Raw genomic sequence first — 57671 nt, 5'->3', positions numbered from 1 at the left:
TTAACCGAAACCACGATGAACTCCGACAGGAGCTGCGTGAGGCAGTGATGTTGGCACATGATGTCGCCCTCGACCAGCTTTTGCTGGTCAAGCCTGGCGGTATTCCGAAAACCACCAGCGGCAAAGTTCGTAGGACTGCCTGCAGGGATCTGATTGCAGCCGAAGAGGCGCAGCTCGCATGAACCGTTGATAGGAAATATAAGATGACGAATGAATTTAGAATGAAAAACCTGGTGGAACAGATCACAGATTTTATCGCTGCTAAGACACCAGAATTTTCGATTGATAAGCACAGTGACACCTCTTTCTCAAGTCTAGGTCTAGACTCGGCAGACCATGTCCAGCTATCGACTATGGTGGAGGACCACCTCTCTGTTGACATCGATCCGACGCTAGCCTTCGACTACCCAACGATTAACGCTCTTGTGGCACATCTCGAAAAGAATTTTTCAAGAACAGCTTTGGAGCGCAGTTGATGTCGCGACTTGATTGCATAGTTATCGGTGGAGGCCAGTTCGGTCTTCACACCGCACGAATGCTGCAGCAGGCTGATCTCAACTACCTTCTGCTTGAACGGGATAGTATTGGCGACGTTTGGCGTAACCGGCTCGAAGGTATGAAGCTATTCACTTCACGTCAATTCTGTGCCCTGCCAGGACTAGCCTTTCCGGGCGATCCTGAGGGCTTCCCGACTACAGTAGAAATAGCTGATTATTTGGTCAGCTATGCAGGCCACTTTGATCTTCAGGTTCGAGAAGGCTGTGAAGTTGTTGGTCTCGATCGCCTTTCGAACGGCAGTTTTCAGGTCGACCTTGCCGACGGCACGTCTCTGCTCGCCACCAGTATCGTCAATGCAACTGGTGCTAATCAGATACCCCAGGTGCCGGCGATAAGTTCCCAACTTGCTGGAGAGGTGCAGCAACTAGACGGTAGTCTCGCCTCAACCGATGTCATTTCTGATGGCCACACTGTTGCCGTTATTGGGGATGGTGCTACTGGGCGTCAGATCGTGGACCGGCTAGCGGGACGTTGCAATGTGTTTTTGGCCACGGGTTCCCCACGTGGCCTGCCTCCCAACCGTTTGTTCGGACGTGATATTTTTTGGTGGCTTGATCGCTTGCGTATCCTTTCCGCCGATAAGAACAGCCTCATCGCGAAGATATTAAAAAAGCGTAACCCTGTCCCCTGTGGTGAATACAACAATAGACGGCTGAAGGCTAAAGGCGTAAAGATTGTTGGCCGTGCTTTGGAGTGCTCTGGCCGTCAAATCCGTTTCGACTCCGTCGGTTGGCATGACATAGATACAGTGATTTGGGCAACAGGCTATTGCGACCGAACGAGCTGGCTAAAGTTGCCGCACTGTGTCGATGAGAGGGGCTTCATTGAAAACTATGGAAGGACTCCAGAGCCTGGGCTTTTCTTAGTGGGACGTAAATGGCTTAGTTGTCGAGCGTCGGAGCTGGTAATGGGGGTTGAGAAGGATGTAGAGCGAGTAATGGTGCCGCTGCGAGCCTTTTTATCCGAAAGGAAAGAAATACCTTGAACAAAAATATAAAGACCGATTGGATCATTCGCTCTGGCGCCAGTAAGTGGCTATTAGCGCTGGTGCTGTTGCTCACATTGATGTCGGCTGTTGGCCTAAAACGGATGGGGCTGGCCAGTGATTATCGCGTTTTCTTCGATGATAACGATCGTGACCTACTGCGCTTGGAGCAGATGCAAGATACTTATAGCACGACTGATAACGTGTTCATCATGATTGAACCGGTGGATGACAACATCTACAACCAGCGTACTCTGAGCCTTATACATGAAATGACACGCGCGTTGTGGCGGACGGCCCATGTCTCTCGAGTAGATTCGCTAACGAACTTCCCCTATAGCTCTGCTGAAGACGATGATATTTTGATTGAGGAGTTCGTCTACGAGCTTGACGAATTGACGCCGCAAAGGATCGCCTTTATTGAAACTGCCGCTAGTAGTGAGAGGGACTTGGTTGGCAATTTGGTTAGTAAGAACGGACGATTTACCGCGATCAATGCGACCATTCGGTTGCCAGGGTTAGACCATAAGGCCGAAGTGCTAGCCGTTACCGGTGCTGTCGATGAATTGATTAAGTCATTCAAGATGGAATATCCGGATCATCGTTTTTTTGTCACCGGTGTGGTGGAGATGAACGGTGCCTTTTTCCAGGCGGCAAAAAAAGACTTCATCACGCTGATACCGTTGATGATCCTTTTTGTGCTGGTCAGCGCTGCTCTAATTCTCGGATCACCTGCTGCAGGTGGCGCTATTTTGACGGTAGTAGTGTTGGCACTGCTAGGGTCTTTGGGTCTAGCTGGTTGGCTCGGTATTCAATTGTCTGCGCCATCAGTATCGGCTCCAATCATCATGTTCACGGTGATAGTAGCGTCGGCCATCCACATCCTCAGCTATATTCAGCGCCAGATACGCAGTGGTGTTTCTCGTGAAGAAGCAGTCTTGCAATCCTACCGGCGCAATCTCAAGCCGATTGCGGTGAGCCATGTCACTACTATTATCGGTTTTCTGGCGATGAATTTCAGTGACTCACCGCCGTTTCGAGATCTTGGCAATATAGTTGCCTTAGGTGTGCTCTTCTCGCTACTTTTGTCGTTGACGGTTCTACCACAGCTTCTGCTGCGTATTCGTTTTTCAACGCGGGAAACAGGTGCCAACCGACTGATTAATCGCATGGCTTTGTTGTCAGGCTGGGTTATCGCTTACCGCCAGCGGATATTGTGGCTAATGCTACCTTTGTCCCTATGCGTCGCTGCACTCAGTCCATTGAATCAATTAAACGATGATTTAATCCGCTATTTTGATGAGTCGCAGCCCTTCCGTGCTGATTCTGAACGTATCGATCGCCACTTTTCTGGTATTTATACAATCGATTACTCGCTCTCGGTACCAGAGCAGAACGGTATGTTTCAGCCAGAGTTTTTACAGTTTCTTGATACATTCGATGACTGGCTACATGAGCAGCCAGAAGTTTTTACAACTGCAAGCCCCCTGCACCGAATCAAGGATCTTAACCGTTTGATGAATGGTGGTGATGAGGACTCTTACCGGTTACCTGGCGATACAATTACCGCTGCACAGCAGTTCCTGCTATACGAGATGTCGTTGCCGTTTGGTCGTGATGTGACCCATCAGGTGAATTTGAATAAATCCTCGGTGAAACTGACTGCACGATTAAAGAATCTAAGCTCGGTGGGCTTAATTGCTTTTGAAAAACGGGTCGAAGAGTGGTTATTGCAAAACCAACCTCGCTCCATTGATATCTATCACAGCAGTCCCGCAGTGATTTTTTCCCACATTGGTCAATCAAATATTGTAAGTCTCCTTGAAGGTGCCTCGCTAGCGTTTGTGGTGATTTCATTGACGTTGATGCTGGTATTCCGCTCACTCGATATTGGTCTATTGAGCTTGGTTCCAAACCTGCTTCCAGTCGCGGCAGCATTTGGATTTTGGTATCTCGTTAATGGTCAAATCTCAATGGGGCTGGCTGGGGTGTCGGCAATGGCGATCGGCATAATCGTCGATGATACAGTTCACTTCCTCTATCAGTATGTCAACGGTCTAAAGCGGGGGCTCAGTCCTGAAGATAGCGTAAGCGAAACCATTAGTAAGACTATGGGTGGGATCGTGATTAGCTCAATGCTGCTAGTGATAGGCTTCCTTCTATTGTCGACCTCGGCGTTCGAGAAAAATGCCCAGATGGGTATGCTCACGGGGATGTCTATTGTGTTGGCATTGGTGTTTGACTTGATATTACTACCGGCCTTGGTTCTAACCTTTATGCGCAGGACACGTACGTCGAACCTGCAATTTCGTACCGACAAGGAACTAAATAATGCGAACTGATTACCGTCTCCTCCTTCCAGTGACAATACTTTGTGGCCTAATCGGTTTGCCGGTTCAAGGCGCTGCTAGCGATGTTAGAAAGGGGCGGGAGGTCGCAGTGGCAGTGGATAACCGTGATCTTGGTTACGGCGACAGTGTTGCCGAATTGACGATGATTCTACGCAACAGGGCCGGAGATGAAACTCGACGTGAACTGCAGATCAGCTCACTTGAGAGTCACGAGGGTGGAGACAAATCGTTAATCCGCTTCAATTTTCCTGCCGATATCCGGGGCACGGCGCTTCTAACGCATCCGCAGTTAGAGGATACCGATAAGCAGTGGTTATATTTGCCTGCCTATTCCCGTATTAAGAGGATCTCATCTCGCAATAAGAGTGGTGCGTTCGTCGGTAGTGAGTTTTCGTTCGAGGACTTGTCTGATAAGGCGGTCGACGATTTCCGCTATACCTACGTGAGAGAGGAATCATGCGAAGATGGTGCCCTGGTTTGTGACGTAATTGACCGAGTGCCAGAAGACTCTCACTCTGCATATAGCCGGCAGCGGGTCTGGGTTGATCAGAGTGCTCGACGTATCTTCCGTATAGACTATTTCGACCGTAAGGAAACGCTGCTCAAGACTTTTTCCGCAAGGGATTTTCGCCTCTACGACGATCGTTATTGGAGGCCCATGGAGGTGGTTATGCATAATCAGCAGAGTGGAAACGTAACGATCTTAAGCTATAGCCGCATCGAGTTTGGTACCGGTCTCTCAGTTGCGAATTTCCATCGCAATACACTCCGGGATTAAGGGTATGGGGGTCTTGCGTTTAGCGTTTTGGGTGCAGCTGTGTCTAAGCCTTACCATTATGCCGGTCCTCGCAGAGGTCAAGGTTGACAAGTATTCTGTTGATATCGCGGCCACGGCTCGTATATTTGCAGAAGAGGAGTCGCTGGCCATTGATGATAGCTACCGCTTCGGACCGGGGCTGGAAATTGAAGCAAATGCTGAGGGGGATATTGGTGATACTGGCTATAAGCTGCGGTTGTTTGGTAGCTGGGATAAGCAGGATGGGGAGCGTCGTTATGCCGATATCCGCCAAGCCAGCCTTCACTGGCGCCGTGATCAGTTATCGCTGAATCTTGGTGTTAGCACTTTCTTTTGGGGCGTTTCTGAATCTCTGAATATAGTCAATGTACTTAATCAGGCTGACTTGCGCCAAGCTATCGACGGAAAGGAAAAGATGGGGCAGACCTTCGCATCTTTAGGTCTGCGTTTTGATAACGGCGAACTATCGATATTCTATCTGCCAACTTTTCGTGAGCGAGAATTTCCAGAGCGCCCGTCATTCGGACTACCGATTTCGGACCGGGCACTTTTTGAAAGCTCGAATAGAGGTGGAGATGTTGCTCTGCGAGGCCATTTTTACGCTGGTGATTTAGAAACAGGGATCGGTTACTTCAGAGGCACTAGGCGGGCGCCACTACTGGTAAGGCCTAGCCCTTCAGCGACGATGTTGACTCCCTTTTACATCGAAACCGAGAATTTTTTACTGGACACACTTTATCTCCTCGGCGACACGACCTTGAAGTTGGAAGCGAAAACTGGTCGCGAACTGGAGCAAGGTTTCTTTGCTGCAAACGTTGGCCTTGAGCACCCGATTTATTCGCTACCGGATAGTATGCAAGATCTGTCCTTGATCGCCGAATATCTAATCGACGATAGGGATGAGCAAGCTGAAACATTAGGTCAGAACGATCTCTTTGTCGGCCTTAGAGCTAGCTTCGGTGATACCGGTGACAGCGAATTTCGAGGGGTCATAAGTTATGACTTCGATAGTCATGGCAACTACCTCGACTTAGGCTTAGAACACCGTCTGAGCGATTATTTTAGAATCGAAACTCGGGCGTTTTTATTCCTCAATGTGGGCCGCAGTGATACTTGGCTGTATCCAGTACGGGATGAGGATTTTATCGAGTTTAAGTTGCATTATTCTTTTTGAGCGGACCCTATGAAGACTGGAGTTAACAGGGATATAGGTCTTTGGATTGCTACCGTGAAGGAGTTTGAAACTCTAATCGAGCATGATCCGCAAACTGTCTTCACCACAGTTAGCGAGGCTGAGCAGAAAAGATATAGTGGGATTGTTAATCGAGCGGCGGGCCTACATTTTCTGCTTGGTCGTTACCTATTGCGTTATGTTTTATCCGCTAAAAGTGGCGTAAGTATTTTGCCGGCAGATTGGGAAATTTTCCCTGATGAGCAAGGCAGGCCTAGAGTTTTAAACCAAAGTGTGGCCCCAATAAAATTTAGTATTTCTCATGCTAGTGGTGTGGTCGCGATTGCGCTTAGCTCTACCGTTGATCCAGGTATAGATCTGGAGCCCCTTGCTCGTGAACTGGGCTCAGGTCTAAATTTCAGGCATTTACTTAGTCCAGAGCAATATGACCAGGTAATGACTATCCCAAGCACTGCTCACTGTGAATTGTTAACAAGGGTTTGGTGCATTAAAGAGTCTGTGTCCAAAGTGTGTGGTTTGGGGCTTCGACTGCCTTTTTCTACGATCGAGTTTGATCTTGTATCTTTGCTTAACTCGCAACCAGCCACGTGGCTTGAGTGTAAGGTAAGAGAAATGGGGAGCTTTTGGTTTAACCTTTGCACGTTGGCGCAACGCTATTGGCTTTGTGTAGCGATGGAGTCGCCGGCGTTGTCGCCTTTGGGTCGATTGGAAACAAACCATTTTAACCTACTCAGCCGCAAGGCGTTTTAGAAACAAGACGTGGAGTTGGAAGTAGCTGCCGCACAAAATTAATTTTAGGTCCAGTTACGCTGCTTCAATGTCATTAATACAGGATGAGATGATGGACGTGCTCGAGTACATCAGGGAAAAGGAAAGGTTGCTTAGGGCTCGGATTAACAATTTGGACCTCAAAAGCACCCATGATAATCACCTGCATCAGTTGTCCTATTACATCAGTAACTTGCTTAAAAATTCATGGACTTCGAAAGCTGGGCCGGTTGTTGATCCTGCTACCAATCGTGAATTACAAGTCATTAAGAACCCTAAGGCCATCGCTTTCTACCAAGACTGGCAAGCACGTATTGGTCAGCAGATATATATTGGGCGCTGGATTGTAGTTGACCAGTCGCGCATTGACAGTTTTGCCGAAGTAACTGGAGACCGCCAGTGGATTCATATTGATCCAGAACGAGCAAGGGCTGAATCGCCGTTTGGAGGCACAATTGCCCACGGCTTTTTGGTCCTATCGCTAATTCCCGAGCTCACCGATGCTGTCAATCCGGAAAAACCGCCTTACCCTGAAGCTAGAATGATTATAAACTGCGGCCTTGAACAGGTGCGTTTTCCTTATCCAGTTAAGACTGGCAATCGTATCCGAGCTCGTACGACTTTAAAGTCCCTGGTGCCATCGAAGCGTAGTGTGGAAATGATCAATCATATTGAGGTAGAGGTTGAAGGTTCAGGTCGCCTGGTTTGTGTTGCGGATAGTGTGCTGAAACTTTACTTCTGAATTCAAAATGCACGCGCACCCTCCCGGCACTTACTAATTATCATAGGCAAACTGGGAGGAGAGTAATTCTCGATTGATCGCTCTTGCAAGAGCGCAGAATTAGCCATCTCTGGATAGAGATATGAACCTTGAGTATCTGTGATTATCGAAAGGTGTATTCCTGCTATCTGATAGGGAATTTCAGAGGCTATGGGGGCTGGGGTTTATTAATTTCCCTGGTTAAGTAGGGAAATGCAGCTGGGGGCGGCGTTAGACGTAAGACTTACCCACGTTTAGTAGACACCCTGTATAGTTAGGTTTAGGCCTAACACGGAGGTGTATCATGGGTAAGAAAAGAACTCAGGCGTATACGGAGGAGTTCCGCAGAGAAGCAGTTAAGAGAGCGGAAAAGGCTGGAGCAACAACGGCTTCTGTGGCGCGAGAGCTAGGCGTCAGCGCACAGCAGATCTACAACTGGCGTCGTCAATTTAATCGACTGTCTGATAAGCAGTTCAATAGTTTAGACGGTGTCGACTATTCCAAACAGGAAAGCGCTGAAGTTCGCAAACTCAAGAAGGAGCTGCATGAAGCTCGTCAGGAGGTTGAGTTTCTAAAAAAGGCAGCTGCGTACTTTGCGAACCACCAAGAGTAAAGTACGCATTGATACAAGAGCATGTAGGGTCATTCCCGGTTAGCTTGATGTGTCGGTGTTTAGAAGTCTCAAGATCGGGTTATTATCGATGGCGGGGGCGATTGCCATCTGCTCGCACGATTAGAGAGATACGAACAATCGAGAAAATCCGAGAGACGTTTGTTGAGTTTAAAGGTCGTTATGGCGCGCCTAGAATTGCTTGCGAGCTTCAAGAGTTAGGTGAGCCATGCTCGCGGAACTACGTCGCTAAGCTTATGCAACAGGAACATATTAAAGCGAGAAACGGCAAAGGCTTTCGATATAGTCAGCCCGTAGAGGGGAGCATTAACGTCTCCGCCAACTTACTTAAGCGTTGCTTTGATGTGGATCGACCAAATTGCCGCTGGACCAGTGACATTACGTATATCTGGGTTCTGGATAGGTGGCTATACCTCGCGGTAGTTATGGATCTGTACTCTCGACGTATTGTAGGTTGGGCATTCGACTCGCAGATGACCGATGAATTGACACGTCGAGCATTGAAAATGGCCCTAGAGCGACGACCAATAAAGCCTGGACTGCTAGTTCACTCTGACAGGGGTGTGCAATATCGATCGCAGAAATACCAGGATCTCTTGTCCGAAAGCAAGTGCAAGCCGAGTATGAGTCGCCAGGCTAACTGTTGGGATAATGCGGCAATGGAATCATTCTTTAGCAGGCTAAAAGTCGAGCTGGTCTATGCCGGAACATTCGAAAGCGAAGAGCAAGCAAAATCTGAGGTGTTTGAATACATTGAGATTTTCTACAATAGAGTTCGTAGGCACTCTGCATTGGGCTATGTAAGTCCAGCAGAGTATGAGCGAAAATACGCATAGTTAGAGTGTCTACTTTTTGTGGGCAAGACCAACGTGTCTTTACCACCTAGATAACTCTTTTATTTCTGACCTTTCTGACTGAGCGCTCCATTGCCGAGGATTAGTGGCTGCGTTGCTACAAATCTAGATGGATTCCATCAAAGATCGGGTGGTTCACTTGTAATGATGAGGTATGAGCGCTAGATTTGTAACCAACCAATAAGCAAATAAATAGAAAGAATTTTTTTAATAAAGATTTTTTTGGTATGCTATATCTAATTTTTTCTTTTTTTAGGATAAAATTGTCGGTATGTGTGTGTAATTTGAAGCAACTTACCTCTTCATTTATCTCACCTGTTTGATACCCCAAAGGTACATTTAGGCTCTTGAAGTGATTAGTGTTCAAACTTTATTGTTCCAAAATAAAATTAGTGTTCAAACTTTATTGTGCGAGAACAAATGGGAGATGTTATTCCTTTCAAAAGAAAAACCGCTTGGCAAAAGCACAAGGGCAGCACCCTGTGCAGGGAAGGTTTTCATAAATGGAAAGTGGTCACCGAGCGCAAGTTTGACGTAAAGCAGGGAAAGTTGGTTACTGAATATCGCTGTGAACGCTGTGATAAAACCAAAACCAAACTTCTTTAAGTGGTCTTCCTACGTGACCGTTTGCCGTAATTGGTGTTCTGCGTTTTTAATGTGGCGCCCAGGCTCTATAATCCCCACCTTGAAAGAGCTGCGGGTCTTTAATTGAGATGGTTCTCATTTTTATTGCGAGGCATTTATTACTTTATTGGCTGTTAGGCTGCGAAGGGGGTAAATGTGAGGTATGTAGTCTAATTCAGAGTAGGTGAATTTTTGTTTTTCCTGTGGGGTTCAGCTTACAATCTTTTTTATTTTTGCGTAGATAAAATAAATGATGATTTTGATGAAGGTTGTAAAGTGGGGCTTTGTTATTTTGTTTTTCTGTTAGCATTTCTGTTGATTTATTTCGTTTAATAGCTGTTCTACCTTCTGTTTATAAGCATTATTTGTTTCTGCGTTTTCTAATGCGGATTCAATTATAGTTTTTAACATGCCTCCTGGAACTCTATGTGAAAACTCTTCATTTAAAATGATCCTGATTAATTCCTCGCGTTGTCTTTTGATATCGGCCCCTTCTCTTTGAAGTCCTTGGATTCTTTCGGTCACTAATGACTTGAGATCGGAGGCTCTGCCGGTAGAGAAGGGGGGGGCTTCCTTTTTAGCTGTCTCTGTCGCAGTTGATTTTGAAGGGGGGGCTGCGAAGGGGATGGGTTGATTTTCTATTTTCATGGTGGCTAGTTTGATCCGTATTTGGAAAGTAACATTTCATTCATGACTATATTGCTTGAGGCTTCAGTCGTATTGCCCTCTGTATCGGATGGGGAGGTTAGTTGAATTATCTTGTCTATATCAGAGTTTAAAGCTGGGTTTTCATTATTCTTTTCTTTTCCCTTTTCGAGTAACTGTATTCCCTCTGGGTATTTTTCCTCTGTTATTAATAGAAGGCCGCTGGAGAATAGTTGAAAATAATCTGGAGCTTCCGGGCTGCTAGCTAAATATTGCCAAACTTCCCTGGCCTCTGCGATTTTTTGACTTACTAAGTAAACTTGGCTTAGCTGAAAATGAGCTACCCATAAAAGGGGTTCCATTTCTATTGCCTTTTTCATTCCCTGTATGGCACGGTCAAACAGCTTAACTTGTGCATACTCAGCAGCAAGCATTAAGTGTTTTGCGGGATGTGCTTCACCTTCGATGCTGCGCTTAAATAAGTCAATTGCCCTGTCATGTTGCATTGCAGCGCTTGCTGCCATTGCGCAATGAAGTAGTTCTTCGGGGTCCAGGTTGGAATTTTCTTGTGACATCATCAATCTCCTTTGTGCTTATTCTCATTGTACATACCTACTTATACTCTATCTATAACAATTCTAACTATTAGGAATAGGTTGCAACTTTGCCAAGCGATGTTGAATGTTTGCTTGGTTGTTACTTTAAATTTTTATGGCAGTTCTTTTTCTCAGTAGTGGCTTGTGGGTCAATTCCCTTTTTTAGATAAAAAATGAAATTTTTTCTGCACGTTTTGGGTAAAACGTTGGATATATATTTAAAGCGTTGGTGTTTATTGGCATTTGTATGGGGCTAATACACTGCGCGCTATATAAGCAGAATAATGAAATTTTTTCGGGGAAATGCATGGTAGCCATTATAAGTGGAGATACGCTGGGTCTTTTCAATAGTACAAAGACCGGTATCGGTTCAGCGAGTTTTGGTCAAGGGCGTGAGTCTGTTTATGTGAACGCCTCAACCGGCAACCTGGTTTTGCGCCAACAAGATGAATTTGTAGCGGCAGCTGGCCTCGACTTGTCCATGTTGCGCACCTACAACAGCCAAGGGCAGATTGATGGTGATAACAACGACGGTTTTCGCTTCAATTTTTCCAACCAGCTGATCAACCTGATTGGCAGTCCCGGGCAGACGGGTAGCCAGGTTACCCGTATCGGTGGTGATGGCTCAGAAACAATTTACCAGTTTGATGCCCATCAACAGGCCTATGTTTCAAGTGACGGCGCCGGTGCCCACGACCAAATCATTTATGACAGTGGCAGCAATCAATGGGTCTGGCGTGAGGGCTCAAGTCGCAGTGAAGAAGTATACGGTCAGGTTAATGGCGAGTGGAAAATGGTGGCCCGTGTGGATGCCGAGGGCCGGCAACTGGTTTTTGGTCATAACAGCAGCGGCTTGGTCGATAGCATCACCGATGCGGCTGGGCAGAGTTTCACCATTAGCTACAGCGGCAGTAAAGTTACCGGTGTTAGTGTTAGCACCGATGGCGCTGCTCAGCAGCGGCTGTATTACAGCTACGACAGTCAGGGGCGGCTGGACTCAGTAACCGTTGACTTAACCCCACAAGATAACAGCATTGCCGATGGCAATGTATACCGTACCGAATACACCTATGACGGCAGCAGTAATCGCGTTCACACGATTGAGCAAAGCGATGGCAGCTACATGGTGTTTATGTACGTCGATGTCGACGGCCTGGGAGATTATCGGGTCAGTGAAGTGCGCAGTGGTCGCCACTCTAATTCCGGTCTTGCAGAAGAGTTGGATGGCAGCGATCGGCGTATCACCACCTATAGCTATGACCTGGAAAATAACACCACCAAAATTACTCAAGTGGTTAACCCCGAATCCGATGCCAGCAGCTGGATCGGGCCGCAAACGGAATTGGTTTTTGATGGCGCCGGACGGGTTATCGAATTAAAAGCCCCTGCAGACCAAAATGGCGTGCGCGAGAGTACCCAGTACAGTTATGACGACGAAGGTAATTTAACCTCAAAAACTGATCACAGCGGCAATACCACGGTTTACGAATATGACAGTCGCGGCAATCAAACCCTGCTGCGCGACGGGCAGGGCAATACGCTCGAGCGGGAATACGACAGTTATAACCAGCTGATTAAGGAAACGGTCTACTTGCAACCGGACCCCGATGGCGATGGCGAGGAAATGCCAGCAGACCCCCGGGTAACCCACTATGTTTACGACGACATGCAGCGCCTGCGCTATGTGGTAGGCCACGACGGCACGGTACAAGAGACCCGCTACGACGACGCAACCGCTACCGCGCGCGCTATCAGCAGTATCACCTACTTGCACCACGGCTACTTTGATCAGTTCTTGGTGGATACCTACACCCAGGCAAGCGTCAGTTACGATATCGATTTTAGTCTCAGTGCCCTGAATACCTGGGCGCAGGAAACCCAGGCGGACATACTCAGTAGCGAACTAGAGAATGCCACGCGCAGAAGCGATACCCGTTTGGACTTCCGCGGTCAGGTCTATAGCGTTACTGATTACAGTACCGTGGATGTGAATGGGGACGGCGTTCTCGATGGTACTGAATCCACCAGCTATACCGTTTATGATGCCCGTGGCCAACTGCTGCACACCGTGGACCCCCGCGGCACAGGTGCAGATTCCTCCAGTTATAAAACCAGCTATGTCTATGACGGGCTCGGTCGTTTGCTCAGTAGTACCGATGCCAAGGGTTACACCAGCACCAGTATTTACAATGACGCTCAGTCGCAGATTATCAGTACCGATGCCAATGGTTTACAGGTAACCCGCACCTACGCCACCAACGGCAGTCTGATTAGTGAGGTCTATCACGATACCCGCGACGGCCTCAGTGCTCGCGGGCAGGTCCAGTATTTCTACGATCACCTTGGGCGCATTCGGGCCACTCAGGATGCCGCCGGAGCCGTCAGCCACAGCCTTTACGATGATAAAGGGCAGATGGTGGCGGTGATCAGTGCCTCGGGCGCAATTACGGAATTCCACTACGATGCCGAGGGGCGGCAAATACAAACCACGCACTACAGCACCCCGGTGAGTGGCACCCAGCTGCAGAGCCTGCTGATTAAAGACGGCGATGCCCTGGTCGGTATTGAGGAGAGTGTCAGCCTGGAGGATTTGCGTCCGGCGGCCAATAGCAGCGCCGACCGCGCCACTTATCAATACTATGATGATGCCGACCGGGTGCGCTTCTTTGTCGATGCGGAGGGCTACCTGAGTGAAACCCTGTACACCGCCCAGGGCGAGGTGCTGAGCAGCACCCGATATAATCTTTATATTGAAGACCCCGCTGCAGAAACGACGGATTCGCTAGAGGCAAAATATGCCTCCAACGATGCCAGTCTCACAGTTGCCAGCCGCAGTGCCACTCACTGGGTGGAGCCGGTGCAGAGCTATGCCCAGGCAGATAGTCCAGGGTTTAACCAGCGCGACACCGCCAGTTATATAGGCAGTGTCGACCTGGATAGCAGTCCCAGCACGCGCACCGCCCGGAACGATTACACGTTGTACGGCACTGTTTACCAGCGAGTGGAAAATACCCAGACAGAATCGGTCAGTGGCAGCGCAATTACCACCGCCTATACCCGTGCACCGGTACAGCCCTATACCTATGCCAGCAGCGCGATTGTGGCCGAGGAATATACGGCTATCGATAATCGCACTATTTATGTGGGAAATAACCATACAAGCCGCGCGGCTGAACCCCCGACCGGGATGGCTTTTTCCAGCACTGCGGTGCGCAATGTCGACGGCGCAGTGACTCAAAGCAAAAATGTGACGGTCTATCCTCAAAGCAGTGCAGTTGACTCCACATCGAGTAGCACTGAATTAACTGCAGGGACTTTTTCCTCCGCAACGGCGGGACCCAATTCAAGCAATGGTACAAATAGTAATACCTTTGCTGGCTTTACCGTAAAAGTTACTGTAACAGGAATTAATGGTACTGGAATACCTTCGGGCTATGAGCGGACCTTTGAATATAGTTATTCGAGTAGAACATATGACGGATCTGTAGATTTAACAAAATATTATGACGACAATTTACCTGTAGGAAGCTATCAAGTTGAGGTCACTTTACAAGAGAGTCGAGTGCATCGACGTTATAGTGGTGGCGAATGGTTCTTTGAGGGAATTACGACAGGCACTCATTATACGCAGACCAAAAACTTTAATGTAGGCGCCCGTATTCAATGGGATGATCCCACTACTGGCCAAGGGGAGACCACGAAATTTTATTACCGGATTGGGAGCGGCTCCTGGGTCAGTCAGAGCATCTCTACCAGCGGCAATAGCAATACGGTTTTAATCAACGACCCCCCCAGCGGCAGTCTTGCATATAAAGTACAGTATTATTCGGGGAGCATACTTAAACAGGAAGGTACTAATACCTTTACCGCTGTAGGTGGCTCCAATCAGGTAAAATCGACCAGTTTTAATGCTAAGTCGGAATCTGTATCCAATTCTTCAGCGTTAACAGGCTATTCGACCAGGACAGACATTAAGCAAATAAAAGCAGTGTCTGTGAACAATGTAACGGGTGCTAAATATACGACCTATACCTACCCACAGGATATGTCGTCGTGGAACGGTAGGGTAAACCTACGTATTGGTAATAAACTCCCCGATGGGGTTTATACGGTGACGCTGACAATCACCAAAACCAACAATTCAAGCTATACCGACTCATTAACTTACGAACAGGGCAACCAGCACTTTTATGATCCCACCATTATAAAATGGAGTCAGGATGCTCAGCCCGACGGCACCGCAGTATTGTTTAAGTACCGCCCTCAAGGAAGCAGTGGGAGCTGGACAGATATATCTCCAGTTGGTAGTGATGGATATCATAAAGCGACTCTGGATGTGCTGGAAAATGGTTACTATGACTTTATTATTGAGTATCGCGATGAAGGGCAGGTCATTAAATCTACCGATGGCTCTTTTAGAGTTAATAAGAGTGGTACCTCCGATGATAATACTAGTTTTAGTACCTCGTTTGAATCTGATGCCGTTCGCTATATAAGCGTAGAGAATTCCTCAAGTATTACTGGTTATTTTAGTCGTGCCCAGGCCGCGATAATTTCTCGTGCTGAAGTGAGAGTCCGGGATATGGATACCGGCAGTTTGGTGGCAACAAGCACGAGCTTTCCCGCTGACTACCTGAGTTGGTTGGATGCAAATGGCAGCAGTTATAACGGTAATCTTAATTTAGCCGATGGAGATGAACTGGCCACTGGTCGCTATGAAGTAGAGGTCACCACTTATGATTTGAGTGGTGACGAAATCGACACGAATACTTTTGACTACGAGATAGGGGATCAAACTGAGTATCACCCCACCGAATTCCGCTGGCCCGCGAGTTCGCGCCCCGAGGGCACCAGTGTTATTTTTGAGTATGAACATAGCCCCGGTGACTGGCGCAGTGTCTTGGTCAATGACGAAGGGAGTGATTTTAAAGTCGTACTCGGCGATGTGGATGAGGGCAGTATCACTGAGGGGAGCTACCATTTCCGAATTCGATACGAGAAAGACGGACAAACAGTAAAGCAAACGATTGGCAACCCGACACTCACCGTAGATAAAGGGGTCGCGAAAACCAGTGATTTTGATTTCCAGTACACCACCGTCTCTCTACAGGAAGACACGGGGGTAGGGATTATTGGTTACCCGGTGGCAATCGGTTCCAGTCCGGCCTTGCAAAAAATCGTTGCCGAAGTGCGCGATCAAAATAACCAGTTGATCTCCAGTGCAGAGACCTGGCCCCAGTTGTATGACAGTTATAATGGCGAAGTAAATTTATCGGTCGGCAGTGACTTGCCCCCGGGCCAGGCTTATCGTGTCACCTTAACCCTGTATTACGACGATGACAGCACCGTCGGCAAAGAGCCCTTTACTGTCGAGATCGGTGAGCAACCGGCCCAAGACCGGGTAATACACTGGTCTGACCCCAATCTGAGTTCCCACAGTTACTCCCGTCATACCTTTAACAGTGAGGATAGTTTTAATATCAATCACTGGAGTGTCTATGACGCTAGTCCCGCAGGGGCGACTGTTACACAAGTTTATGATTCGCAGTTGCAGCGTTCGGTGGTGGAGGTATCCGGCACTGGTATAGCTAATGGATTTAAACTGGGAATAAATGAAGCCGGGGATTCCTGGAATATTACCGATGGCAGCGTAGCTCGCACTGAAGTTCAATACTCGGGTGAGGGAGGTTTTATCCTTTACTATGAATTGACCAGTAGCCTTGCCAGCAGTGGAATAGCTTATGCGACGTACAGCTCTGAAGTGACAGAGCCCAACGTTTGGGTTGCCGGCTCTGGAACGATCTATTACCAATTTCCGCTAGAGGCCCAGTACAGGGATGGGAACTGGCATACCTTTGAGCGGGATATTGTTGCGGATGTTGCCTCCCTGGATTCGAACGAGCAGATACAGAGTATTGACCACCTTCTTGTACGCGGTAGTGGCCGCATCGGCACTGTAGAAATTGACTCGGTTTTTTCCGCTCAGTCAAGTGGGCTCAATATTCCTCGCCATGTATTGAATAGCGGTGAAAACCTGGATGTTAATAGCTGGGAGATTTACGACAGCACTCCAGCCGGTGCAACCATTGATCGGGTTTACGATGAGTTCTTGCAGCGGGATGTCGTCGCTTTCTCCGGTACGGGGACAAGTAATGGGTTTAAGTTACATAAAAATGCCGCGCACGAAGCATGGAATATTAGTGACAGCGCTCAGGCCCGTATTGAAGTTAACTTGCAGGGGGATACTTACTTATATTTTTGGGTTGAGACTTCGGAGGGGGGCGCCTACTTAAAATATAACCCCTTTATCTCCAGTCCTTTTATTGAAGTTTCTGAATCGGGGACTATTTATTATAACCTCCCTCTAGACAGCCAATACCTGGATGGCAACTGGCATGCTTTCGAGCGTGACTTGCGCCAGGATCTCGCTACTTTGGCCCCGGATGTTGAGTTGTTAGAGGTCGATCGTTTCCTGGTGCGCGGCAGTGGCCGTATCGGTGCGATTACCCTCGGTGAAGCCGATGAAGTCACCTACCTGGAGTACCGCCGGGTTGGGGGGAGCGATGTTGTACGTCACTCCTATAACAACGGCGATAACCTAGATATGAAACAGTGGCGGGTTTCTGACTCTAGCCCGGCGGGAGCCACCGTGACGGAGGTGTACGACACCCAGTTACAGCGCAAGGTGGTGGAGACTTCCGGTGATAGTGCCAATAATGCCTTTTCGCTCAGTAAAAATGTCGATAGGGATTCTTGGGATATTGCCGATGGGGTCAATGCCAGCGTTGAGATGCAATATGCTAGTGAAGGTGAATATCGAATTTACTACAAGCTGGACAGCAGTAAGGCCGCCAGCGGTATCGCCTATGCCAAGTACGATTCAGAAGCCACAGAACCCTATATTCAAGTGGTTTCCGGCTATATTTATTATACCTTCCCCCTTGATGATAAATACCTGGATGGCAACTGGCACACCTTCGAGCGGGATATCCTCGCCGATATTGCCTATTTGGACCCCACTGAAGAAATACAGGCTTTCCGCGAATTTACTCTGCGTGGCAACGGCCGTATCGGCACCGTAGAAATTACGACCGATACCCCTGTCAGTGGCGAGAATCCCTGGCAGCGGGTTGCGGTGCAGCAAAACGGCGACCACTTCAGCGCTAATTTGGGGAATGACCTCAACGGCGATTACGAATATCGGGTTGTCACTTACCGGGACGGTGTTACCGACTATGCCGGTTATACCTATAACAGCGCCGACAACCTCAATCTGGACCACTGGAAAATCTATAAAGACGACTCTGATAATGCGTCTTTAGGGAAAGTCTATGACACCATTTTGCAGAGGGAAGTCATCGAGTTTTCCGGGGAGGGGATTGATGCCGGCGTTAGAATCTATAACGACAGTGACCATGATTCCTTGAATATCGGTGATGGGGTGGTCGCGCGCGCGCAGATTAATCTAACCGGCCCTATTAAACTCTATTACCACATAGAGACCTCTATTGGGTGGGCTTATGTGGAGTATGGTTCAGAGATTTCCGCTCCGGGAGTTTACCTTGCCCCTGATGGTGTCACTCGCTATTACAAGTTTCCTCTAGAAGCAAAGTATCTAGACGGTAACTGGCATACTTTCGAGCGGAACATTCTTGCCGATGTAGCCCTGCTGGATTCCGATGTTCAGGTAGAAAAAATACATGGATTCCTGGTGCGCGGCAGTGGCCGTATCGGCACCATTGAGATTGGCACCCATCGCCTGGACAGCAATCGCTACGGAGACAACGATCGCCTGCTGCGCAGTTTGTCTGGGACTTTCGCCGCCAACGACAGCGGTATTACCCCGGCCACCTGGGAAATGCCCACCTACCACCGCAGCACTGCGGAGGGCTATGCCGTTGAGGGCTACCTGAGTGCCGAGGAGGCGGCGGCGATCGCCTATATGGAAGCGGTGGTGATCGACAATGCCACCGGCACGGCCATCGGCGCCCCCGTGCAAACCTGGATCGATCCCGCCACCCTGCGCGATGGCTCCTTTGCCGGCCGCCTCAACCTGCTGATGGGCGCCACGCTGCCCGACGGCGATTACACCGTGCAGGTGACCCGTTACTACAACGATGGCACCAGCCTGGTGGATGACCCCTTCCAACAGCAGGTGGGGCGGCAGCTGCAAATGGTGGAAAACCCCCGTCTAACCCTGGCCCTGGACCCGTCCTACAGCGCCAGTGGGATGGAGCTATCCATTCGCTCACTGCCCGAGGGTGAGTGGGTCACTCTGCCGGTGGATGCAGAAAATGGCACGGTGGAGCTGGACAAGGACTTTTATGGCAGCGGTGTCTACGAATACCGCCTGTCTTACACCCTGGATGTGGATGGTGTTACTGTGAGCAAGAGCGGCGAGGGCCGCTTTACCCTCGCTCCCGGCGACAGCTATACCCAATATCTCAGCGCCACGGCCAGTGGAGTGGACCTGGCCGATGCCCGTATCAGCCGCACTTTTTACGATGAGGCGGGACGGGTCAGCGGCACACTGGACCAGGAGGGCTATCTCACTGAGTATCGCTACAATCGCGCAGGCCAGCTGGTGGCAACCACCCGCTATGCCAACCGGGTGGCCAGCTATAGCGAGAGCGCACACTGGCTGAACAGCGGTACCCTGAAGACCCTGCGCCCGGTGGTGGACGCGCAGAATGACCGCACCAGCTACTGGATTTACGACGCCCAGGGTCGCGAAGTTGCCGAGATTGATGCAGAGGGTTACCTCTCCGAGCACCAGTACGATGTCGCCGGCAACCGGGTTAAAACCATTCGTTACGCCAGCGCACTCAACGGCCTCGACAACGCACTCGATGCGGTGAACGGCGATGCTTCGCGCCTCACCCTCAAGGGCCTCAATTTTATCCAACACCGTTTTAACGAAGACAATTTGGATCTGGGTAGTTGGGATATCTACGCCCAGAACTCCGGCAGTGCCACGATAGAGAAGGTGTACGATATTCGTATGCAGCGGGAAGTGGTGGAGCTTTCCGGTTCGGGCACTAACGACGGCTTCAAACTGTATAAGAACGCGGCGCACGAGCAGTGGAATATCGAGGGTAGTGCCAGTGTGCGTCTCGAGATGAACCTCAGTGCCCCCAGCCGGATCTTCTTTTCGGTGGAGACCTCGAAGGGTTATGCCTTTATCGAGTACAGCTCGCAGGTGACCAGCCCGGGGATCTATTACTCCTCCTCGGGAACTCCCTACTACCAGTTCCCCCTGGATGCCAGCTACCTGGATGGCAACTGGCACGCCTTCGAGCGAGATTTACAGGCGGATCTGGCCTCCCTGGACCCGGATGTGGAGCTGCTCAATATCGGCGTGTTCCTGGTGCGCGGCAGCGGTCGTATCGGCACCCTGGAAGTTACCACCGAGACCACTGGGCGCCTGGTCAGCAGTGATGACGACCAGGTGAGCGAGTGGCGCTACGACAGCCGCAACCAGGTGACCCACAGCACCGACGTCTACGGCAATACCAGTCACTTCACCTATACCGCCGACGGCCAGCTGCAGAGCAGCCGCAGTGGTCTCGCGATAACTTCCGGCTCGATCCTGGATAATTACCTGGACAACTACCAGGGCGATGCGACCTTTAGCGCCAATGACAGCGCCGCTCGCGACGCCCACTGGGAGTACGATGTACACGGACGGGTGACCGGTGAGTGGGATCACCTGGGGCGGCAGGTCAAAGGGTACAGCTACGATGCCGCCGGGCGGCGCTTGTCCAGTACCGATGCCAACGGTTACACCACCTATTATGCCTACACCGAAGACGGGCAACTGAAATATACCATTGCGCCGGTGTTCAAACCGGGCTCGGAGACCCTGGAGTGGCAGGTCAGCCAGCTGGCTTACAGTGTGTTTGGCGAGCTGACCCGCAGCCGTCAGTACGCCAATCGCCTCAGCGACAGCCTGCTGCACAGCTTGAACCTGAATGGCAATGCAGCGCAGTTGGACAGCTTGGTCGAGGGGCTCGCCAGTGATGGGGACACCGTCACCAGCAGCGAGTACAACCAGCGCGGCCTGCTGATGAGCAGCACAGACGGCGAGGGTTTTACCAGCACCTCTACCTACAACGCCTTCGGCGAGCGCACCCACCTCAGCCAGGCCATCGACCGGGCCAACAGCCGCTTTGCGCAGACGGACTTCAGTTATAGCCGCCGCGGTGAAGTGCTGACCAGTAGTACGCACCTGAGTTACGGCGCCTATACGGCGGTGACCACGAGCAGTGAGTACAACGCCTTCGGCCAGGTACAGGCGACTGCGGATGCGCGGGGCAACCAGCGCGCGTATTTCTATGATCGCCTGGGGCAGGTGGTCGAGGAGCGCGATGCGCTGGGGCAGAGCACCCAGCTGAGCTATGACGCCTACGGCCGCGTCCTGACCCGCACCGACGCGCTCAATCGCACCACTATTTATAGCTATGACGATGTGCGCCGTTCACAGAAAATGACCACTCCACAGGGGGTGCACACCGAAACGCTGTTTACCATTCACGGTGAAACCCTCGAGGTCTCCCTTTACGCCAATGGCAGCTGGCACCGCCAGGCGCGCTATGAGTACGACACCCAGGGCAACTTGGTCAGTACCGAGAATGGGCTGGGTGAGGCGCGTCGCAGTGAATACGACGCTGCAGGTCAGCTCACCGCCACTTTGGATGAGCGCGGCGTGCGCACCGAGATACGTTACGACCCCCAGGGGCGGGTATTGACCCGCACCGAGGATGTGGGTGGACTCAACCTCACCACGACCCAACGCTACGGCCACCGCTTTGAAGAGACGGTGGATGCCAATGGCAGCATGACTCGCACGGAATTCGATCACAACGGCCGCGTGGTGCGGGTGATCGTGGATGCCAGCAGCGATAACTCGGGCCTCAACCTGCTCACTGAGTTTGACTACGACGGCCAGGGCAACCTGTTGCAGATGCGCGAGGGTTATCTCAGCGGCGGCGTGGCGGGCACCGCCAGTTACACCCGCACCCGAGTGTACAGTTACGACGAACTGGGACGAGTGCAAAGTGAAACGGTCGACCCGGATGGGCTGGCCATCGCAACTCACTACCAGTACGACCGGGATGGCAATCGCACCGCCGTGACCAATGCCCTCGGCCATACCAGCTATACGGTATACGACGCCGAAGGCCGCGCGGTATACACCCTCTCCGCCAGTGGCAACCCGGACAACCCGCAGTACACCCTGGTGCAGAGCCAGTACAACGCGGCCGGCGAATTGGTTGGCAAGGTGCAGTACGGCGCGTTCCTAGACAGCGCAGACCTGCCGGCGAACATCGCCAGTGGCGCCGCCCCCGAGGCGATTGCCGCACTGCTCGACAGTGGCGTGGCCCAGCGCAGCACCCGCTATATCTACAATGGCGACGGCCAGCTCACCTACACCATTGACTCACTGGGTCAGGTGAGCGAGACCCGCTACGATGTTGCCGGGCGCGTCAGTGCGGAGATCCGCTATGCGCACAAAATCAATCCGTCTACCGAGAGTGTCGACGACCTGGTGCGCGATACCAGCCTGGATCGGGAGACCCGCTACCAATACGACGCCGCCGGTCGCCAGACCCACCGCTTGCAGGTCTTTGAGCGGGATGGGGCCCAGTACGCTTATGTGACCGAGACCCTGTACACCGCCCGTGGCGAAGTGGCCGGAGAGATCACCTACGCCCGGGCCATTGCCCTGGCCAGTGAGACCACCGCAGACCTGGACCCCAATGCCGCGAACAATCGCCGCAGCCTCTTTATTTACGATGCCAGCGGGCGCCGCACCCACAGTGTCGACAGCCTCGGTTATGTGACCGAGACTCGCTATAGCGACAGCGATAACCGCGAGACGGTTATCCGCTATGCCAACCGAATTAGCGTACCCGCTGTCGCCGATTGGGGTAGCTTGCGCGCTGGAGACCTGTCTATTGGTAGCAGCAGCGCCACCGACCAAGTGTTCGTTACCCAGTACGACAGCGCTGGACGCAAAACCAGCATCACTGAGCAAGTTTGGAATGGCAGCGGACTCAGCAGCTTTACCGAGTACTACGGCTACGACGCTCTGGGCAACCGCACTGAGATCACCGATCAGCTCGGCTACAAGTCCTACCTCAGCTACGATGCCGCCGGTCGACTGACCCATCAACTGGTACCGCGCAATGGCTCACAGGGCTATCTGTCCACCTGGAACTACGACGCCCTGGGCCAGGTGCTGACCGAGACCCATTACAGCCAGGCGATCCCGCTGAATAGCGAACCCAGTAGTATCGATACCGGTGCCCTGGCACACGCCCAGGATCGCTCGACCCGCTACACCTATTCGGCCCGTGGTGAAGTGGTCCTCACCATTGACAGCGCCGATGTGATTACTGAACAGCGCTACACCGCCTTCGGTGAAACCTGGCTCACGATCGAGGCCAAGGGACTGCCCGAGCAGCGGGTGACCTACCGCGGCTTCGACGCCCTGGGGCGGCTGGTAGAGGAGACTGCGGGTCTGCCGGACGCCGAGAGTGACACCATTGCCAATCGCGCCACCCTCGGTGAAGCTGATCTCGGTCGGCACGAGCGCATCGCCACGACCTACTTCAGCTACAACCACTTCGATGAGTTGGCGACCCTGGTCAGCCCGAGAGGCGAGATCTATGTCAGCGCCCAGGAGCACGACCAACTGGGGCGCAAAGTGGCTGAGGTGGATGCCCGCGGTGGCAGTACCCACTCGGTACTCGATGCCTTTGGCAATATCGTCGCCACCACCGACCCCAACGGCAATGTCGGCATTTTTATCTACGATGCCAACAATCGTCTCACCCACCAGGTATTGCCCAATGGCGGCGTAACGACCTATGAATACGACGCCTTTGGCCAAGCCACGGCGGTGCGCAGCTACGCCGAGAAGCTTGCTGGCGATGTGGATATTGCCGCACTGGATGCCGCCGCACTCGACGCACTGCTCAGTGGCAAACAGGATGTGGTGCGCGACCGCTATATCACCAACAGTTATGACAACCGGGGTCAGCTACTTTCGACGACGCAATACGGTTACGACTTGATTGCGTCCCAGGCAATCGCCAGTGAGACCCGCTATGAATACGACGCCGCCGGCAACCGCACTGCGGCCATCGACGCCCTCGGCGCCCGCACCGACTACCAGTTTGATGCCCAGGGGCGCATTACCCAGGAAACTGGACCGCAGTTTGCCGCAGCGCTGAGCGCCCACAGCACCGCGACAAGAGAAGTGCGCGCCATTACCGAATATGTCTACAACGCCTTTGACCGGGTGGAGATGACTCAGGGGCGCTACTGGGATGTGAGTGCCGCCAGTGAGAAAACCGATTCCCAGGGTCTGCGCACCACCGAGATGGCTTACGACCACCGCAGCCGGATGATCACCTCTATCGGACCGGAGTTTGCCGCTGCCAGCAACAGTGCATTGAGCACCCCGGACTTTGATGGCGCGATCGGCCAGGTCACCCTGCGCCAGGTTACCGAAGTGCGCTACGACGCCCTGGGCCGCCAGGTCTACGAAGGCCAGCGCGGCCTGAGTGGAGCCGCACTCAACAGCGACGGCAGTGTCTCCGGCACCCAGCACGGCCAGATCCAAGCTGTCGCCTCGGTTTACAACCGCCTGGATCAGCAGGTACTGGTTTTGGATGCCGATGGCGGCCTCACGTTTAACGTGTATACCGCCGCCGGGAACCTCACCACGGAGGTCCGCTACGACCAGCGCCTGCACATCGACGGCAGCACCTGGGACGGCAGTGCAGCCGCACTGGATCTCGACAGTGCCTCCGGGCACTGGCGCCACGATGCCCTGGCGCTACAGGATCACGAACTTACCACCGGGCGCAGCACGCACTTCTACTACAACGCCAACAACCTGTTGGTGAGAACGGAAAGCGACGAGGGCATCTTCTTTGACCTCAACAACCTGGTCGACCCGGATTCCACCAGCGGTGACCAGGGCGAGCTGCAAGAGGGCTTCAGCCACGGCAGCACCCAGGGGTATCAGGTAAGTTACGATGCCAATGGCAACAGCATTATCCAGATCGACGGCAAAGACCAACCCAGCTTTGCCCTCTTTGATGCCGCCGGCAACCAAGTGCTGATGGTAGACCGCCTCGGCTATGTCACTGAATCTGTTTACGATGGTCTCGGCCAAGTAATCGCGCAAACCCGCTATGCCATGGCCCTCAACTTTGATGGCCTCGGGGCCCCCGCCGACAATGAGGCGCGCCACGCCTGGCTGGAGTCTCTTTACAATGACAATCGCGATGGTTTGATTGCCAACCTCACTTCTGAGGAATATGACGAAGAGCTGCGCACCACCGAGTATGTCTACAGCGGCCGCGGCTTGCTATTGGAGGAGCGCCTCAAAGGCGAATCCTTCTCCCGTATCAGCAACTCGGGCACCGCCCTGAGTCGCAGCCAGGTAAGCAGCGATTTGGTGACCCGCTACGGCTATAACGAAACCGGCCTGCAAGACACTGCGGTGCGTTACGACGGGGATGAAAATGCCAGCGACAGCCGCACGGAGAGTGTGTCTTACAACGCCCTCGGCCAGCAGGCACAAACTCAGGGCGCGGAGTACACCGACTACAGCGGCGACCGCGTGCGCGCCACGGTGAGTTATCACTATGACCTGTATGGCAACCGCACCGCAGAGACAGTGCACAACGACGGCGACCAGGTGACCAGCCACCGCTACAACGCCCTGGGCGTGCGCACCGAGACTCGCGATGCGCGGGAGAATCGCGGCGATGCCAACTACCAAGGCACCACGGAGTTTGTCTTCGATGCCTTCGGCCATGCGGTCTACCAGACCAGCTACCAAACCGATATCGACAACCAACAGACCCAGGTGGTGACCTGGGTGCAATACGACGCCCAGGGCCGCGAGACCGCTCGAGTGAGCAGTGCCGACCAGGCCGTAGGTGGCGGTCTAGTGCAGCACGATATCGCCTACAACACCCACGGGCAGATTGTTGGCAAGGGTATCAACACCTCCAACCGCATAGGCTTCGCAGAGCACCAGTACCAGGAGTACTTTGTCTACGACGAGCTGGGTCGCCTGTTTAAAACCAACAGCGGCAATGGCACCCCGCGCATCTACTTGTATGACCAAAACGGCAACACCACGCTGGAAATCTCCGCCATCAATAACGATGGTCTGGAAGATGTCACCACCGTGCAGCAGGCGCTGAACGAGACCACCCAGAGTGAGACCCAGTGGAAATACAGCCTTTACGACCAGGAAGATCAGCTGATCACCGTAGTGGAGGCACCGCTGGATACCCCGGATGACAACCCGAACCTGGATGTGGGGTGGAATGTCGACAACGACGGCAGCGAAACCCAAAACGAGGTTAGCTATGGCGAGAGCAGTGGCAGTGTACCGACCGTAGGTGTCCGCAATCGGGAGACCACCCACTCCAGTAGTAGCTCCGTGTGGGTGGACCTGGGCAGCGGGGACATGCCGGCAAGCACCACTGTGGCTGCCAGTCATGTACTCACTTTACCTGCGGCGCGCAGTAAAACAACCGAGCGCAGCAGTATTTACTTTGTCGACGATGAGGGGCGCGGTTATACCAGCAACCCCGGCGATGCCGAGGCGGTGGACAGTGCCAACTCCTGGTTGGACAACAGTGATGAGCTTCTTTACCTGGATGAAAATGATGACAGGCTTCGTTTTGAGGAGCTGGGCCTTACTGCCGAGCAGCGGCAGGGACTTGATGAGTTACTCGGTAACGATGAGTGGCTTTTAGAGGGCAGTAGTACGCAGTCCCGCCGCGGTTATATCGAGCGGGATACTCTGGAGTACGTTACCAGCCGCCAGGTGACCCTGGATAGCGGCCGTACAATCACCGTGGAAACGGACCATATAGCGGTTATTGAACAGTTGCATGTTTTTGTACCCCTGTTCCACAACGGCGTTGAGTACGGCTGGCGCGAAGTGGTAGTGACCACCCAGAGTTATAACTACGACGTCACCAGTAATTTCCTGCAGGCCGGCGATGATGAGGCCGCTGATATCCTGGATGACGCTCAGAATAACCCCCTGGCGCTGATGCCCAGCCTGGATTGGACCCTGGCAGATAACACCCTCAGTCTCACCAGCGCGGATGTAGCCGATGTTTTTGGCAGCACCGCCAAGGTGCAGGTGCTGGCAAAGAATGCCGAGGGCGCAGTGGTAATGGATAACACCCAGTACGACTGGAGCGACGGCATGGAAATTGCCCTCGCGCCCGGGGTGCACTCGCTGTCGCTGACTTTCCTGTCCCCAGATGGCCTGGTGCTGCATGCCGTTGACCTCTACAGCAGCGGCGCGGCGACACAGGAAGGGAGCTTTGGCCTGCCGGGCGAAGGAGTGGGCCTGGAGCATTTACCGGAGGTGAATACTTTCTGGCTTTCAGCAGGTTATAAGGCGTCCAAGCAGGGCAGTGGCCAGAGTATCGATTTAAGTTATTCCGATTCGCTTAAAACCAAAGAGACCCGCTATACGGCCGTGGGCGGCCAGGACACGATAGACCATCCGGGCGAGGTGGATTCCAAGGCGATGACCGTTGAATACGGTGTTGCGGTAGTAGGAATCAAGGGTAGAGAGCCTGTGGGGGATCCCGATGATTATGGACAACTCTATAAATTTACCTACCAAGAACAGGTAACTGTCACGATCTCCAATTACCCGATGGTTGAGGGAGCAACGATTACTGTCGACGGGGTAACCAGTGAAATTACCGGCAATGGCACTTATACCTTCTATGGCGATGTTAAAACTGCCGTTGGATATGAACAGCCTAGTGGTGATATTGAGGTGTCGATCAATACCTTTGGCCGGGAGTGGGGCAGCGTCAGTATTCCTTCTGCGCAAGAGGGGCCGACTCTAACTTCCGATGAATATATAAGGATTTTCGGCCTCTCAGATACGGCTAAAACCGTTGAATTTACTGTTGGGGATACCACTTTGACGGCCGGTGTTGTGAATGGCATGGCCAATATCGATACTTCAGGGCTAGCCGATAGTAGTGACCTTGAATTTATCATGACGGTTAGGGATGGCAGTAATCAAATAATCAATCAAGCCAAGGGGACTTTTGACAACAGTAAACCAGGCACGGTCTCCGACCTGACAAATCGTGTTATTAAAGAGGTAGATTCCAACACCTACTCCCGCAGTGCCAGTTCCGATGGTGACGCGAACAGCTCGGTGTTCTACTCCCAGGTGGGCATGTATAACCGCCAGGCAGTCCGCAATATTGCCTTGCAACTGACTGGTGCCGCCAATGACGAGACACTGATTGCCCACCACGCTAGTTATAACGCCTTTGGCGAAACCGTGGCCTCTATCGACAACAACGGCAATGCCACCCTGTACCAGTACGACAAGCGCGGCAATGTGGTGCAGGAGTTGAAACCAGAGGCGGATGTCTACACGGAGCAGATGACCCATTTCCGCGCCCACACCGCCACTGTGTACGGCGTTAACGCTTACGGCGAGACGGTGATGGAAAAAGTGGCTGCGCAAGCCGCCGCAGGCGCCAGCAGCGCCACCCGCACCGCTGTCGACAACTACAACATCAAGCACGAGCAGGTGAGCTTGCAGGACTATGCTGCGGGCTTGTTGGTTGCCAGCCAGGACGCGGTGGGAGACTACGATACCCAGGCCTTCGACCAGGCCGGCAACCTCAAGGGGACCAGCCAACTGGCCTACCGGGCCGGCGAGCGCGGTAGCGGTACCGGTGCGCTCTACTATCAGGTGGCCTACCACTACGACGCCAATAACCAGCTGGTGCGGATGAATCGCTTCCAGGACAGCAGCCGGGCGATCGACTACAACTACGGCGCCTCCGCCTACTACGATGAGTGGGACTACGACGAGTTTGGCAATCGCATCCGCCATCGCAACGCCCTCTACGGCGACACCCGCTATGTGCTCAATTCCAGCTTTGACAATACGGGCGATGCCAGTGCCAGCGGCACAGTTGGACAGGAGACCTATCGCTACGACGGTCTCGGCCGGGTATTGGAGTACACAAGTTACAGCGGCCAGGTGACCGATTACGCCTACGCCTGGAGTGACTATGTTACGCGCAGTGTGCTCGCCGCCAGCGGCGAGCAGGCCCAGGATGACGCCATCCAGGTGCGCCTGGGGGGCTATATCACCTCGGTGGCCAGAGCCGGTATGGGCGGTACCGTCGCGGTCAATTGGAGCCAGAGCTCCCGCGAAGACGTGATTACTGATGTCAGCGACTACTTTGGCAAAGCGGTCTGGCACGACGACTTAGGTGGCCACCGCATCGAATACTCCTATAACTATGCCGGCTGGCTGTCGCGTCAGACAGGCAATACCGGTATGAGCGGCGACGCCCTGTGGGAGGACCGGAACAGCCAGGATATTCGCTACACCTATTACCACAACGGCAACCTGTTCCGCACCTTCGACTACGGCAACAACGGCCTGGTCGATGGGGACCAGGCCGCAGTCGGGGATACGGTGGCGCCGGCGGTGACCGAGTATCGCTATGACAAGGCGGGCAACCGCACCGGTGAGCTCTATTACCGCTCTAACGACTTGTATAACAACAATAACCGCATGGTGTATCAGCACAGCAACGCTGAATACGATGAGCAGGGCCGTATTGTCAGCATTGAGGGCTATGACGAATACGGAAATGCCTACCAGATCGACTACACCTTCGATGCCTTTAGTAATCGCCGCAGTGTCAGCAGTGTTTACAACGGCCGCTATGTGGATAACTTAGACGGCACTATCGAAGGGGAAACCCAATCGTTCTATTACACCTACGACAAGAACAACCGCTTTACCCTGACCCTGGGCGAATTCCAGGACGGCCAGATAGTGATGGGAGAGAGTGGAACCGCGATCAGTTACAACGGCCTGGATCAGCGTTATCAAGCTGTGCGCGCCAGTGATGGCAGCATTCGCGAGCAGTACGCCTACGATGCCAATGGCCGTGTCACCACCGTACATATCGACCAGGGCAGCGGCTTTGTCTTGCGCGCCCAACGAGTCAATAACCATGCAGGGCAGGTGACCGCCTCTTACGAGTACGACTCAGATGGCACCCTGTTTAGTGTGACCGAGAATCATCACAATGCCGATGGCACCCTACTGGGTTACCAGACGACCCGCTATGACGACAGCGGTCGGGCGACCGATGAGGTTACGCGGATGCGCAACACCTTCCTCGGTGATGGCGCAACAGTGGATACCTCGATTACCAGGGCATATCCCGAAGATGGTGCGGCGCCCACGGTCACCACCTTGCACAACAGTTACGAGAAGTGGGACACCTACAAAACTAAGTCGGTAGTGATCAACGCCGATAACGCTGATCTCACCCCGGAGCAGCGCGCCCAGTGGGAGAGCGGTGAGGCCTACTACACCTATGACAGCAACGGCCATATACGCCGGGTCTACGATGTGGAAGGTGAGCGCGCCATGGCCTATGTCACCGATAAAGAGGGGCGCACCTTGGTGCGCGAGGAGATTCGCGATAGCGGAGAGAATCCCTTCGGCCGCGAGATGCGCCACTTCTACTATTTTAACGGCCATGCCGTGGGGGATGTGGGTAATGACCGGGTACCGAGCCGCTACGACTATGTGAAAGCGCTGGCGGAAACTGACGGTAGCGGCAACCGCCACCTAAACGACAACGGCGACCATGTACAGGCGGTGCAATCGGCAGACTTTGACCAGAACTTCCAGCCGATCAACCCCAGCTACCCGGCCGCCAGCTATACCAGTTACGAGGCCCAGGGCGGTGAAAGCCTGCAAACTATTGCGGCCACGATCTGGGGAGACTCCAGCCTGTGGTACCTGCTGGCGGATGCCAACGGTCTGCGTGGGGATGAAGTATTGACCCGGGGACAGCGCCTGGAACTGCCCAACGTAGTCACCAATATCCATAACAATGCCGACACCTTCCGTCCTGTAGACGGCAGCCTACAGCTGGGCGATATCAGCCCAACCCTGCCAGATGTACCGCCACCACCACCGGTTGATTCCGATGGTTGTGGTTTGGCCCAGGTAGTTGTGCTGGCAGTTGCTGTGGTGGCCTCGATGTATCTGGGGCCTTGGGTGTATGGTGCGGTATCGGGCGCACTTACAGCAGGTATAGGTGCTGGCGCTGCCGGAGCGATGGGTGCCTTTGCCGCCGGAGCTGCAGTCGCCACTACCAACCAATTGGCCAACATGGCTGTTGGTTTACAGAGTGGCTTCGATTGGAGTGGGGTTGCCAAAGCCGGTATTACCAGTATGGCTACATATGGAGCGATGGAAGGGCTGGAAACATTAGCAAAAAACAGCCAAACAGTTGGAAAAATGGCAGCATATCTAAACAATAATCCTGCAGGAGAAGCATTAACAATCAACACCATTGAGCAAGGCATAAACATCACTTTTGGAGACCAAAATACATTTGACTGGGGATTACTGGCCAAGAACTACCTAACTGCCGGATTTACACAGCGATATGCATATCACGAGACATATGAGCAGCGTACATACTCACTTCCAAAATCGAGTAGTGACGGCAATACCGGTAAGCGCTTATTTAATCTCAAGCAAATTTTTAATAAGACATATGATGCAACTATCAATGAAGCAATCGAGAGCGTGATCTGGGAGAGGGATTTTGAGTTTGCCAATGTTGCCACTAAGGCCCTAATGGCGCATGTTCAGACGGCATTCACCACTGAAGGAGAACCTAGTAGAGAGGTAGAAAAACTGCAGCTAACGGAAGAGCATATGATAGCTGTGGAATTGGCTGCAGGCTCCTATGAAGATAATGATAAACCATTTACTGGTGCGCGAGGAGCAGAGGTATGGGGCGAAAAAGAACAAAAAGAATTCCTTGCTAAGTTTAGTGAAGAAGAGCTGGATGGGATTGTTGCAGGAAAGGGTGGACCCAATACCCTTGGTCCCACTTTAACCAGTGAAAAAACGCCTCAGCTGGCAGTAGATGTCTATTACCACAAAGAACGAAATCAACACTATGTTTTCATGCAAGGGTCAAATGACTGGGTAGACTGGCTTATTGATAACCCATTGCAAGCTTTCGGGTTTAAGAGCCCGCAGTACGAAACGGCAATGAATTTAGTAAGTCTGCTGGATAAGGGCATTGATGGCGAAATTATTTATATTGGACATTCCTTGGGGGGCGGTCTAATGACATCGGGATTAATAGCTAATCAAAGTAAAAATAAAGGAATTATGTTTAACGCTGCTGGGGTACACCCGAATACAGTTGATCGACGCACTCCTCGCGAAGGGCAGATCACCCACTTCACAAGCTCTTCGGATGTTTTACAACCGGCTAATAAATTCCTTCTACCAGTGGATGTACTTGGGGATCAAGTTTCAATCGGCAAAGGTGGTTTTCACTCCGCAGAAGATATGATGATAAAAATGAAAACTTTGTGGGCCGAACAATTGCAAAAAGGTATGAAATAATATTGAAAAACTATAATAGAAGTAGCTCGATAAGAGGTCAGTGTAACAGTGACGACATAGTTGAAAGTAAAAACCCTATAAAATAACAGATAGAAAGTCAGTAAAGTAAATGGCCGATCCAAATTTGGTAGGCGAGATCGGATAGGGGGCTCGCTTACCAAATGGGCAGTACTAATGACTATAAAGAAGGAGGTTGAATCGTTCTGTTAGTTGACGGAGGGTTGCTATAGAGTGCGTGCTGAGCAAGATAAATATATGGCTGGTGTGTAAGAAGCGTAGTTTGGTGCGCGGTATTTAGCTATTAAATAAGAGCCCTTGAATAGAGGGTGGATTGTTTTGTGTGTTAGGCTGGGGTTGAAAACCTCTGCCGAAGGTATGTTGTGTGGTAATTATATTTAAGAATCGACGGATGTTGGCAATTATGGACTGTCTTTATTTGCACCTTAATAGTCGGTCATTGCTCTATTTTGAGGGCGGGGGAGGTACTTTTAAAAAAAATATTTATTTTTACTTTACACGGAAATTTTGAGTGGTACATTTGTAAAAGTTTTAAATGCCTAAATAAATTAAAAATTATGAAATTATAAGTTTTAGGGATGGTGGCTTAGTGCGGAATTCTGAAATTACAAATAATAAATTAAGTTTTTGATCTGACAGATTTGGCACTGAAGGTTTATGGAAAATTTATTGAATAAAATAGAAAGGTATGAAGCCTTCTTTGCAGCTGATTCTGCCAATAAAAAATTAGCCGCTAACCTTATAGATTTATATATGAGGGCGGGTCAGTTAGATAAGGCCAAATCCCAATTGGAGAGTGCCGTAGAGCATTGGCCCGAGGAGAGTGAATTTATATTTCAGCAGGGAATGTTGTGTTTGTATTTGAATCAGTATTTAGCTGCGATTGATAATTTCTCTCAATTGTATAGTGCGAGTATTCCGCAGGATGTGGTTAGGTACAATGTAGCTTGGGCTCAAATGGGGTTAGGTCAAGCAGATGAAGCTCTAGGTACCTTAGAGGAAATGAGCGGACTTACCTCTAGGGCGCAATTACTAAAAGGGCGAGCTCTACACTCTCTTGGACGATTCTCTGAAGCTGAAGCACTTGTCCTTCCACTGTTGAATGAGGATGAGCTCTCAGTTGAAGTGGAATCAATGTTAATAACAATCGCCTTAGATTCTGAGAATACAGAGTTAGCACAGGAGAGAGCAGAGAAGCTGATTGAAAGGTGCCCAGATAATCTTGAAGCAAACGTCACATTAGGTGTTGTAGAGTTAGAAACAGGCAAATTAAGCAAGGCCGACAGTTACTTTGAGGTTGCACTTTCAACAAAGCCTGATAGTGGTAGGGCCCATTTAGGTTGTGGTCTTGCTGCAATGTTGCGGCAGGATTTGAATAAAGCAATTTATCACCTCAAGAAAGCCGTTAGTGAGATGCCAAGCCACCTAGGTACTTATAATGCTCTTTCTTGGTGCTACATATTTCAACAAGATTTGAAACAGGCAAAGACAATAGCCTTAGAAGTGAAAAACTTAAACCCTAAGTTTGCGGAGAGTCAAGGGACTCTCGCAATTATTAGTGTTTTACAAGGGGATAAGCAGGAAGCCAAAAGATTTACAAAATTGGCAAATCGATTAAACCCTGCCTCATTTTCTGGACAGTTTGCAGCCTCTCTTTTGGCTCACGATGCTGGTGATGAAGAGACTTCAAAGAAAATTGTTAGAAACTTACTGGACACCAATATGAAAAAAGATGGCGGTTCGTTGTCTGATGCCTTAAAGCGGTTTAACCTACCTAATTAAATAGTTAGTTTAAGTTAAAGTATAAAGTTGTATAGGTTTGTGCGTGTGACTTTAGTATGAATCCAGAGGTAGCTTTAGACCTTGTTCGGGAAATGCTAAAAACTGCTGCAATGGTATCCTCACCGATTTTAGGCGTTGCTTTATTTGTAGGCTTAATAGTTAGCATTTTTCAGGTTGTGACTCAAATACAGGAGATGACATTAACTTTTGTCCCCAAAATGTTGAGTATAGTCGCGGTAATATTTGCTTTTGGAGCATGGATGCTCGGAACAATTGTAATCTACACGGAGGATATTTTTAGAAAAATAGCTGAGTTCATGTAATGTTAGTTAAGGCTGGAAGTGATTTTGCTATTGTAGTTTTGCTTGTTGCAGCCAGGTTGGCTCCATTTTTTTTTAGTTTTCCGCTGCAAGCCATAATTAATATACCGCTACGTATACGATTTTTTTTGACCATTTCTTTTTCTTTAGTGATTTCCAGTGCCCTGGATTTGTCCTCTATTGGCTTAGCTAACGATTTCAATCTAGCGCTTATGCTGATAAAAGAAATTGTTATTGGTGTTGCATTTTCAGCAGCGATTACAGCCGCCACAGCCACTTTTCTGATAGCCGGTAGGTTAATTGACTTTCAGATGGGAGTTGGAGCTGCGACGCAGTTTAATGCGAGTACAAGCTCCCAAAATTCATTAGTTGGAACAATGTTGGCTCTAGCTGGAACCGCGATTCTATTTGCTAGTGATACACACCATATTCTTCTTAAGGGGATTTACCAGTCATTTATAGTCGTCCCAATTGGAACAGGTATTGATAAAGTTGGAATTTTAAACTCAGCTGTATCTATGGGGAAAATGTTCCTGTATGGAGCGGTAATAGCTGCGCCAGTTATATTTGGCCTGATGATGGCTGATCTCGTGGTCGTTATATTCGCAAGAACAATGCCACAAATGAACCCTTACTTCGTTGGAATGCCGGCCAAAATTCTTATAGGAATTATTTTGCTAATAGTGTCAGTACACTACATGCCAGAACCTATAAATGCAATCTTCCAAGGAATTACGGATAGCTGGCAAAAGGTAGCAGCCTGATGTCATCTAACGAAAGTTCAGAAAAAACGGAGCCAGCATCCCAGTTTAAACTGCAAGAAGCCCGAAAAAAAGGGCAGGCAGCGAAGAGTATTGAAGTTGTATCCTTAATAACTTTGTTAGGTTTTCTAATGATGTTATTAGCTTTCGGGAAGAAGCTAATCAATAGGGTTTTACACAATACATCATCTATGATGGGTTCTATAAATGATGTAAATAGCAACACTCAGAATGTATTAGCGTGGATCTCAAGTTCAATTAGTGATTGGGTATCAATACTCGCACCAATAATGCTTGCTACAGCAATTTTTGCAATTCTTGGAAATGTTCTACAAACGGGGCTGATTTTTTCGACAGCTACATTAAAGCCAGATTTTAAGAAGCTAAACCCTATATCAGGGCTTAAAAAAATTTTCTCGATAAAGAGTATATTTGACTTATTTAAGTCAGTTTTAAAGATTTCCATTTTAATCGCTTTCCTGACCTGGTATGTGGCTGGAGCTATGGAGTCTTGGGTCGGGCTTTTAGGTAGAAATCCAGCGAGTACGGCTGATATCTTTATTGATTTTGTCGTAGAAATATTTTTCATGACAGCTCCGATCGTTGCATTGTTTGCACTAATTGATTTTATTTTTTCGAAGAAAAAGTTCCTAAAAGATATGAGAATGACTAAGCATGAGGTAAAAGAAGAACACAAGAGAAGAGATGGAGACCCAACCCTAAAGCGTAAGAGGAAAGAACTACAGAAAGAGCTTAGAGATAAGCAGTCGGGTTTAAATAATGTACCTACTGCAACTGTAGTTATTACAAATCCAACACATTTTTCTGTGGCATTAAAATATGATGCCCAAGTAATGATGGCGCCAAAAGTTGTTGCCAAGGGCCGAGGAAACTTGGCGTTAAAGATACGTGATATAGCGCGATCAAAAAGAGTAAAAATCATACAAAGCCCTGCGCTAACACGAAGTATATACAAACAATCCAATATTGATGATTACATTCCATCAGACACATATTTAGCTGTTGCAAAACTGCTTAGCAAGCTAGAGCAAAGCAAGTCGGTTGTAAGATAGTGGAAAATAATAGATTGAAATTTTCATTTGAAAGATTGCTTGGTTCAAAAAGTGAACTGGCGCTGGTGCTGGGGGTCTTTGGAATTCTGGTTGTATTGTTTACGCCAGTCCCCTCAGCAGTTCTAGATTTCTTACTCCTTTTCAACTTGTCTATGGCAATTCTTATTTTGCTATTAACATTTTATATGGACAAACCTGTTGAATTTTCAACATTTCCAGCCATTCTTCTTATCGCAACACTCTTAAGGTTGTCGTTAAATATAGCAGCGACAAGGCTAATTCTGAGTAATGCTGATGCAGGACAAGTTATTGAAGCAGTAGGCGACTATGTGGTTGCGGGAAACTACATCGTAGGTCTTGTTATTTTCTTTATCCTAATTATCGTTCAGTTCATAGTTGTAACCAGCGGTGCTCAACGTGTGGCAGAAGTTGCGGCACGATTTACTCTTGACAGTATGCCTGGCAAGCAAATGAGCATTGATGCTGATCTAAATATGGGACTGATCGATGAGACTGAAGCTCAAAAAAGAAGAAAAGAAATAGAAAAAGAAGCGAATTTTTATGGATCTATGGATGGCGCTAGTAAATTTGTAAAGGGTGATGCTATTGCCGGAATCATTATTATTCTCATTGATATTGTAGGCGGATTAGCGGTTGGAATTGCGCAACTAGGTATGAACTGGGGAGATGCTCTTCATACCTACACCCTTATGACTGTAGGTGATGGTATTGTCACCCAAATTCCCGCTCTAATAATATCCACAGCGACAGGGATTATTATTACAAGAGCTTCAAGTGATTCTTTCTTAGGAAAAGAAATTGGAAGTCAGCTAGGTAAGCACCCAAAAAGTTTAGTGTTAGTGAGCCTGGCGTTAATTTTCTTTTCAATATTGCCTGGAATTCCAATTTGGCCAGTAGCAGTACTGTTGTGTATTTTCATTCCAATCATAATTTTGATAGCGAAATCCAGCGATACTAGTGAGGGAGAAGAAGCAGCAATTCCTCTGGCAGAGTCAACAGATGTAGCAGTTCAAGTTGCCAATTATAATGATATCACTGTAGAACCTATTGAGATCGTATTTGGTGAAGAGCTGGGGGAGTTTGTTTCGAAAGATACGATTTTTGTAGAAAAAGTTAAAGCTTTTAGGCGCCAGTTTGTTGAAGAAATGGGTATTGTTATACCTAACTTGAAGCTGTCCACCTCGATTAATAAGGAAAAAAATAGTTACGATTTAAAATTGTTTAACTCTGTGGTGGCAAGTTCTAGTTGTTTTCCAGACAAGACTCTTGCGATTTCAACAGGAAGTAAAATATCGATTTTAGGTCTGGAAACCAAAGACCCGTCTTATGGATTGCCTGCTGTTTGGATAGATAATTCACAAAAAGAGTTAGCCGTACAGCAAGGGCTAACTGTAGTTGATCCAGTTACTGTGTTATTTACTCATTTCAGTGAAATTATCAAAAGAAACTCAGAAGAACTTTTAACTAGAAAAGAAACTGAGCTACTGCTTGGAAGAGTAAAGGAGACACAACCAACTCTTTATGATGAGTTGATTCCAGAACAGCTCTCATTAAGTGATGTACAAAAAGTTTTGAAATTACTAGTAAAAGAAAAAATACCCATTTCAAATATAGAGCTAATTGCAGAATCTCTAGTCGATAAAGCGAGAATCACTAAAGATCCAGCAACTTTAGTCGAATCAATAAGGCAACAACTGTCAAGAGTTATCTGCGAGCCCTTATTAAATAAAGATAATACCTTGGAAGTTATAACGATAGATCCGAGTCTAGAGCGGAAATTGTTTGAATCAATTAATTATGATGAAACACCAGCTAGCATAAGGCTTGATCCAGCCATAGTAGAGAAATTCATAAAGAATATATCAAAATCAGTAGAGCAAATGATAAAGGGTGGGAATAAGCCTGTACTACTGTGCACAGGAAATTTACGAATGCATATAAAGAAGCTAACGGAGAGATACCTTCCGCATTTAGTCGTTATTTCTTTAAATGAAATTCCCAGCAATACAAATGTTAGATCTCAAGAAATAGTTAGTTTAAAAGGCAATGGCTTCTCGGCAAAGGATAAAATAGCATGAAAATTGATGGTATCTCACAAATATTAGCGAGCCTACACGGTGACATAAATCAATTGAGTAATGTTAGTCAAAACCTAGCCAATGTTAGCACGAATGCTTACAAAAAAGGATTTGCAGTAACCTCAGTTGCCATGAGCGAGGATAGGGCTCAAGCAGTCAACCAAGATTTGACTACTACGATCAGAGAGAGTGATTTCTCACAAGGAGTATTGAAAAGTACCGGAAGAAATTTACATTTGGCAATCGAAGGTAGTGGTTTTTTTTTAGTAAACGATGGAACCGATTACTGGTTGACGAGAAAAGGGGAGCTAAGTATCGATAACCAGGGATATTTAACCCTTTTGAGTGGAGCTCGCCTTCAAGGCTTACAAGGTGATATTGCGTTGGAGCCAGGTGAGTTTGATATCGATGAGACCGGTAATATCTACCAAGGAGAAAAAGAGTTCGTGGAGCAACTTTCTATGTTCAACGCACCTTTAAATAGCTTAGTAGAGGGTAAACCCGGAATGTATAAAAGTTCGTTAATGGCATCCACTGACCAAATTCATGTTCGGCAAGGATTCCTAGAAACATCAAATGTAGATCAATTACAAGAAATGGTTAAATTAATGGAGTTAGTTAGACATTATGAGGGAGGGTACCAAGTGATACAGAGCTATAGCACGATCATGGATGAAGCTATATCTAAAATAGGAAAAGTGTAGTCAGTAAGAAAAACCTGGGAGAAGCACATGATAGATGCTCTATATATTGCGGCAACAGGAATGAGAGCGGAAGCATCTCAAATTGATGTCATCTCTAATAATATGGCGAATTTGAATACACCGGCGTATAAGCGCCAAAGTGTTAGTTTCGAAACTTTAGTGCAGCAAACAGCAAGTCTACAGTCAAACACCCTACGTTCGAAAGGCATGGGATCAGTGGCAGATAGAGTTATTACCTCTTATGAACCTGGCAATATCCAGCCATCCCAAAGCAATCTGGACATCGCTATATCGGGTAAGGGGTTCTATGAGGTAGAGCTTCCGAATGGAACTTTTGCATATACCAGAAATGGACAATTCCAACTAGATGAACATGGGTATATAACAACCTCAGATGGCTATCGCCTAGCTGATAGAATTCAAGTCCCGCTCGATGCATCTGATATTTCTATTGATATCTCTGGTGAAGTGACAGTTACCTATTCTGATTCCTCAACCGACTACATTGGACAGATCACCTTGGCTGGTTTTTCAGCTGAACAAGATTTAGATGCAATTACCGGAGGTCTATACGTATCAACAGATAAGTCAGGAAATGCATATTATTCATCTCCAGGAGAGGATGGATTGGGTGTAGTTCGGCAGAATGCTATAGAAAAGTCAAATGTAGATTTAGTTGAGGAAATGCTGAGCCTAACTATGGCCCAACGTGCATATGAAGGAGGCTCACAAATTATACGAGCAGCTGATGAAATCATGAAAATAAACAATTCATTGAGAGTGTAAAAAGTGAGAGCTTGGACAGTTTACATACCTATTTTTATAGTTCTTTTATTTGTGCACTCTGCGCACAGTGAACAGAAATACTTAAGGTTGTATCCGTCTGCCGTACTTGGAAAAAATGGTATAGCTTTAGAAGATTTAGGGAAGACCAACACGAGTTTGCTTAAGAATCAAGTGCTATTTATTCCACAGTATCTGAAACTAAATCAGTCAATTAGTGGCTTTTGGTTAAGAAAGAGTGATATTTCCGAGCTCCTTGTACAACAATATCCCGAACATTCATTTTCGATATTGGGTCCTGACGTAATTAAAGTTAAATGCCAAATGACTGTTTTTAACGAAAAAGAACTACAGGAAAAAATAAAGAGTGTTTATAAAAAAGAGCTCTTAGAATCAAAAGAATTTTCTGTAAAGATCTTACAAAGAGCTGAAAATTTAAATGTTTGTAATTCCTTTGACAAGTACCACCTGAGTAGATCAGTCAAGGGCGAATTACGAAAGATAGAAGCAATAACAATTTCTTCTTTAGGACATCTTAAGCAGCCAAGTATCACGACAGTTTGGGTTGAAGTAGAAGATTACCGAGATGTATTAACAGCAGCAGAAAATATAGAGCAGGGAACTCACTCTTCAAGTATTAGAGTAAAAAATAGTCTGGTAGATGTCACAAAAGTTAAGGGCGTAACTATAAAAGAAGTTCCCGCGGATACACGTTTGCAAAGAAATATCGGCATTGGTCAAGTGCTTGTGAAGGATAATTTTGAATCCATACCGGACATAGAATCCGGCGACACAGTTCGAGTAATTTCAATTGTCAACCAAGTCAAGGTATTCACTACCGGAACGGCTATGTCTGATGCAAACCTGGGTGAATATGTATCAATTAAAGTTGATTATGGGCAAAGTTACTTAGAAGGAAAGGTTGAAAATAATAAAACTGTAATAATTATGGAAGAGACATGAAGTTTTTGAAGAAAATATCAATTTTGTGTGTGACTTACTTAGCGTTAATAGCTGATTTTGCAAACAGCGAATCACTGTTTAATGAGGTTACATTTGAACCTTTGATGTCCGATTATAGAAGTGTAAATATTGGAGACACCGTGACAGTGGTTGTTGTGGAGTCTTCCCTTGCAGCTTCTAGCGAAGCAAACAGCACGAGTGCAGATGCAGGATTATTTGGTGCCATTAATAGTGGTTATAACTTCAAAATTAAGAATAAAGTATTTGATGCTGAAGCAGATGTTGCTTTAGGCTATGGAGCCCATAAAGGATCAAGTAGTAATAAAGACGGTTTACTTCAAGCGGTTATTACTGCAGAAATTGTAGAAATCCTGCCTACCGGTAACTTAGTTATTGAAGGAAGACAGCACCTCGTGGTTAATGGAGAGGACCAATATATATCAATATCCGGCATTGTTAGCCCTTTATATATAGATGCAGATAATACGGTCAGTTCAAATAGAATTAGTAGAGCTAGAATAATTTACTCTGGTGAGGACCCACAGGCTATCACTGTTTGGCAAAAATTTACCCGTATTTTCTGTTGTTCTTCTGGGTCCCTTTTAGGTAGTGCAGAGGATAAATATCAAGCAAATCATCAGTTTGATAATGCCCTATATGAGAAAAGTAAGTAAGAATTTTAGAGATTTTTAGCTATGTTCAGATATAAGTATATATATCCAAGAACGTTATTATTTATATTTATAGCTTTACTATCACAACCCTTGTTTGCCTCTGTCAGGCTTAAAGAAATTGCTCGAATAGAGGGGGTTCGAGAAAATGCGTTGGTTGGTTATGGATTGATAGCTGGCTTAGCAGGTACAGGAGATACAAGGAGGTCCAGTTCTACAATACAGTCAATAACAAATACTTTAGCTAGATTTGGAATATCTGTTAATGAGGACGATATCAGCAGTCGAAATGTTGCTGCGGTTATAGTGACCGCAACGCTACCTCCATTTAATCAGCCGGGCGATACGATAGATGTCAATATATCATCTATAGGTGATTCACGGAGCTTAATTGGTGGAACACTTTTAATGACACCTCTTACTGGAGCGAATGGCGAAATTTATGCACTGGCTCAAGGGCCAATTTCAGTGGGTGGATACTCGTATGGATTAAACGGTAATGTCGTTCAAAAGAATCATCCAACGGTAGGTATTATCGCAAACGGGGCTACCGTTGAGAGGGAAGTTACCACTAGATTAGTTAAAGATGGGTACTTAAGTGTAGTTTTATCACAGCCTGATTTCACCACAGCAGATAGAGTTACGAAAGCGATACAATTAAATTTTCCAAGTTTACATACCGTAACTCGCCATGCCGGAAAAATAGATGTTTCAGTACCCGATAACAGTAATCTAGTTGAACTTTTGTCGAAGATAGAGAATATATCAATTAATCCAGATATTACGGCAAAAATTATTATAAATGAAAGAACAGGAACTGTTGTATCTGGCGGTTTTGTAACTATAGAAGCAGTATCAATATCGCATGGTAACTTGGAATTAAGTATCGCTACAGAATATACGGTTTCACAACCGAATATACTGGCTTTATCAACAAAAAATACCTCTTTTAATGGTGATAATTCTTCGCCCATATCCACAGTAGTTGCTCCAAAAACAAACTTACAAGTTCGAGAACAGGGATTGTCGGCAGTTTCATTACCTCGAGGTAGTACCGTTAATGATTTAGTTAGAGCACTGAAACAAATTAACGTTAGTACGAGGGATATGATTGCTATATTGCAAGGCATAAAAGCAGCTGGTGCACTGCATGCAAAACTTGAGATTCAATAAAGGTAAATAATATGGCAGATCTAATAGGAAGTGTAACTTCAGAGATCTTGACAAAGTCTATAAATAGAACAGTCATGGAGAATAAGTTAATCGGAAATGATATAGCAAATATTGATACAGTCGGTTATGTAGGAAAAACTACATCCAAAGGAGTACTTTATCGTGAACTAGCAGAGCTCATTGAAAATCAAAGTACCGATGAACTTGAGTGGTTGGCGACTAATTGGGAGCCAAGAAGTGAAATAAGCTCACTAGAGGTTGTAACTTTAGAGCGACAGATGACAAGATTGGCTGAGAATACTCTTTTATTTGAGTCATTAATCACCGCGAAATCAAAATTGTCAGAAATACTAAAAGCAGCAGTTAGAGAGGGGCGCTGATGAGTTTAGATAGCTTTTCAATTAATTTAAGTGGTCTAAATTACCACAGACAAAAAATCGACTCAGTAGCGAGTAACATAGCTAATGCAAATGTCGTTGCAAAGAATAAATCCGAAGCCTACAAAGCGATAGATGTTGTAGCCTATTCCTCTCCAGAAAGTATAACAAAAGGTGTAGAAAATATATCAGTTATCGAGAAGAATTTGGAAGCTGGCAAGGTTTACTCGCCCTCTCATCCATTTGCAGACGCTGATGGCTATATTTATCGGGCAAATGTAGATATTGCAGAAGAGATGGTTGAACTTATGACTTCTATCCGCTCATATCAGGCCAATATTCAAGCTTTGGAAGCTTCGAAGAAACTTATACAGCTGTCTATAGATATGGGTAAACGATAATGAGCGTAAACGAAATTGATTCAATATCCTATTTGGGATATTTAGGTCCACAAAAAATAAATAATAACGATGACAATAAGGAAAGTTTTATTGATGTTATGAGCGCTATTGTGCGAACTGCTGATGACAAATATCGTAAGGCAGAAGAGTTGTCTCTTGATCTAGCTGCGGGAAACTTAGATAACGTACATGAAGTTATTGCAAGTATAAGTAAAGCAAAGCTAAATTTTGACTTGGTTGCCCAAGTAAGAAATAAACTTCTTGAAGGGTATCAAGAAGTAATGAAAATGCAGATATAAGGGATTCATCTCATGCCTTTTGATTTTAAAAGCAACCAGATGAGAATTATTTTATTTTTCATTGTTGTTTCTGTGTTGATTGCCTTAATCTTAATTTTTCTTTTTAATAAAGGAAAACCCGCTTTAGCATACGACCTCACAAATGACGAACTTGTCAGGGTGGCTGATGAGTTAGCTAGGGAGAATATTGCTTTTGATATAGAGCGAGGTACTGGTTCAATCTATGTTGATCAAAATGATCTATCCAAGTCAAGGATGATTGTTGCTGGAAGTGGAGCGTTAGGACAGCAAAATATAGGGTTTGAAATTTTTGACAGTTCGACCTACGGCCTTACTAATTTCTCCCAACGGGTTTTTTATCAAAGAGCTCTCCAGGGTGAGTTAGAGAAATCAATTAAGACACTGGCAATCGTTCGTAGTGCTAGAGTACACCTTGTAATACCTGAATATAAGGCTTTTCGTAAAAATAGCGAAGATGCGAAAGCTTCAGTAATACTTGACTTAAAAGATGGAAATACACTAGAAGCTAAAGAAATTATAGGAATACAGTTTCTATTGTCTTCCGCAGTTCCCAATTTAAACTCAGAAAATGTAACCATTATGGATGTAATGGGGCGCCTCTTATCGGGTCAGGATGATGGGATGTTTGGGGGATCGCAATACATGGATCTGAAACTGGAAGTGGAGCGCCACTATCACGAAAAGATTTCTAGATTGTTTTCTGGAATCATGAAACCTAATAAATTTGAAATTGTAGTTGATGTTACGCTTGACAATACAAAAAGAGAAAGCACAAAGAATGGAGTCGTTCCGTTATCGGATTCTGAAGCAGGTTTGTTAATTAACAGTAAATCGGATAGAAAGTTCAGAGAAAAGAAAGCTACGCCTTCAACAATAGGGTCCCTGGATGGACAGGACGATTCTATTCTTTCAGAAAGTATTGAAAATAGTTATCAATATACAACCGAGCTGGTAAAAACCAAAGAAGTACCTGGGGCGATACAAAAAATTAGCATTTCAGTAATTCTATCTAAGGATATTGAGGACTCAATAGTAGGTAAGCTAGAAAATCTAATTATAAATAGCGCTGGACTGGACTTGAAACGTGGAGACAGAGTTTCAGTTGAGAAAATTATACCGGTCGAGATTGTGGCTCCACTGCATACAGAGATAACACAGGTTAACAATGTACATTTGCGCAATCAAGTCAAGCTTAAACAGCCTGATGTTACAGACAAAGCTTACTTCAAACTGTCTCAGGAAGAAATATTGAGATTATTACAGCAGTACTGGTTGTATATTTTGCTGATTGTAATAGTTTTTTCTGTTTGGTTTTTAAATTATAGGAAAAATAGAATATCAAAGCCTGAAAGGGAAGCGCTGTTAGAAGACATCAGATTGTTTCTGGTTGGTGATATTAAAGAGGGAAGAAAAAATGTTATGTAGTGGAGGAAAGATACTTTTACTTAAATATTTATCACTCTCCAATTTTGATAAGCTATGGATTCAGTTTAAGTTAAGCATGGAGGAGAGAAAGTTATTTGCCAGGAGTTTGAAGACTGTTGATGGCGATAATATTAAGAATATCAGTTATAAAGAAATGCAAGGATTGGTTGATGAAGTTATGAAATCAACCAATACGCATTTTTCTAAAAAAAAATATTTTGATAATAGACTCCCTGCTTGTGTTTCGAAAATTATTGTCGGTAATGGTAACGATATTGCAATTGTCGATGATGAACTTTCTAGTCACCTAAAGGTGGTTTTGGAAGAGCTCGTTCGCCAGGAATTAAAGGGGACCACTAATGCCTAAGGTAATGCGTGGATCTGCAATATCAGTATCAGGCGTATATAGGCCAACTACGGATGTGAGTAACACACTGGAGATTGAGGAGTATTCTGTTACAGAAAGAACCACTGAAAATTATCCTGATTTTACAAAAAAAATTGAAATCCTGGAAACAGAAATAGGCGAGTTAACTTCAGATATCTCTAGAAAAGAAGCAAAAATTCAGGAGTTGGAGTCTCAGCTGACTACAATAAGAATAGAGACGCAAGGAATCTTGTCGTACTGTGATAAAAATGTAGCTTTGCAACAGTCCTCAGGGTATAGAGACGGGTATCAGAAGGCACAACTAGAAGTAAACGCAGAAAAAGCTTGCGTTAGAAAAGAAGTACGGTCAAAAGGTTGAAGAAGAAATTGACTTTATTAAGAAATTATCGACTGAAATTCATTCAGATGTGGACAAGCTGTTCGTACTTCTAGCCTTTGAATCGTGCTGTAAAATTTTAGGAAGAGAATATTGCAAAAACGAAGGAATTATAGCTGTCATTAATTCAGCTTTAGATAACCTTAGAGCCTCAAACGAGGTGAGAATTTATCTTCATGAAGCAGATTATCTAAGATTGTCGGAGAATTTGGATCTTGTACGGGAGATTGCTGGAAGCCAAGTAAAGCTCATGATGAAAAATAGCCTCCCAGTAGGGGGGATTCAGGTAGAACATGATCAAGGCTTATGGGACATTGGCTTAGGGATACAGATGTCGGAGATTAATAAACTAATATCCGAAGCTATAAATAATGAGTTGAGCTACTGATGATTTGCACAGATCTCCTGATACAATCTATTCAATCGTCATTAACAATATCAAAATACGGAAAAATTGTTGGCTTCCATGGGAGCACATTTTCTGCTGTGGGATTGGATTCTTGTGTTGGGGATATTTGCTTAGTCAGCAAAGCTACTGGAGGTGAGAAAGTTCAAGCAGAAGTCATTGGTTTCGAAGATGATAGATTATTGTTGATGCCTCTAGGTTCAATTGTAGGACTTAGAGCTGGGGATAAAATAGAAAAGGGAGATAGGGTAAGCACGGTTAATTGTGGTGAGCATCTCATAGGGCGTGTGATAGATCCTTTCGGTTCTCCTTTGGATGGCCGAGGGGAGGTTAGAGGCTCGGCAATAAATATTGCTAACTTTGCTACTCCGGTAAACCCATTTTCTAGAGAGAAAACCTCTGAGATTGTGCATACGCAAGTACCAGTAATTGACTCCCTGTTGACAGTAGGATTTGGACAGAGAATAGGTATATTTTCAGGCAGCGGAGTTGGGAAAACTACATTACTGGGAGCTTTACTAAAAGGGGATAATTTTGAGATTAATGTTATAGCCCTAATAGGGGAGCGAGGTAGGGAAGTTACAGAGTTTGTTGAAGACGTTCTCGGAAGTGAAGGACTTTCAAAGTCAATTATTGTTGTTGCAACACCTGATCAATCGCCACTGGTAAGAGTTTATGCAGCAATTACTGCTTCAAAAATTGCAGAATTTTACTGCAAGCAAGGGAATAATGTTCTGCTAACTATGGACTCAATAACACGTCTAGCCATGGCGCAAAGAGAAATTGGTCTATCTCGAGGAGAGCCGCCATCATTTAAGGGATATACGCCATCCTGCTATTCAATGCTTCCCGATCTTATTGAGAGGGCTGGAAATTTTAAAGAGCGTGGATCGATAACTGCTTATTACACGGTTCTTGTGGAAGGGGATGATATGAGTGATCCAATAGCTGACTATATGCGTGGAATCTTAGACGGTCACTTCATATTGAATAGAGAAATTGCCGCACAAGGCAAGTACCCAGCCATAGACCTGCTAAATAGTGTAAGTCGTTTACTTACTGTTTTGGCCACCAAAGAAGAGCTTAATGTAATTAGAAAAATAAAGAATAGTCTTTCCTTGTTTGATGAGGCTAAAACTATGATAAAAATAGGAGCTTATAAAAAGGGTGATGAGCCGGACTTGGATAAATCAATTGTGGTAAGCTCTAAAGTTGATCAACTTTTATATTCCGGAGAGAGAAATTATCGGGATGTAATTCTAAAAGAGTTCGAGAAATTAATTCTAGAGCTATCCCTTTAGGCTTGATCTCAGTAGAGTATTGCAAGTGCTTAAAAATATAAAATATTTAAGGGAAGAAGTTCAATCACTAAGTGTTTACGCTAAGATGATTGAATATAAGATTTTTGAACTGAGTAGAACCAAAAAAGAAATTAAGCAAAAAATTCACAGTCTCTCTAATAAAATCCAGGTTGACACAGCGTCTTTAGCTGAACTTGAAGTCCAATATTTAGCTTTGTTGGAAAGTAGAGGCGCTAGCCCACACGAGATAGGAGTTCTTCATGGATACATTTCTATACTTGGAAAACGCATCAAGGTGAATAATGAAGAACTGGTGGATAAAGAGAGAAAACTAAAATCACTTAAAAATGATATTTTTGATAAAAGTATAGCTCTTGATGAACTTGGCTTTATATGCAAGGGAAAAAAAATAGCTTTAAAACTTAAAGAGGAGGCTGAATCTATTAATTATTTAAATAATATTTCGTCTCTTTCTTACATACAGGAAAAATAGCATGCACCTGTCTAAAGACTTTCCCGACTATAACGTAAGTGTAACTAGAGATTCTTCAACCCAAGGCTTTTCAGCAGAAACGTCTAGGCTAGTTGAATGGGAAAAGGCTGTTATTTCTGCATCAGATCCAAGCCGGCAACTGGACAAGGTGCCTAGGGAGGTAGGTAGTGCTTCCAATTCTGAACCAAAAAATAGTTTTCTGAATAGTGCAGTCCAAGAGAATGAGTACCAAAAATCGATCTTTACACTAGAACAGTGTTTGGTCTCCAGTCATTCAATCCAAAAGAAAAGTAACACGTTAGATAAACTTTCAGAGTCTACCGTTTTACCATCTAGGGATAGAATCAATGAATTACAATTCTTAGATGGTAAGTTAAAAGATATTATTACAAAACCCCAAAGTAGAGTTGAAAAAGCTGTCACGCAGCAATTGTTAAGGGTTTTGCCAGAGAAAAGCCTGTTAAATTTTTGTTTTAAAGGTGATTTTGTTGAACTAAGGCTTCGTAATTATTTTGCAGATCTTAACGAGCTACTTGAAGTTGTTGATAAAATTCTAGACAAGTACGGCATTAGAGTAGATAAGTATTTAATTAATGGTTCATATATTACTAAAAATAGGCGATGACTTATGGCAATTGAATCTGTAGGGCGAGTAATGGAATCTCAGGGGGCAGATCAACAGGCCTCTGTAGAACTTGATGAATTCATGGAGATATTTATCACCCAGCTAAATTACCAAGACCCGCTCGATCCGGTTGATAATAGAGAGTTTCTGACGCAGCTAGCGGAATTTTCTAACCTAGAGTTGGCGCGTGCAACAGAGGCCGGAATTACTGAATTGCTAGAAGTTAATGCAGTAAGTCAATCTTTAAGTTTGCTTGGAAAGTTAGTAGAAGTAAATGGTGAAAATGGAACTACTATTGGAAATGTTGAATCTATTCGATTCGAACAGGGGGTACCCTATATTTCATTATCAACCTCCGACGGAATCTTGATACCTGATTTATCCCTTAATGATATCCGTATTGTAAAGGAATAGTTTTATGAGTCTTTCTAATGTTGTATCAAATAGTCTTTCTGGATTTAGTGCATTTACAAAAAAATTGGATGATTTAAGCCATAACGTTGCAAATATGAACTCCGTAGGGTTTAAGAAAAAGGAGACATTCTTTCAGGAAGTTAATGACAATGGTGGGAATGGAGTACACCTCTCCAATGAGAGGGTTTCATTCTCTAATGGAGATATTTACTCAACTGGAGAGAATACTGATCTGGCCATAGAGGGAGAGGGGTTTTTTATTGTTAGGAGCGAGACTGGAACATCTTATACTAGAGCGGGTCAGTTTGTATTTGACTCCGGAGTGCTTGTGGACTCAAATACAGGTGGAGAGGTACTAAGCATTACTGATAGTGGCGAGTTAGTAAATATAGATATCTCTGATATGCAGTTTTCTTCATATGAGCCAACATCAGAAGTTAGCCTGACAGGTAATTTAAGTTCGTTGTCGGCAGATGACATAGAATTTCCATCAGAAGATGAAAGTCCAATATCAGTAGATGTTGTAGATTTTTCGGGGCGAAATCAGAAATTATCTATAACCTATACAAAGCAGTCGACCGATGATTGGTTGGCTGAGGTAACGAACGAATCCGGTGAAATTGTAGGATCGGACACATTAAAATTCACCGCTGCCGGATCTCCGGTCTCTGGATTTAATACAATAAATGTGGCACTTGAATTGGATAATGGTAAAACACAAAATATTGTGTTTTCTGCTGGCAAAGCCGGGGAATTCACAGGTCTCACTAGTTTCCCATCCCAAACAAATGCTTTACAGTTACAATCTATAGACGGTAGAAGTTTTGGAACTTTGCAGGATATTAGCTTCGATAGCTCTGGTTCTATAATACTCACCTATACAAATGGAGATATTAAAAAACCTTACTCGCTTGGACTTGCATTGTTTGTAGATAAGAGTGTATTGAGCAGTATTAATAACAGTCATTTTTATAGTGATTCAGATCCTAGCGCCATAGCATCTGCAGATGAGAAAATGGTCGGGTATATAAAGGCTCAATCTTTGGAGCGCTCAAATGTTGATGTTACTGATGAGTTTTCAGAAATTGTTATTATACAGAGAGGTTATCAAGCCTGCTCACAAGTTCTAACCATATCTAATCAGATGATTGAAGAGCTATATAATAGTGCAAAAGGTGGCTAAATGCGAGCTAACTATTTCTATACTTATTCACCGAAACAGATTCAGCGAGTAGAAAATTTCATTATAGATAAGTGTAAAGAGTGGGGGCTACGTTGGTTCAAAAAAGAAGATATTAAGCCAACCGTCAAAAACTTATCTAATCTAAGTCTTGATACGAAGGCGATAAAAACTAGGAAATATTTTGGTGGCTGCTTACATATTGAAGCATGGGAGTTACAATCAAGCCAGATTGTTGGTGCATTATTAGGTAGACAAGTTTCATTGAAAGATACTGAGCACAATATATGTATAGAGATTCTTAATAAGTTGTTTTCAGATTTAGCTTGCCAGTTTCCTAATGTAACCTTAGATAGTGAGCCTTCCTGCTTGAAGGAGAGTGTTTTTTGCTATGGCAGTGGATGGTGTGTCGTAGAGATACAAATATCTGAAGAACTTTATACTAAAATTTATTTGGGTCAAGAAATTGTATTTTCTTTGCTGGATATTGATCATAGCTCTATCTCAGATGACATTTCGATTTGCTCAATGGATTCGATTTTAAAAGATCAATCAGTCAAGTTTATTGCAAATGTGTCAAACTTGAAATTGTCCATTGAAGACCTATTGGAGATTGAGGTCGGAGATATCGTACTACTTGATAAAAAAATAGAAAGTAAAATAACTCTTAAATCTGAGAACGATGAGATTGACATTGTAGGTGAGATGTGCTCGAAAAAAACCAATAGCGCTGTGCGCCTTGCCTCTAATTAATTATTTAAGGAATATTATGACTGATAGAACTGTTGAGATCGTTGAGTTGCCAGAAGTTAAAGAATTCTCTGGAGAGAAAATATTTGAAACAATAAGTCCCCGCTTCTTTAAGGGAATCACTCTAGAGGTAAAGGTTGAATTAGGTAGTACAATCATCGCCCTTGATAGGTTAATGTCGTTGACTGTTGGTAGTGTTTTAGAATTAGACACTCCTTCTAACCAAAATGTATGCTTGAAAGTTGGAGAGGAAATTTTTGCAAAAGGTAGGCTTGTTGTAGTGGATGGGTTTTACGGTGTAGAAGTTGAGGAGAAATTTTCGATTTCGTAAAAATATTAGCGTCGACATGTTAAATTTAGTGATGCAGGTATTTTTTTCTGCTTTGTGTTTTTCTATTCTGGAATTATTCATTGATTCATGTTTTATGTGATTTTAGGTTTTTGATGCCATGAGAAGTTATCTTGCGTCTGCTCAGATTGGTTTTAAAGAGGAGTACTTTATTTGGGGTGGTGATTTAGGGCTGTACTGGTTAGTGGTACTTGTGGTTTTCGTGATTGTTGTTTTTTTTATACGTGCTAAGCAAAAAAAATCGTCGCAGGGTGTTAGTTCTAGGGTTTCTCTTAAAGAAAAGTTGCCTTTGTCTCAAACTTTAACTGTTTATTTGCTTGAAGTTGATGATGAAAATATCTTGCTTGTTTGTGGCCCTGGTGGATTGAGTATATCTAATGTCTCTAAAGCTTAAAAATAAAAATACTTTATTTGTTGTTGCTTTTTTAGTATTTATTTTTAATTTTCCATTAAATGGTTACTCTCAATCATTACTTCCAAATATTGCTGCTGAGCAACTTTCCCTAGCTGATGAGAATTCCACTGGAGTTGGTTTGTCAGCACCTTTTCAAATTTTACTAACTCTTACACTGTTAAGTGTTGCGCCTGCATTGCTGATGCTAATGACGGCTTTCACCCGGATAGTTATAGTTTTGTCTATGCTTCGCCAGGCATTGGCTATGCCTAGTACTCCCCCTAATAGTGTATTAATTAGTTTTGCATTTTTGCTGACCATATTCGTAATGACTCCGGTTTTTGAGAAAGTTAATGAGGATGCGATACAGCCATACCTTAATAAAGATCTTAGTTTTGAGGCGGCATTAGTAGGTGCACAGCCGCCACTAAAAGAATTCATGGTCGAACAAACTCGCGAGAAGGATATATCTCTTGTATATGAGATGTCTGGTAAGAGTGTGCCAGAGAGTATTGATGAAGTAGGGCTCTTCACACTTGTCCCTGCATTTCTAATTAGCGAATTACAATCTGCATTTTTAATAGGGTTTATGATTTTTCTGCCATTTTTAATGATAGATTTAATTGTAGCAAGCGTTTTAATGTCTATGGGAATGATCATGTTGCCACCAACTACAGTATCATTGCCCATTAAAGTGCTTGTTTTTGTGTTGATCGATGGATGGTCTCTATTGGCGTATTCGCTGCTTGGAAGTTTTTCTTAGAATTTAAATTTTCATTAAAAGTATGGAAGAAGATCTTACAGAGAAGTGGGTTTCTCTAGAAACATCAGGGTTAATGTCTGCACGAAATTATTTATTCGAATATTATCGAAGTTATAGCCATACTATTGCAGGCTTGATTTATAGGAAGTGTCAACATCTGGGGGTAGATTTACAAGATCTACTACAGCTAGCTGAGCTGGGCCTATTGGATGCGATAAGCAAATATGATAGGAAGAAAAAAGTATTTTTTAAAACGTATGCTTCTTTCAGAATAAAAGGCAGCGTTATGAATGGTGTAAGCTCCTACTCCGAAAGAGCAAGCTTACATAGCTACTTCTCAGGAGAAAATATGATGGAATTTAACATCGATTTTTCCACAAGAAGCAGCGACAGTCTGTTTGACTCAATTGTAGGTGCGACTTTAGACTTTGGCTACTCCTACCTTTTAGAGTCAAGTTGGCTCAATGGCGAAACCTCATTATCGGATTTCCCTTATGATTCATTGGAGGGACAAGCATTCTTTCAGCAAATATTGGATTACATAGAAAAACTACCAACAATTAACCAGAATCTAATTAGGATGAGGTATATTGAGGACAAGAGTTATTCGGATATAGCTAAAGCAATGAAGCTTAGTAAATCTAGAGTGGCGCAACTTCATAGTGATCTTCTAGCATCGATTAGAGAGCATGTTAACAAGCAAACGTGTTGGAACAAGGTTATTTAAATTTCCACCAATATTATATCGATTCTAGTGACACAGGTGTGACTTATGTCTTCACCTGTGTCTTTCCTTTATGCTGGCCCCGTAAATTGATTTAGTAACGATAGTAACGGCCTCGGTAGCGATAGTAGTCTCTACGTTTTCTCTCCCTATCATAAAGGTAGCCTGCACCGGCACCAATAACCGCACCTGCGGCAGTGCCACCGGGGCGCCCGCCACTGATCAAGGCACCTGTTACTGCGCCTATACCGACACCGGTGCCGATTCGGCGGTCGGTATCACTCATATTGGCGCAGCCCGTACCTCCAAGGCTTGCAGTCAATACTGCGGCCAAGCTGAGATATTTGATAGCTTTGATACGCATAGACACCTCTGTTACTGGAAGGTTGAGGTATAAAGAATCGGCGCAGGCCGACTATTTCGGAGCCAGTGTAGAGTCCGCATGCACTGGCAACAAATCCAAATTGGGAGTTTCATTCCCTTTTTTTGTCGATATTTAGGTGGTTGTTAAGGTGTTCGAAAAACAAGACTTGGTAGAACTGGCTCGACTCAAAATGCCATTTGGAAAATACTCGGGCCGGGTTTTAATAGATTTGCCTGAGGAGTACCTGCTTTGGTTCGCAAAAAAGGGGTTTCCAGAGGGGCGTCTAGGACAGTTAATGGCATTAGCCTTGGAGATAAAAGTAGAGGGATTGCAGGGGCTTATTGATCCTCTGCGCTGACCTTTTAGCAGGTTTTCCCAGTATTGCAATCACCTTGGTCGGTTTGCTCTGCGGGACTTTGACATTAATATAGTAGTGCCTAGGTGTGCTTTGCGGAGCGAAGCCCAAGAAAAAGCGGGCCGTAATGGAGACTGGACTGACCCGGAAATAGGCCCACAGCGGGTAACCACTGGTCTGAATGATTTCAGCGAGGTAGTAGCGGGAGTAGAGCCAGTCAGCTTAAAAGAGGGAGCGGTCGAAACGAATTCGGCCGCCACTCTTTTAAATTATTCTAAACTTAGTTCTCACCGACTAATATTCGTCGGCAATATTTTGTGAGAGAGTTGCCCGACTCGAAAGTCGGACGCAGCTATCTACTAACTAACTGATCAGAGTGGGATTCGGATAACAACACCACCCATAGTGTGGCCCAGCTCAAAGTCAGTGCGCGGGCTGTCTACGTGATCGTTGTGACAGCTCACACAAGCAGGTGAAACACCTACATCCGCATATACTGCAGTGAAGTACTCGGTATCACCTAGTTTTTCGCGGCCGTAAAAGTTTTTCCCTGGGTTGTCGATTACGTACTGCAAGCCCTCTTTTTCCATCTCAGTGCGCGGTTTGTTTTGCTTGTTGATTGGCCACAGGGAGAGCAGGGCATAGTTAAAGCCAGACTCATTTTCGGCAACACGCTCAGCTCCCATACGCATCATCTGCGCGGGGAGTGGTAGCAATTTCTTATCTTGCCAATGCTCATCAGCGTCAAGGATTTTTTCCTCGTTCTGCAGGCGGTTTACAACCTTGTTGGTGTAGTTGGCCCTGTCTGCCTCGATAACGGCAAAGATGGCATCCGCCATTCGCTCCGGAGCAACTCCCTGGTTTTTCTCACAGCCGGTGAGCAGTGCCAGTCCAGCGATAATACAAGCGGCAATACGCATATTTTCCCCTCCTATTGGGATTGATTTTGCATGTTTTTGCTTTTGGTAATCCTTGCAATACGCTCGCGGATCAGCTCGAATGTTTCATGCTTCTCTACGGGTTTATGCTTGAAATTATTGTTAATCAGAGTTTTGTCAGCCAGGGCAGCAAGGGAGAATTCGGCTCCATGACAGCTCAGGCAAACGGGCATCATTTTTTCATTGGGGCGAAGGTTATGATTTTGATTATGGTTAACTACAACCTGTTCGCCATGGGTTTCCCGTGGTAAATGGCAGCTGGCACAGCTTACGCCACCCTCTGGGTTTGAATTCCAGGTATCGAAGTGAGGGGACTCTTTGTAAGAGAGACTGTGCTCATCACTGTGGCAACCCAGGCAAGCCTCTACAGCGGCAAATTGCAGATTTACTTCATGGGGCCCGTGACAACTGACACAGCTCAATTCATCCGTTGCGCTGGTATTCATGGGAAGGCGGGCCTGTTGCGGGGAGATGGCGCCGACCTGCTGGATAAAGCCTTCTTCCAGCTTGTTGGACATGCGCATTCCATGTTTTCCTTGAGTGAAGGATTCTTTTTGATCGCTGTGGCAACTAGCACATTGCTCGACAATCTCAACGCTACTGAATTGCATTTGCCCATCGACGTGACAGCTGCTGCAGTTCACCTCTGTTTGTGCGTGAATACTCTGTGCCCAGACCGTTGCGATTTCTGCAGTCTGGCTAGAGCTGCTAATGTCTGCTTCGCTAACTTTTAAAGGGGCTTTATCTGAATGCTCATTTAGCCAGGACTGAACTGCTGTACGAGCGGGAAGCTTTGCAGTTTCCAATAGATCAGGTTGATCAACATGGGCGATAAGGAAGTCTTCATAGAGGGAGCCATTATCGTGATAGTTGTGGCAGCCCGCACTTGCGCAGGTTTCAAATCCCAGGTCTTTGTGACTACTGCGCTCTTCGGCAATATCGCTGTGGCAGTGAAAGCAAAAGTCGCCCGCCAGGGTTACTCCCATCTCTCCGGTGATTTGTGGTTTGTGCTCAGTGTGACAACTTACACATAGCCGGGCGTCAAGAGTCTCCAGAAGTACAGCATTGCGCGGATCTAAAAATTTCTGCCGGGGGTGTGAGTCGTCTACAAGCTCCAGTTCTTCCGCATGGCAATTCAGGCAAGCTTGCTGAACAGCATCCTCACCGGCAAAGCCATCGGTATGGCAGGAAGTACAAGCCAGCTCAATTTGATGGTGACCGTGCGTGGCATCTCCACTGATAAATAGAGATTTATCGTCAACGTTAAGGTTGTATGCCACCGCAGAGCCGATAGCCAGCGTTAGCAATACACCGTAATGCCAGAATTTAAATTGATATGATTTCATCTAGAAGTAATAAACCGCAAAAATATGGTAGGCGAGAAGGACCGGTAAGGCCCAGAGCAGGGCATAGTGAACTCGGGACCACCATTTTCGGTGTTCGCGAAGTTTCAGGTCAGTCCAGTGGTGGTTGCGCGCCATAAAAACGCCGACGAGAGAACCAGTTGCGGTTGCAGTTAGAAATACCAGCATCAATGCCAAATTCAGGTTTTCACCAAGGCGGAAGCCTGAATGTACAGCGAGAGCAAGTAGAGCGATTAAACCTGTAACGCTGTGTGCATAGCGCCAGTGATCGACATGCCCAAGGCTAAGTTTATTCCAACGTTTCCTGATACTGAGAGCGGCAGTAAACAAGCACATAGCGAGAATGGTATAGCCCGTAACCTGCTTCCAAAAATTGTCGTACCAGAGCTTTTCCCAAAAAAGTGCAGTCTGTACTGAGGGGGAAACTGGAGCTGGCGGCATCAGGAAAGCCAGGGCTATCAGGATTAATGACAGAACAGAAGTTATCAATATCCCCTTGGAGTGCCGCATTACCAAGTTGGGAGCTGGCACATCCAGAAGCTCAGCCATTAGTGGGCGGCAACTACCACAAACAGATCCGGCTGTTGTCGCTTGTTGCAGCTCATTTAAATTGCGCTTCCCAGCGGAAATAGCCTTGCATAATTCCCCTTTGGTGACAGAGTTACACTGGCAGACTAGATAACTATCGGGAAAATCTTTAATGCTATTGCCGCTTTTTTTGGCAAACACTCGCCCTTCGCTTTCAAAGTCTTTCAGTGTGCGCAGAGAGATTTTTTGCTCCTGTGCTACGGTCTGGCGCAATTCATTGGCTTCATCCCAGCTGCCAATATAAATGGCCCCAACGATGTATTCACCTTTGATAAATAAGCGTCTATAGATCCCCTTAAAACGATTGCGATAGACATGGCTCTCAACGCCCTCTTGCTGATTGAGGTTTTCCGGGGTTACCTCTCCCATTATTCCGCAGGGAATATGGGCAATTTTCAGCTGAATATCGGTATAAGTGCCGGAGTAGGGCTGCGAGAGAGATTTACCGCTATGGTTGCGACGAATATGTGAGCAGCAGCTTTCAGCTTGTTCGTAGCCCGGTCGGACCAATTGGTAGACTTTCTTGTCAAACTCAGCGCACTCGCCTACGGCGTAAATATCCGGGTCGGAAGTTTGCATCCATTCATTGACTACGATTCCGCGTTTAGTTGAAAGTCCGCTCTGTTCGGCCAGGCTAATTTCCGGCTTAATCCCAGTGCACAACACGATAGCGTCGACGGGAATTTTTTCGCCACTTTCAAAAGTGAGTAGGCGCTTGCTATCGCTCTCTTCAATGGATGTTAGGGAGTCCGAAATTTTTAACTCTA

The 57671-nt window shown here is 46.7% G+C and carries 46 protein-coding genes (2 of these 46 running past the window's edge); 40 read left to right on the top strand and 6 right to left on the bottom strand.

Going from position 1 to position 57671, the window contains the following annotated elements; translation table 11 throughout:
• The 11 genes from ACJJIY_RS22015 to ACJJIY_RS21965 form a co-directional block, all read left to right on the top strand.
• Nucleotides 1–182, top strand: the end of a protein-coding gene (locus ACJJIY_RS22015) for a fatty acyl-AMP ligase (RefSeq protein WP_152454486.1). The gene continues 1528 nt to the left of window position 1, outside the view; 182 of the gene's 1710 nt are visible here — the last part of the coding sequence; its start codon lies beyond the left edge, outside the window; the stop codon is at nt 180–182.
• 21 nt (nt 183–203) lie between these two features.
• Nucleotides 204–476, top strand: coding sequence for an acyl carrier protein (locus ACJJIY_RS22010; RefSeq protein ID WP_216646255.1), 273 nt, complete (start codon nt 204–206; stop codon nt 474–476).
• A complete protein-coding gene (locus ACJJIY_RS22005) occupies nt 476–1543 on the top strand; it encodes a flavin-containing monooxygenase (RefSeq protein WP_152454485.1) in 1068 nt (355 codons plus the stop codon). The genes ACJJIY_RS22010 and ACJJIY_RS22005 overlap by 1 nt, the downstream gene beginning before the upstream one ends.
• Complete coding sequence (locus tag ACJJIY_RS22000; RefSeq protein WP_152454484.1) at nt 1540–3885, top strand: efflux RND transporter permease subunit; 2346 nt, start codon at nt 1540–1542, stop codon at nt 3883–3885. The genes ACJJIY_RS22005 and ACJJIY_RS22000 overlap by 4 nt, the downstream gene beginning before the upstream one ends.
• Nucleotides 3875–4672, top strand: coding sequence for an outer membrane lipoprotein-sorting protein (locus ACJJIY_RS21995; protein ID WP_152454483.1), 798 nt, complete (start codon nt 3875–3877; stop codon nt 4670–4672). Before ACJJIY_RS22000 ends, ACJJIY_RS21995 begins: the two co-directional genes overlap by 11 nt.
• 4 nt (nt 4673–4676) lie before the next feature.
• The gene (locus ACJJIY_RS21990) at nt 4677–5864 is read left to right on the top strand and encodes a hypothetical protein (RefSeq protein WP_152454482.1); all 1188 of its coding nucleotides are present in this window, start codon (nt 4677–4679) and stop codon (nt 5862–5864) included.
• A gap of 54 nt (nt 5865–5918) precedes the next feature.
• Nucleotides 5919–6632, top strand: coding sequence for a 4'-phosphopantetheinyl transferase family protein (locus ACJJIY_RS21985; RefSeq protein ID WP_172975418.1), 714 nt, complete (start codon nt 5919–5921; stop codon nt 6630–6632).
• A gap of 67 nt (nt 6633–6699) precedes the next feature.
• A complete protein-coding gene (locus ACJJIY_RS21980; protein ID WP_282933835.1) occupies nt 6700–7392 on the top strand; it encodes a MaoC family dehydratase in 693 nt (230 codons plus the stop codon).
• A gap of 322 nt (nt 7393–7714) precedes the next feature.
• Complete coding sequence (locus ACJJIY_RS21975) at nt 7715–8023, top strand: transposase (protein ID WP_282933834.1); 309 nt, start codon at nt 7715–7717, stop codon at nt 8021–8023.
• Between the two features lie 8 nt (nt 8024–8031).
• Nucleotides 8032–8877 carry an IS3 family transposase gene (locus ACJJIY_RS21970; protein ID WP_282933833.1) on the top strand — a complete coding sequence of 282 codons (846 nt, stop codon included), beginning with the start codon at nt 8032–8034 and terminating at the stop codon, nt 8875–8877.
• A gap of 438 nt (nt 8878–9315) precedes the next feature.
• Entirely contained in the window at nt 9316–9501 is a 186-nt protein-coding gene (locus tag ACJJIY_RS21965; RefSeq protein WP_445358835.1) for a hypothetical protein, read from the top strand.
• 321 nt (nt 9502–9822) lie between these two features.
• On the opposite strand, the gene ACJJIY_RS21960 is transcribed toward ACJJIY_RS21965, so the two are convergent.
• Together ACJJIY_RS21960 and ACJJIY_RS21955 are read right to left on the bottom strand one after the other, a co-directional pair.
• Complete coding sequence (locus ACJJIY_RS21960) at nt 9823–10167, bottom strand: hypothetical protein (RefSeq protein WP_445358834.1); 345 nt, start codon at nt 10165–10167, stop codon at nt 9823–9825.
• A 5-nt stretch (nt 10168–10172) separates the two neighbouring features.
• The gene (locus ACJJIY_RS21955; protein ID WP_445358833.1) at nt 10173–10739 is read right to left on the bottom strand and encodes a tetratricopeptide repeat protein; all 567 of its coding nucleotides are present in this window, start codon (nt 10737–10739) and stop codon (nt 10173–10175) included.
• Between the two features lie 328 nt (nt 10740–11067).
• On the opposite strand from ACJJIY_RS21955, the gene ACJJIY_RS21950 reads away from it, so the two are divergent.
• From ACJJIY_RS21950 to ACJJIY_RS21815, 28 genes are all read left to right on the top strand, one after another.
• Entirely contained in the window at nt 11068–32262 is a 21195-nt protein-coding gene (locus ACJJIY_RS21950; RefSeq protein ID WP_445358832.1) for a hypothetical protein, read from the top strand.
• Between the two features lie 687 nt (nt 32263–32949).
• Nucleotides 32950–34062: a tetratricopeptide repeat protein gene (locus ACJJIY_RS21945; RefSeq protein ID WP_445358831.1), complete on the top strand. Its 1113-nt coding sequence runs from the start codon at nt 32950–32952 to the stop codon at nt 34060–34062.
• A gap of 56 nt (nt 34063–34118) precedes the next feature.
• A complete protein-coding gene (gene fliQ, locus ACJJIY_RS21940) occupies nt 34119–34385 on the top strand; it encodes a flagellar biosynthesis protein FliQ (RefSeq protein ID WP_444925666.1) in 267 nt (88 codons plus the stop codon).
• Nucleotides 34385–35146, top strand: a complete 762-nt coding sequence (locus ACJJIY_RS21935) for a flagellar biosynthetic protein FliR (RefSeq protein ID WP_445358830.1) — start codon at nt 34385–34387, stop codon at nt 35144–35146. The genes fliQ and ACJJIY_RS21935 overlap by 1 nt, the downstream gene beginning before the upstream one ends.
• Complete coding sequence (locus ACJJIY_RS21930; protein ID WP_445358829.1) at nt 35146–36216, top strand: EscU/YscU/HrcU family type III secretion system export apparatus switch protein; 1071 nt, start codon at nt 35146–35148, stop codon at nt 36214–36216. The genes ACJJIY_RS21935 and ACJJIY_RS21930 overlap by 1 nt, the downstream gene beginning before the upstream one ends.
• A gap of 14 nt (nt 36217–36230) precedes the next feature.
• The gene (locus tag ACJJIY_RS21925; RefSeq protein ID WP_444925663.1) at nt 36231–38315 is read left to right on the top strand and encodes a flagellar biosynthesis protein FlhA; all 2085 of its coding nucleotides are present in this window, start codon (nt 36231–36233) and stop codon (nt 38313–38315) included.
• Nucleotides 38312–39019: a flagellar hook-basal body complex protein gene (locus tag ACJJIY_RS21920; RefSeq protein WP_444925662.1), complete on the top strand. Its 708-nt coding sequence runs from the start codon at nt 38312–38314 to the stop codon at nt 39017–39019. Before ACJJIY_RS21925 ends, ACJJIY_RS21920 begins: the two co-directional genes overlap by 4 nt.
• 27 nt (nt 39020–39046) lie before the next feature.
• Nucleotides 39047–39805 carry a flagellar hook-basal body protein gene (locus ACJJIY_RS21915; protein WP_444896398.1) on the top strand — a complete coding sequence of 253 codons (759 nt, stop codon included), beginning with the start codon at nt 39047–39049 and terminating at the stop codon, nt 39803–39805.
• Nucleotides 39806–39808: 3 nt separating this feature from the next.
• Nucleotides 39809–40765: a flagellar basal body P-ring formation chaperone FlgA gene (gene flgA, locus ACJJIY_RS21910; RefSeq protein WP_445358828.1), complete on the top strand. Its 957-nt coding sequence runs from the start codon at nt 39809–39811 to the stop codon at nt 40763–40765.
• Nucleotides 40762–41439 carry a flagellar basal body L-ring protein FlgH gene (locus tag ACJJIY_RS21905; RefSeq protein ID WP_445358827.1) on the top strand — a complete coding sequence of 226 codons (678 nt, stop codon included), beginning with the start codon at nt 40762–40764 and terminating at the stop codon, nt 41437–41439. The genes flgA and ACJJIY_RS21905 overlap by 4 nt, the downstream gene beginning before the upstream one ends.
• Before the next feature lie 21 nt (nt 41440–41460).
• Entirely contained in the window at nt 41461–42609 is a 1149-nt protein-coding gene (locus tag ACJJIY_RS21900; protein WP_444925658.1) for a flagellar basal body P-ring protein FlgI, read from the top strand.
• Between the two features lie 11 nt (nt 42610–42620).
• Nucleotides 42621–42989, top strand: coding sequence for a hypothetical protein (locus tag ACJJIY_RS21895; protein ID WP_444925657.1), 369 nt, complete (start codon nt 42621–42623; stop codon nt 42987–42989).
• The gene (gene flgC / locus ACJJIY_RS21890; RefSeq protein WP_444925656.1) at nt 42989–43387 is read left to right on the top strand and encodes a flagellar basal body rod protein FlgC; all 399 of its coding nucleotides are present in this window, start codon (nt 42989–42991) and stop codon (nt 43385–43387) included. The genes ACJJIY_RS21895 and flgC overlap by 1 nt, the downstream gene beginning before the upstream one ends.
• Nucleotides 43387–43686: a flagellar hook-basal body complex protein FliE gene (gene fliE, locus ACJJIY_RS21885; RefSeq protein WP_444925655.1), complete on the top strand. Its 300-nt coding sequence runs from the start codon at nt 43387–43389 to the stop codon at nt 43684–43686. Before flgC ends, fliE begins: the two co-directional genes overlap by 1 nt.
• A gap of 12 nt (nt 43687–43698) precedes the next feature.
• A complete protein-coding gene (gene fliF / locus ACJJIY_RS21880) occupies nt 43699–45132 on the top strand; it encodes a flagellar basal-body MS-ring/collar protein FliF (RefSeq protein WP_445358826.1) in 1434 nt (477 codons plus the stop codon).
• A complete protein-coding gene (locus ACJJIY_RS21875; protein ID WP_445358825.1) occupies nt 45122–45499 on the top strand; it encodes a hypothetical protein in 378 nt (125 codons plus the stop codon). The genes fliF and ACJJIY_RS21875 overlap by 11 nt, the downstream gene beginning before the upstream one ends.
• Nucleotides 45492–45878: a hypothetical protein gene (locus ACJJIY_RS21870; protein ID WP_445358824.1), complete on the top strand. Its 387-nt coding sequence runs from the start codon at nt 45492–45494 to the stop codon at nt 45876–45878. Before ACJJIY_RS21875 ends, ACJJIY_RS21870 begins: the two co-directional genes overlap by 8 nt.
• Before the next feature lie 7 nt (nt 45879–45885).
• The gene (locus ACJJIY_RS21865; RefSeq protein ID WP_445359682.1) at nt 45886–46284 is read left to right on the top strand and encodes a FliH/SctL family protein; all 399 of its coding nucleotides are present in this window, start codon (nt 45886–45888) and stop codon (nt 46282–46284) included.
• A complete protein-coding gene (locus ACJJIY_RS21860; RefSeq protein ID WP_444896408.1) occupies nt 46284–47603 on the top strand; it encodes a FliI/YscN family ATPase in 1320 nt (439 codons plus the stop codon). Before ACJJIY_RS21865 ends, ACJJIY_RS21860 begins: the two co-directional genes overlap by 1 nt.
• 25 nt (nt 47604–47628) lie before the next feature.
• Nucleotides 47629–48096: a hypothetical protein gene (locus ACJJIY_RS21855; RefSeq protein ID WP_445358823.1), complete on the top strand. Its 468-nt coding sequence runs from the start codon at nt 47629–47631 to the stop codon at nt 48094–48096.
• Nucleotide 48097: 1 nt separating this feature from the next.
• Complete coding sequence (locus ACJJIY_RS21850) at nt 48098–48721, top strand: hypothetical protein (protein WP_444896410.1); 624 nt, start codon at nt 48098–48100, stop codon at nt 48719–48721.
• 3 nt (nt 48722–48724) lie between these two features.
• On the top strand, nt 48725–49135 hold the full coding sequence (locus ACJJIY_RS21845; protein WP_444896411.1) for a flagellar hook assembly protein FlgD: 411 nt from the start codon (nt 48725–48727) through the stop codon (nt 49133–49135).
• Nucleotides 49136–49139: 4 nt separating this feature from the next.
• Nucleotides 49140–50318, top strand: a complete 1179-nt coding sequence (locus tag ACJJIY_RS21840; RefSeq protein WP_444896412.1) for a flagellar hook-basal body complex protein — start codon at nt 49140–49142, stop codon at nt 50316–50318.
• Entirely contained in the window at nt 50319–51068 is a 750-nt protein-coding gene (locus ACJJIY_RS21835) for a FliM/FliN family flagellar motor C-terminal domain-containing protein (protein ID WP_445358822.1), read from the top strand.
• Between the two features lie 16 nt (nt 51069–51084).
• Nucleotides 51085–51396, top strand: coding sequence for a FliM/FliN family flagellar motor switch protein (locus ACJJIY_RS21830; protein ID WP_444896414.1), 312 nt, complete (start codon nt 51085–51087; stop codon nt 51394–51396).
• 118 nt (nt 51397–51514) lie between these two features.
• Nucleotides 51515–51808 carry a hypothetical protein gene (locus ACJJIY_RS21825; RefSeq protein ID WP_444896415.1) on the top strand — a complete coding sequence of 98 codons (294 nt, stop codon included), beginning with the start codon at nt 51515–51517 and terminating at the stop codon, nt 51806–51808.
• Nucleotides 51792–52571 carry a flagellar type III secretion system pore protein FliP gene (fliP, locus tag ACJJIY_RS21820; RefSeq protein WP_444896416.1) on the top strand — a complete coding sequence of 260 codons (780 nt, stop codon included), beginning with the start codon at nt 51792–51794 and terminating at the stop codon, nt 52569–52571. The genes ACJJIY_RS21825 and fliP overlap by 17 nt, the downstream gene beginning before the upstream one ends.
• Before the next feature lie 22 nt (nt 52572–52593).
• Nucleotides 52594–53298 (top strand): sigma-70 family RNA polymerase sigma factor, encoded by a 705-nt coding sequence (locus ACJJIY_RS21815; RefSeq protein ID WP_445358821.1) that lies wholly within the window; start codon nt 52594–52596, stop codon nt 53296–53298.
• A gap of 91 nt (nt 53299–53389) precedes the next feature.
• Here the strand turns inward: ACJJIY_RS21815 and ACJJIY_RS21810 are convergent, their stop codons facing one another.
• A complete protein-coding gene (locus tag ACJJIY_RS21810; RefSeq protein ID WP_108734168.1) occupies nt 53390–53659 on the bottom strand; it encodes a YMGG-like glycine zipper-containing protein in 270 nt (89 codons plus the stop codon).
• 148 nt (nt 53660–53807) lie between these two features.
• Here ACJJIY_RS21810 and ACJJIY_RS21805 point away from each other — a divergent pair, with 148 nt between their 5' ends.
• A complete protein-coding gene (locus ACJJIY_RS21805; RefSeq protein ID WP_282933831.1) occupies nt 53808–54017 on the top strand; it encodes a DUF3820 family protein in 210 nt (69 codons plus the stop codon).
• 368 nt (nt 54018–54385) lie between these two features.
• Here the strand turns inward: ACJJIY_RS21805 and ACJJIY_RS21800 are convergent, their stop codons facing one another.
• The 3 genes in view from ACJJIY_RS21800 to ACJJIY_RS21790 are tightly spaced (at most 11 nt apart) and all read right to left on the bottom strand, a layout consistent with a single transcriptional unit that may run on beyond the window.
• The gene (locus ACJJIY_RS21800) at nt 54386–54934 is read right to left on the bottom strand and encodes a Tll0287-like domain-containing protein (RefSeq protein WP_282933830.1); all 549 of its coding nucleotides are present in this window, start codon (nt 54932–54934) and stop codon (nt 54386–54388) included.
• Nucleotides 54935–54945: 11 nt separating this feature from the next.
• Nucleotides 54946–56298, bottom strand: coding sequence for a cytochrome c3 family protein (locus ACJJIY_RS21795; protein ID WP_445358820.1), 1353 nt, complete (start codon nt 56296–56298; stop codon nt 54946–54948).
• Nucleotides 56299–57671, bottom strand: partial view of an FAD-dependent oxidoreductase gene (locus ACJJIY_RS21790; RefSeq protein ID WP_444917966.1) — the 3' portion only. The gene runs 655 nt beyond the window's last position; the window shows 1373 of its 2028 coding nt (coding positions 656–2028); the start codon falls outside the window, past its right edge — the gene reads right to left on this strand; the stop codon is at nt 56299–56301.

Source organism: Microbulbifer maximicatervae (SeqCode) (assembly GCF_052468155.1).
The sequence above is the reverse complement of the archived record's forward strand: the minus strand, read 5'-3'. Positions and strand labels throughout refer to the sequence as shown.

Bases quoted from the DNA above. Each gene is read 5' to 3' on its own strand.
- ACJJIY_RS22010 (WP_216646255.1), top strand. From the start codon at position 204: ATGACGAATGAATTTAGAATGAAAAACCTGGTGGAACAGATCACAGAT.
- ACJJIY_RS22005 (WP_152454485.1), top strand. From the start codon at position 476: ATGTCGCGACTTGATTGCATAGTTATCGGTGGAGGCCAGTTCGGTCTT.
- ACJJIY_RS21995 (WP_152454483.1), top strand. From the start codon at position 3,875: ATGCGAACTGATTACCGTCTCCTCCTTCCAGTGACAATACTTTGTGGC.
- ACJJIY_RS21990 (WP_152454482.1), top strand. From the start codon at position 4,677: ATGGGGGTCTTGCGTTTAGCGTTTTGGGTGCAGCTGTGTCTAAGCCTT.
- ACJJIY_RS21980 (WP_282933835.1), top strand. From the start codon at position 6,700: ATGTCATTAATACAGGATGAGATGATGGACGTGCTCGAGTACATCAGG.
- ACJJIY_RS21975 (WP_282933834.1), top strand. From the start codon at position 7,715: ATGGGTAAGAAAAGAACTCAGGCGTATACGGAGGAGTTCCGCAGAGAA.
- ACJJIY_RS21965 (WP_445358835.1), top strand. From the start codon at position 9,316: ATGGGAGATGTTATTCCTTTCAAAAGAAAAACCGCTTGGCAAAAGCAC.
- ACJJIY_RS21960 (WP_445358834.1), bottom strand. From the start codon at position 10,167: ATGAAAATAGAAAATCAACCCATCCCCTTCGCAGCCCCCCCTTCAAAA.
- ACJJIY_RS21955 (WP_445358833.1), bottom strand. From the start codon at position 10,739: ATGTCACAAGAAAATTCCAACCTGGACCCCGAAGAACTACTTCATTGC.
- ACJJIY_RS21950 (WP_445358832.1), top strand. From the start codon at position 11,068: ATGGTAGCCATTATAAGTGGAGATACGCTGGGTCTTTTCAATAGTACA.
- fliQ (WP_444925666.1), top strand. From the start codon at position 34,119: ATGAATCCAGAGGTAGCTTTAGACCTTGTTCGGGAAATGCTAAAAACT.
- ACJJIY_RS21935 (WP_445358830.1), top strand. From the start codon at position 34,385: ATGTTAGTTAAGGCTGGAAGTGATTTTGCTATTGTAGTTTTGCTTGTT.
- ACJJIY_RS21930 (WP_445358829.1), top strand. From the start codon at position 35,146: ATGTCATCTAACGAAAGTTCAGAAAAAACGGAGCCAGCATCCCAGTTT.
- ACJJIY_RS21920 (WP_444925662.1), top strand. From the start codon at position 38,312: ATGAAAATTGATGGTATCTCACAAATATTAGCGAGCCTACACGGTGAC.
- ACJJIY_RS21915 (WP_444896398.1), top strand. From the start codon at position 39,047: ATGATAGATGCTCTATATATTGCGGCAACAGGAATGAGAGCGGAAGCA.
- ACJJIY_RS21905 (WP_445358827.1), top strand. From the start codon at position 40,762: ATGAAGTTTTTGAAGAAAATATCAATTTTGTGTGTGACTTACTTAGCG.
- ACJJIY_RS21900 (WP_444925658.1), top strand. From the start codon at position 41,461: ATGTTCAGATATAAGTATATATATCCAAGAACGTTATTATTTATATTT.
- ACJJIY_RS21895 (WP_444925657.1), top strand. From the start codon at position 42,621: ATGGCAGATCTAATAGGAAGTGTAACTTCAGAGATCTTGACAAAGTCT.
- flgC (WP_444925656.1), top strand. From the start codon at position 42,989: ATGAGTTTAGATAGCTTTTCAATTAATTTAAGTGGTCTAAATTACCAC.
- fliE (WP_444925655.1), top strand. From the start codon at position 43,387: ATGAGCGTAAACGAAATTGATTCAATATCCTATTTGGGATATTTAGGT.
- fliF (WP_445358826.1), top strand. From the start codon at position 43,699: ATGCCTTTTGATTTTAAAAGCAACCAGATGAGAATTATTTTATTTTTC.
- ACJJIY_RS21875 (WP_445358825.1), top strand. From the start codon at position 45,122: ATGTTATGTAGTGGAGGAAAGATACTTTTACTTAAATATTTATCACTC.
- ACJJIY_RS21870 (WP_445358824.1), top strand. From the start codon at position 45,492: ATGCCTAAGGTAATGCGTGGATCTGCAATATCAGTATCAGGCGTATAT.
- ACJJIY_RS21860 (WP_444896408.1), top strand. From the start codon at position 46,284: ATGATTTGCACAGATCTCCTGATACAATCTATTCAATCGTCATTAACA.
- ACJJIY_RS21850 (WP_444896410.1), top strand. From the start codon at position 48,098: ATGCACCTGTCTAAAGACTTTCCCGACTATAACGTAAGTGTAACTAGA.
- ACJJIY_RS21845 (WP_444896411.1), top strand. From the start codon at position 48,725: ATGGCAATTGAATCTGTAGGGCGAGTAATGGAATCTCAGGGGGCAGAT.
- ACJJIY_RS21840 (WP_444896412.1), top strand. From the start codon at position 49,140: ATGAGTCTTTCTAATGTTGTATCAAATAGTCTTTCTGGATTTAGTGCA.
- ACJJIY_RS21835 (WP_445358822.1), top strand. From the start codon at position 50,319: ATGCGAGCTAACTATTTCTATACTTATTCACCGAAACAGATTCAGCGA.
- ACJJIY_RS21830 (WP_444896414.1), top strand. From the start codon at position 51,085: ATGACTGATAGAACTGTTGAGATCGTTGAGTTGCCAGAAGTTAAAGAA.
- ACJJIY_RS21825 (WP_444896415.1), top strand. From the start codon at position 51,515: ATGAGAAGTTATCTTGCGTCTGCTCAGATTGGTTTTAAAGAGGAGTAC.
- fliP (WP_444896416.1), top strand. From the start codon at position 51,792: ATGTCTCTAAAGCTTAAAAATAAAAATACTTTATTTGTTGTTGCTTTT.
- ACJJIY_RS21815 (WP_445358821.1), top strand. From the start codon at position 52,594: ATGGAAGAAGATCTTACAGAGAAGTGGGTTTCTCTAGAAACATCAGGG.
- ACJJIY_RS21810 (WP_108734168.1), bottom strand. From the start codon at position 53,659: ATGCGTATCAAAGCTATCAAATATCTCAGCTTGGCCGCAGTATTGACT.
- ACJJIY_RS21800 (WP_282933830.1), bottom strand. From the start codon at position 54,934: ATGCGTATTGCCGCTTGTATTATCGCTGGACTGGCACTGCTCACCGGC.
- ACJJIY_RS21795 (WP_445358820.1), bottom strand. From the start codon at position 56,298: ATGAAATCATATCAATTTAAATTCTGGCATTACGGTGTATTGCTAACG.